This window comes from Aliivibrio sp. 1S175 (assembly GCF_001690985.1).
GTDB lineage: Bacteria > Pseudomonadota > Gammaproteobacteria > Enterobacterales > Vibrionaceae > Aliivibrio.
Window position 1 is genome coordinate 1 of sequence record NZ_MAJS01000090.1, and the last position, 57,671, is coordinate 57,671.

43 protein-coding genes (1 of these 43 running past the window's edge) are annotated in these 57,671 nt (G+C 38.6%); 16 read left to right on the forward strand and 27 right to left on the reverse strand.

Translation table 11 applies throughout. From position 1 onward, the window contains the following. Positions 1 to 70: 70 nt before the first annotated feature. Complete coding sequence (locus tag A6E06_RS18505; protein ID WP_065592833.1) at positions 71 to 3,337, reverse strand: T6SS effector BTH_I2691 family protein; 3,267 nt, start codon at positions 3,335 to 3,337, stop codon at positions 71 to 73. A gap of 388 nt (positions 3,338 to 3,725) precedes the next feature. Beyond that, complete coding sequence (locus A6E06_RS18510; RefSeq protein ID WP_065592832.1) at positions 3,726 to 4,919, reverse strand: acetate/propionate family kinase; 1,194 nt, start codon at positions 4,917 to 4,919, stop codon at positions 3,726 to 3,728. 297 nt (positions 4,920 to 5,216) lie between these two features. On the opposite strand from A6E06_RS18510, the gene A6E06_RS18515 reads away from it, so the two are divergent. Together A6E06_RS18515 and A6E06_RS18520 are read left to right on the forward strand one after the other, a co-directional pair. Then, the gene (locus A6E06_RS18515; protein WP_065592831.1) at positions 5,217 to 6,206 is read left to right on the forward strand and encodes a response regulator; all 990 of its coding nucleotides are present in this window, start codon (positions 5,217 to 5,219) and stop codon (positions 6,204 to 6,206) included. Next, a complete protein-coding gene (locus A6E06_RS18520; protein ID WP_065592830.1) occupies positions 6,206 to 7,165 on the forward strand; it encodes a sensor domain-containing diguanylate cyclase in 960 nt (319 codons plus the stop codon). The genes A6E06_RS18515 and A6E06_RS18520 overlap by 1 nt, the downstream gene beginning before the upstream one ends. 220 nt (positions 7,166 to 7,385) lie before the next feature. On the opposite strand, the gene malG is transcribed toward A6E06_RS18520, so the two are convergent. From malG to malE, 3 genes are all read right to left on the reverse strand, one after another. Continuing rightward, positions 7,386 to 8,276: a maltose ABC transporter permease MalG gene (gene malG, locus A6E06_RS18525; protein ID WP_065592829.1), complete on the reverse strand. Its 891-nt coding sequence runs from the start codon at positions 8,274 to 8,276 to the stop codon at positions 7,386 to 7,388. 87 nt (positions 8,277 to 8,363) lie between these two features. Next, the gene (gene malF, locus A6E06_RS18530) at positions 8,364 to 9,908 is read right to left on the reverse strand and encodes a maltose ABC transporter permease MalF (protein ID WP_065592828.1); all 1,545 of its coding nucleotides are present in this window, start codon (positions 9,906 to 9,908) and stop codon (positions 8,364 to 8,366) included. 147 nt (positions 9,909 to 10,055) lie between these two features. Next, positions 10,056 to 11,240, reverse strand: a complete 1,185-nt coding sequence (gene malE / locus A6E06_RS18535; RefSeq protein WP_065592827.1) for a maltose/maltodextrin ABC transporter substrate-binding protein MalE — start codon at positions 11,238 to 11,240, stop codon at positions 10,056 to 10,058. A 399-nt stretch (positions 11,241 to 11,639) separates the two neighbouring features. On the opposite strand from malE, the gene malK reads away from it, so the two are divergent. Continuing rightward, a complete protein-coding gene (malK, locus tag A6E06_RS18540) occupies positions 11,640 to 12,749 on the forward strand; it encodes a maltose/maltodextrin ABC transporter ATP-binding protein MalK (RefSeq protein WP_065592826.1) in 1,110 nt (369 codons plus the stop codon). A 72-nt stretch (positions 12,750 to 12,821) separates the two neighbouring features. Further along, entirely contained in the window at positions 12,822 to 14,777 is a 1,956-nt protein-coding gene (gene glgX, locus A6E06_RS18545) for a glycogen debranching protein GlgX (RefSeq protein ID WP_065592825.1), read from the forward strand. A gap of 349 nt (positions 14,778 to 15,126) precedes the next feature. On the opposite strand, the gene A6E06_RS18550 is transcribed toward glgX, so the two are convergent. After that, entirely contained in the window at positions 15,127 to 16,068 is a 942-nt protein-coding gene (locus A6E06_RS18550; RefSeq protein WP_065592843.1) for a chemotaxis protein CheV, read from the reverse strand. Positions 16,069 to 16,261: 193 nt separating this feature from the next. Here A6E06_RS18550 and sstT point away from each other — a divergent pair, with 193 nt between their 5' ends. Further along, complete coding sequence (gene sstT / locus A6E06_RS18555) at positions 16,262 to 17,515, forward strand: serine/threonine transporter SstT (protein ID WP_065592824.1); 1,254 nt, start codon at positions 16,262 to 16,264, stop codon at positions 17,513 to 17,515. A gap of 76 nt (positions 17,516 to 17,591) precedes the next feature. Here sstT and A6E06_RS18560 read toward each other — a convergent pair whose 3' ends face one another. The 3 genes from A6E06_RS18560 to glgC form a co-directional block, all read right to left on the reverse strand. Further along, positions 17,592 to 18,257: a YoaK family protein gene (locus tag A6E06_RS18560; RefSeq protein ID WP_065592823.1), complete on the reverse strand. Its 666-nt coding sequence runs from the start codon at positions 18,255 to 18,257 to the stop codon at positions 17,592 to 17,594. A gap of 172 nt (positions 18,258 to 18,429) precedes the next feature. Further along, entirely contained in the window at positions 18,430 to 19,878 is a 1,449-nt protein-coding gene (glgA, locus tag A6E06_RS18565) for a glycogen synthase GlgA (RefSeq protein ID WP_065592822.1), read from the reverse strand. After that, a complete protein-coding gene (gene glgC, locus A6E06_RS18570; RefSeq protein ID WP_065592821.1) occupies positions 19,868 to 21,085 on the reverse strand; it encodes a glucose-1-phosphate adenylyltransferase in 1,218 nt (405 codons plus the stop codon). The genes glgA and glgC overlap by 11 nt, the downstream gene beginning before the upstream one ends. A 304-nt stretch (positions 21,086 to 21,389) precedes the next feature. Between glgC and A6E06_RS18575 the strand changes: the two genes are divergently transcribed. Further along, positions 21,390 to 22,037, forward strand: a complete 648-nt coding sequence (locus A6E06_RS18575; protein ID WP_065592820.1) for a YdcF family protein — start codon at positions 21,390 to 21,392, stop codon at positions 22,035 to 22,037. Between the two features lie 66 nt (positions 22,038 to 22,103). Here A6E06_RS18575 and glgB read toward each other — a convergent pair whose 3' ends face one another. From glgB to A6E06_RS18590, 3 genes are read right to left on the reverse strand one after another with little or no spacing between them, the layout of a single operon-like run. Then, positions 22,104 to 24,251 (reverse strand): 1,4-alpha-glucan branching protein GlgB, encoded by a 2,148-nt coding sequence (gene glgB, locus A6E06_RS18580; protein WP_065592842.1) that lies wholly within the window; start codon positions 24,249 to 24,251, stop codon positions 22,104 to 22,106. Between the two features lie 53 nt (positions 24,252 to 24,304). Further along, entirely contained in the window at positions 24,305 to 26,482 is a 2,178-nt protein-coding gene (malQ, locus tag A6E06_RS18585) for a 4-alpha-glucanotransferase (protein WP_065592819.1), read from the reverse strand. Positions 26,483 to 26,537: 55 nt separating this feature from the next. After that, on the reverse strand, positions 26,538 to 28,991 hold the full coding sequence (locus tag A6E06_RS18590; RefSeq protein WP_065592818.1) for a glycogen/starch/alpha-glucan phosphorylase: 2,454 nt from the start codon (positions 28,989 to 28,991) through the stop codon (positions 26,538 to 26,540). Between the two features lie 396 nt (positions 28,992 to 29,387). On the opposite strand from A6E06_RS18590, the gene malT reads away from it, so the two are divergent. Then, positions 29,388 to 32,093, forward strand: a complete 2,706-nt coding sequence (malT, locus tag A6E06_RS18595) for an HTH-type transcriptional regulator MalT (RefSeq protein WP_065592817.1) — start codon at positions 29,388 to 29,390, stop codon at positions 32,091 to 32,093. A gap of 90 nt (positions 32,094 to 32,183) precedes the next feature. Next, positions 32,184 to 33,104 carry a DUF368 domain-containing protein gene (locus tag A6E06_RS18600; RefSeq protein WP_065592816.1) on the forward strand — a complete coding sequence of 307 codons (921 nt, stop codon included), beginning with the start codon at positions 32,184 to 32,186 and terminating at the stop codon, positions 33,102 to 33,104. Positions 33,105 to 33,205: 101 nt separating this feature from the next. On the opposite strand, the gene A6E06_RS18605 is transcribed toward A6E06_RS18600, so the two are convergent. Beyond that, positions 33,206 to 33,811 carry a TetR/AcrR family transcriptional regulator gene (locus A6E06_RS18605; RefSeq protein ID WP_083190373.1) on the reverse strand — a complete coding sequence of 202 codons (606 nt, stop codon included), beginning with the start codon at positions 33,809 to 33,811 and terminating at the stop codon, positions 33,206 to 33,208. Positions 33,812 to 33,980: 169 nt separating this feature from the next. On the opposite strand from A6E06_RS18605, the gene A6E06_RS18610 reads away from it, so the two are divergent. Further along, positions 33,981 to 35,093, forward strand: coding sequence for an efflux RND transporter periplasmic adaptor subunit (locus A6E06_RS18610; protein WP_065592815.1), 1,113 nt, complete (start codon positions 33,981 to 33,983; stop codon positions 35,091 to 35,093). Positions 35,094 to 35,095: 2 nt separating this feature from the next. Beyond that, entirely contained in the window at positions 35,096 to 38,143 is a 3,048-nt protein-coding gene (locus tag A6E06_RS18615) for an efflux RND transporter permease subunit (protein WP_065592814.1), read from the forward strand. Positions 38,144 to 38,221: 78 nt separating this feature from the next. Here A6E06_RS18615 and A6E06_RS18620 read toward each other — a convergent pair whose 3' ends face one another. After that, positions 38,222 to 38,410 carry a hypothetical protein gene (locus tag A6E06_RS18620; RefSeq protein WP_255310652.1) on the reverse strand — a complete coding sequence of 63 codons (189 nt, stop codon included), beginning with the start codon at positions 38,408 to 38,410 and terminating at the stop codon, positions 38,222 to 38,224. Between the two features lie 58 nt (positions 38,411 to 38,468). Continuing rightward, positions 38,469 to 39,038: a DNA-3-methyladenine glycosylase I gene (locus tag A6E06_RS18625; RefSeq protein WP_065592813.1), complete on the reverse strand. Its 570-nt coding sequence runs from the start codon at positions 39,036 to 39,038 to the stop codon at positions 38,469 to 38,471. Positions 39,039 to 39,155: 117 nt separating this feature from the next. On the opposite strand from A6E06_RS18625, the gene A6E06_RS18630 reads away from it, so the two are divergent. The 4 genes from A6E06_RS18630 to A6E06_RS18645 all read left to right on the forward strand — a co-directional run bounded on the left by A6E06_RS18630 (position 39,156) and on the right by A6E06_RS18645 (position 41,643). Beyond that, entirely contained in the window at positions 39,156 to 39,596 is a 441-nt protein-coding gene (locus A6E06_RS18630; RefSeq protein WP_065592812.1) for a hypothetical protein, read from the forward strand. Then, complete coding sequence (locus A6E06_RS18635; protein ID WP_065592811.1) at positions 39,593 to 40,150, forward strand: SCO family protein; 558 nt, start codon at positions 39,593 to 39,595, stop codon at positions 40,148 to 40,150. The genes A6E06_RS18630 and A6E06_RS18635 overlap by 4 nt, the downstream gene beginning before the upstream one ends. A gap of 48 nt (positions 40,151 to 40,198) precedes the next feature. Then, on the forward strand, positions 40,199 to 40,645 hold the full coding sequence (locus A6E06_RS18640) for a copper chaperone PCu(A)C (RefSeq protein WP_065592810.1): 447 nt from the start codon (positions 40,199 to 40,201) through the stop codon (positions 40,643 to 40,645). A 101-nt stretch (positions 40,646 to 40,746) separates the two neighbouring features. Beyond that, positions 40,747 to 41,643 carry a DMT family transporter gene (locus A6E06_RS18645; protein WP_065592809.1) on the forward strand — a complete coding sequence of 299 codons (897 nt, stop codon included), beginning with the start codon at positions 40,747 to 40,749 and terminating at the stop codon, positions 41,641 to 41,643. Between the two features lie 109 nt (positions 41,644 to 41,752). Here the strand turns inward: A6E06_RS18645 and A6E06_RS18650 are convergent, their stop codons facing one another. Beyond that, entirely contained in the window at positions 41,753 to 42,010 is a 258-nt protein-coding gene (locus tag A6E06_RS18650) for a YdcH family protein (protein ID WP_141677010.1), read from the reverse strand. 448 nt (positions 42,011 to 42,458) lie between these two features. On the opposite strand from A6E06_RS18650, the gene A6E06_RS18655 reads away from it, so the two are divergent. Beyond that, the gene (locus A6E06_RS18655) at positions 42,459 to 43,088 is read left to right on the forward strand and encodes a LysE family translocator (protein ID WP_023602993.1); all 630 of its coding nucleotides are present in this window, start codon (positions 42,459 to 42,461) and stop codon (positions 43,086 to 43,088) included. Positions 43,089 to 43,183: 95 nt separating this feature from the next. Here A6E06_RS18655 and A6E06_RS18660 read toward each other — a convergent pair whose 3' ends face one another. The 11 genes from A6E06_RS18660 to A6E06_RS18710 all read right to left on the reverse strand — a co-directional run bounded on the left by A6E06_RS18660 (position 43,184) and on the right by A6E06_RS18710 (position 55,572). Beyond that, positions 43,184 to 43,987 carry a siderophore-interacting protein gene (locus A6E06_RS18660; protein WP_065592807.1) on the reverse strand — a complete coding sequence of 268 codons (804 nt, stop codon included), beginning with the start codon at positions 43,985 to 43,987 and terminating at the stop codon, positions 43,184 to 43,186. A 35-nt stretch (positions 43,988 to 44,022) separates the two neighbouring features. Continuing rightward, complete coding sequence (vctC, locus tag A6E06_RS18665; protein WP_017021891.1) at positions 44,023 to 44,784, reverse strand: iron chelate ABC transporter ATP-binding protein VctC; 762 nt, start codon at positions 44,782 to 44,784, stop codon at positions 44,023 to 44,025. A gap of 11 nt (positions 44,785 to 44,795) precedes the next feature. Further along, the gene (locus A6E06_RS18670; protein ID WP_065592806.1) at positions 44,796 to 45,743 is read right to left on the reverse strand and encodes an iron chelate uptake ABC transporter family permease subunit; all 948 of its coding nucleotides are present in this window, start codon (positions 45,741 to 45,743) and stop codon (positions 44,796 to 44,798) included. Then, on the reverse strand, positions 45,736 to 46,671 hold the full coding sequence (gene vctD / locus A6E06_RS18675; RefSeq protein ID WP_065592805.1) for an iron chelate uptake ABC transporter permease subunit VctD: 936 nt from the start codon (positions 46,669 to 46,671) through the stop codon (positions 45,736 to 45,738). The genes A6E06_RS18670 and vctD overlap by 8 nt, the downstream gene beginning before the upstream one ends. 91 nt (positions 46,672 to 46,762) lie before the next feature. Further along, a complete protein-coding gene (locus A6E06_RS18680; protein ID WP_065592804.1) occupies positions 46,763 to 47,668 on the reverse strand; it encodes a siderophore ABC transporter substrate-binding protein in 906 nt (301 codons plus the stop codon). Positions 47,669 to 48,096: 428 nt separating this feature from the next. Beyond that, complete coding sequence (locus A6E06_RS18685) at positions 48,097 to 48,324, reverse strand: hypothetical protein (RefSeq protein WP_005423266.1); 228 nt, start codon at positions 48,322 to 48,324, stop codon at positions 48,097 to 48,099. Between the two features lie 272 nt (positions 48,325 to 48,596). After that, complete coding sequence (locus A6E06_RS18690; RefSeq protein WP_065592803.1) at positions 48,597 to 48,956, reverse strand: glutathione S-transferase N-terminal domain-containing protein; 360 nt, start codon at positions 48,954 to 48,956, stop codon at positions 48,597 to 48,599. Between the two features lie 198 nt (positions 48,957 to 49,154). Beyond that, positions 49,155 to 50,651 carry a sodium/proline symporter PutP gene (gene putP / locus A6E06_RS18695; RefSeq protein WP_065592802.1) on the reverse strand — a complete coding sequence of 499 codons (1,497 nt, stop codon included), beginning with the start codon at positions 50,649 to 50,651 and terminating at the stop codon, positions 49,155 to 49,157. 114 nt (positions 50,652 to 50,765) lie between these two features. Further along, positions 50,766 to 51,473: an aldehyde dehydrogenase family protein gene (locus tag A6E06_RS18700; RefSeq protein WP_065592801.1), complete on the reverse strand. Its 708-nt coding sequence runs from the start codon at positions 51,471 to 51,473 to the stop codon at positions 50,766 to 50,768. A 14-nt stretch (positions 51,474 to 51,487) separates the two neighbouring features. Next, positions 51,488 to 54,646 carry a bifunctional proline dehydrogenase/L-glutamate gamma-semialdehyde dehydrogenase PutA gene (putA, locus tag A6E06_RS18705; protein ID WP_065592800.1) on the reverse strand — a complete coding sequence of 1,053 codons (3,159 nt, stop codon included), beginning with the start codon at positions 54,644 to 54,646 and terminating at the stop codon, positions 51,488 to 51,490. 146 nt (positions 54,647 to 54,792) lie between these two features. Next, a complete protein-coding gene (locus A6E06_RS18710) occupies positions 54,793 to 55,572 on the reverse strand; it encodes an AraC family transcriptional regulator (RefSeq protein WP_065592799.1) in 780 nt (259 codons plus the stop codon). A 547-nt stretch (positions 55,573 to 56,119) separates the two neighbouring features. Here A6E06_RS18710 and A6E06_RS18715 point away from each other — a divergent pair. Then, positions 56,120 to 57,671 carry the 5' portion of an SUMF1/EgtB/PvdO family nonheme iron enzyme gene (locus A6E06_RS18715; RefSeq protein ID WP_065592839.1) on the forward strand. The gene runs 296 nt beyond the window's last position, so 1,552 of the gene's 1,848 nt are visible here — the first part of the coding sequence; the start codon lies at positions 56,120 to 56,122; the stop codon falls past the right edge of the window.

Sequence of the window (57,671 nt, forward strand, 5' to 3'; positions counted from 1 at the left end):
CCCAAGAATAAATTGTATTCGCTTTGTAAAGTTGATCTCTTAGCCGTTTTTTTTGTTCACCTGCATTCATTTAGTTCACATCCACATTAATTGTTCTAATAGAAGATTCTTTAAATGCAGGTGATATAACAAGCTCACCTTGGCTATTACCTGAAGCAATATAGCCTAACTTTTCATGCTCTGATGCTTGCCAGTTAAAAGGCAGGCTAATAAAGACCGTAATACTATCTTTGGTTGTACCAGCTAAATCTAAACGATAGACTGGATTTCCCGTTTCATCTTTACTCCAAACACCATTTTGTTCGTTTACGACTACCGTAGGTTTTGGTGAAGATGTCACATAGCTGTACTTATTTTGCATTGGTGTGCGCGTAACTTGTAAACCAATAGATTTACCTTTTGTGTACATGGGTAAATATATCTCTAATTGCCATTGTTGCCCCGCAACGGAACCGTATATTGCTTTAGAAGGAGAGCTAGAAAATACTTTGTTGAGCCTTACTTGAGGCTTATGAATAATCTGCTCCAATCGGGTCAACTCATCAACGACTTCCCATTGCTTTGAAGCTTTCCCCCATGTGGAATGTAATAGCCATTTTTCTAATTCGGAGCGCTTAAAGGCATTGATAATTATAATCGAGATAAAAAAGAGAATTGAACTAACCATAAATGTGGTCAGCATCCAAGGCGCGATAATAGCACCGATACTAGTAGAGAATACCCCAAATCGACTAAAGACGTTTGCTCCAAACTGGAAGAAATATACAACCGTTTGAGAAAAAGTCGATATCCCTTTCAGTCCATATCCAAACCGTTCCATCGGTGAATGACTCGTATCTTTAAATTTATCATGGCTCTCCCACGTCTCTAATCCTGTCGCGATTAAGCCAAATAAAGATACCGCAGCGGTTGTTTTGGCAAAGGTGGCTAAACTTTGTCTAAGTTCGTATGAATGAGTACTACTTCGCAATGCTATTTTCAGTGGCTCTGAAAGCAAAGATTGGTTAGTCGCCATCTTGCCCCAGGCTACATCTCTCCACATTGCTGTGACTGCTGATACCGCATAACTCGTCGCATAGGTTGCTTCTCTAACCGCTGGGTTGGTCCATACATTACTTTCAGGATATTGCTCTGCTTTATGGTGGATATTTTTAAGCACTGCAGCCGTATTCCAAAGGTTAAGGATGGCGACAACCCCTCCCATCTTACCCATTTTATTCCACGATGCTTGAGTAATATCTTTACCTTGCTGCCAACTGCGCTCTATTGCTTCATTGAGCATTTGCTTGGCGGCATTATTGACGGCTTCATATTTAAGCATCACCATCACTGGAATTTCGCTACTCAATAGCTTTTGCATTCTTTGCTGAGCGCTGCGCATGGTTTGTATTTGATGGTTTTTTGGTGTCGGTTGCCCTGATGGTGGCTGACTAATTTGACGAATGATCATCACTTCTGCATTCATCTTTCGCTGCCACGCGGCAAAGTGTGCAGGATAATCAGGGTTATGTATCACTATTGCCTCGGGGTTAACCAACGCTTCTAATATGACCAACCTTAAATTACTGATCATACCTTGAGGCGTTGTTGCTGTGTTCATTTGATGTGGAAACAGTAAATTCGCTATCCCTCTCCAACTCTCTTTAGCTTGGCCTGTCACTGCATTTTGCAGAGCAATAAAACTTAACTGCACAGGCTCAGCTAATGCTTCAAACCATTTATTATCTTGAATTCGAATATCATCAGTAAAGCCTCCCCAACTCGCTATCGCTCCCGATAATGCCCCCATATCACCTAAGCTATTGATTGAAATAAGGTGATTACTCAACTCTTCCACATGATCATTAAGTGCTTGTAAGTTGTCGTTTGAAAAACCCAATGACGCTAATGCAAACAGTGTTTTTGGCGAATCGAGGGAAAGTGCAATTTCTAGGGTTGCATACTCCTTCTCGGTATTCACCGCTTGTTTTATTACCTGTAAATATTGGCTGATTACACTTAATAAATAAGTGAGGTGGTCTTCATCTTGATTATCAATACCAATGACTAATGGATCCGTTCCGAGCAGCTCAAACGCCTCCATAAAATCTTGATAGAGCATGGCAATACGCTTATCTTGATCTTTAAGTTGGGTGTAGTGTTGAGTAAGAAATTCATCTAACTCACTCCAATTAACCTCATCACTGAAGAGAGTATTCTTTTCCCAAGCGGTTTTCTGCTCATCACTGGGCGTAAAATGGTATTTTTCTTTTAGTTCAGAATGTTTCTCTAACGCTTCTTCTTGAAGTGGAGTAAATGGGGTATTACCAATGCTTGGATTTGACTCTAAAGCCGCAGACTCTTTATCTGCCAGAGACTGAATGGCTAGATATTCGGTTAACTGGCGTTCAAATTCCAATACCTTCACTGGATCATCGCTAATTTGCTCAGGCAGATCCTCAGGCTTTAGCCTTACTCGACCCAGATTACGGGTAATCTCAGCCATTTGCAGTTTATGGATATTATCTTCATCTTTGTGTATTGCGCTGCGTAGTGTGATTTCTTCTGCAAGTGGTAAGAATAAATCGGATACATCCGCTAACGGATCATCTAGCGCAATAAACATCCCACAATCTTGGGCTGGTAAATCGACTCGATAATCGACATCCCAACACCCTGGCTTATCTGCTACATGTTTAAAGCTGTCAGTTTGAGCTTCAGTTGAAGTTAATGGTGTGCAAGTCGAGTTAAATATCCCTGTTGGAGCACCATTTACGCCAATATCTGCTGCATAGTGACCAAGCTTAGAAGAAAGTCCAGTGTGAGGGTGAGCCAAGGCCGAGTTAAATTGTTTTAAATTAACCTTACGCATCCATAATGAGCGATTAGATGTATGGGAGCGCATATGCTCACACAATCGCCATGTCCAACGTTGATGGGCAAATGCCATATAGATCGTATTCTTCGCTGGATACACTAAGCAACTCTTGGTTTCACCTTTGCGACCTCGTTCATTAGCGGGCTTATCGGCTTCATCGTTTGACCACTCAATTTTAGTAAAGTCATACCCTTCAATTTGATATTCATGAAATGTTTTATCCGTTTCATCATACACATACAACCAACCATCACGAAGTTGTCTTAACGTATACTGACGCTGCTTAGGCGTAAATCGGCCTTTCCATTGCGTGTCAGAGGCTGGGAATGGGTGCATCTGCAGCCCTTGCTCATTCATATCGTCCAAGGCATAACGAACGGGAATAATACCAATATCACTACGCTGAAAGGGGCATAAGCCAACAGGACTTCTTACGTCACGGGTTGATGCGCACATAGCGGCTTTGTTGGCAGTACTCATTCAATACTCTTCCTTATGTGTATTTAGCATTTACTTTGACTGGCTGATTGCTTACGAAAAACCAACAAGTAAGGTTTCTTGTAAAATCGAGATGAGAAAACTCTATATAGGTGAGAAATAAGACACAATAAAATCACACATTTTAAGACTTAAAAATCAAATCGACCCGAGAGAGTTCACACTTTAAATGAAAGAGATTGTTGGAAGATGAGTGATTTTTTATTTATAAGGTTCGGGAGAACTTATCAACAATAAAATCAATAGGATGTGAATTTTTGTATTAATTATCTGCAAGTGTTTCCTTTTGTATGTATATGCAATCACAAACCCCAGAAACAAAAAAGCGAGCCATCATAGCTCGCTTTTAAATCTATGTTTTTATTATAATTTACAGTAATTCAACAGACTGTTGAGCTATCACAAATTCTTCGTTGGTTGGGATAACCATTGCTACCGCACCTAGCATTTCTGATTTAGCGACAATACCATCAGCGCCAAAACGAGCAGCTTCGTTACCAGCAACATCTTCAACAAAACCAAGAATTTTAAGATTGTTTAAGATCTCACGACGAATTGGTAAAGAGTTTTCACCAATACCACCAGTAAAGATGATTCCATCTAGAGAATCTAACGCTGCTAGGTAAGAAGCAACATATTTAGCAACACGATAAGTAAACACTTGGAAAGCTAATGTCGCGCCTTCATGGCCTTCTTCCATTGCTTCTAAGATACCGCGAGCATCACTTGTTAAACCGGACACACCTAAGAAGCCAGACTCTTTGTTTAGAGAGTTAAATACTTGCTCTTGTGACCAACCTTTCTTTAATAAGTACTCAATGATACCTGGGTCTAAATCACCACAACGAGTACCCATCATTAGGCCTGATAGCGGAGTAAAGCCCATGCTTGTATCTACGCTGTTACCATCTTTAATTGCACACACTGATGCGCCATTACCTAGGTGAACAGAGATAAAACTCGCTTCTTCGATTGGCTTATTCACCATTTTTGCAGCTTCACGACTTACAAAGTAATGACTTGTACCGTGGAAACCGTAACGACGCACACCAAAATCAGTATAAAGCTCTTTAGCTATCGCACCTGTGTAAGCACGTTTTGGCATAGTTTGGTGGAAAGCGGTATCAAATACAGCAAATTGAGGAAGGCTCGGAAAAGCTTCAATAGCAGCACGAATACCAATAGCACCCGCTGGGTTATGAAGAGGCGCTAAATCAGATAGGCTTTCAATTTCTTTTGTTACTTCTTCTGTAATACGTACTGTTTCAGTGAATTTTTCACCGCCATGAACAATACGGTGGCCAATAGCAACGATGCCATCAGTAAAACCTAGTTCTTCAGTTAAACCCACTAATTTGCCGATAGCAATTTTATGGTGGTTTTCTTCGCCTTCAATGGCAATTTCAGTTTTCTGTCCCTGATACTTCCAGCTCATACGAGCATCTTCCAGGCCAAAGCATTCACCCAACCCGCTTAATACTGCATCACCAGAAGCAGAATCGATAACAGCAAACTTTAGTGAAGAGCTGCCTGAATTGATAACTAATACGTATTCGTTGTTCATCATTATTCTCTTTTTATAAACTGTAGGTTACACATATATTTGTGCCTTTTGTAACACTCCTATTATTCAACTTTTTTTTAATTATTCAACTTTTGTTTTTCTTTTTTCCGTTTTTTTCTAGCAATTCCTTATTCTAGATCAAAATCCATACTTTTAAGTAGATATTGAACAAACTGATAATTATGTAAAAAGTGTTAGCTAGGTCCGATTACCACCCTTTACTGGAAGCAATGTATTGATTTTGAACTTCATACACTAAAAAATGACACTTCGTCTATTTTTTGACTTTTAGTACCTATGAATATATTGATCTGCGATGATTCTAAAATCGCACGAAAAGCTCTCTCAAGTAATATAGAGTTATCTCAAGACCTTACTCTGTTTTATGCTGAAAATGGGAAAGAAGGATTAGACGTATTACGAGCGCATTCGATTGATATACTTTTCCTTGATTTAACTATGCCTGTTATGGATGGTTTTGATGTACTAAGTCAACTCCCAATAAATACCTACCCAACCCAAACGGTTGTTATCTCTGGTGACGTTCAAGAGAAAGCAAAACAACGTTGCTATCAATTAGGTGCAAATGAATTTATTAATAAACCATTTAAGCCAGAAGAAATTGCAGATGTCCTTCTTCGGTATGGTATTCCTGTTTCATCAAAACTCTTGGCTTTTCGCCCTAAGTTTTCTTTAAGCTCTGCAAATCTAATAGAGAATATTAAAGAGATCAGTAACGTAGCCTTAGGAGCTAGTGCCGCACTTATTTCTGAGCAATTTGACCGTTTTATTGATATGCCATTACCTAATGTCGCTTCTTTGCACCATTCAGAACTTCAAATGACATTGCAAGATATTGTTAATAATTCAGAGTATCGTGCTATCTCGCAACGATTTGTAGGCTATGGCATAAATGGGGAAGCATTAGTATGCTTACATGGCAGTGATTTAGCAGATTTACTGAGTGTCGACCAAGGTAACGAACAAATAACAACCAATGAAGCGATCTTAGATATTGCAAATCTTTTGGTCTCTTCATTTTTATCTTCTTTTAATAAACAATTAAATATCGAAATTTCTCTGCGCCAACCGATTGTATTAGAAACAGAACAATTAAAGGTTGCGTTAAAAGAAAGCCATTCTTTTCTTAACGATTATGAATCTGATATTTTTACGATTGAATTCGTTTATTCAGCAGAAAGCTTAGATTTAAAATGCGATGTCATTTTTTTAATGGATAACGATTCATTAACGGCGATTAAATCAATCTTAGAGAGCGTATTATAATGAACACCGATATGAATGATTTTCATTGGGCAATGCAAGTTATCGGTGATTTGGATGCTGGTTTAATTGTGTTAGACCAAGATTACCAAGTCTGTACTTGGAATGCGTTTATGCAATCTTATAGTGGGATTACCTCAGATAAAATCTTAGGTAAGGTCATTTTTGATGTTATTTCAGACTTACCTGAAACCTGGTTAAGGAAAAAAGTTAATACCGCGTTTAGGCTTAATACTCGAGGTTTCTCCTGCTGGGAAGATAGACCTTATCTTCTTAAATTCAAAAACTTTACGCCTATTTCTAATAGCTTGATTGAAATGCGTCAGAACATCACTTTCTCTCCTCTTACGTCATTAAATGGGCAAGTTTCTCATGTTAGTTTAGTGATCAGTGACGTCACCGACATTGTAAAGAATAAACTTCATTTACAAGAATCAAATCAACAACTCTCGGAATTAAGCCGAACCGACGGGTTAACACAATTATTTAATCGCGCTTATTGGGAAACGTGTTTACAACAAGAATTCGACCAAGCAAAAATATCCGGAAATGTTTCATCTGTTGTAATATTTGATATTGACCACTTTAAGAAAGTAAATGATACCTATGGCCACACGGTTGGAGATGATGTGATCCGTAATGTCGCTGACTTATTAAGAAAAACATCGCGTAACACAGACAGTTGTGGGCGCTATGGCGGAGAGGAGTTTACCGTTATCCTTCCTGGTGCAAATTCAGAGCAAGCGTTGTATTTCTCAGAACGATTACGTAAACGAGTAGAGAAGGCAATTGTGGAATGCGAAGGCTCTAATGTCAGCTATAAGGTCAGTTTAGGGATCTGTGAATTATCAGATGAACATGATGACTATTCAACTTGGTTAAAGATGGCTGACAAAGCACTTTATCACTCTAAAGAAAACGGCAGAAATCAGTCTACAATTTATACTTCTGCTCTAAAATAGCTTTATCTTCTTCAATTCTTAAATAATAAATAGAAAAAAACCTGAGTGAAAACACTCAGGCTTTGATTACAAGAAGTAAAGTCGCGTCCTGCAACACTTACCCAGCTATGCGTAATGCCAATACTGCGCTGAACACTTTACCGATCGGCGACCAAACCATCATAAAGCTCTTCACGCAAGTGGACCCTGCCCAAAATGTATCGGGTCCGTATAATTATCGTTATCCTTTTACACCACCGGCTGTCAAACCACCCACAAGGAACTTCTGAGCAAGTAAGAAAACCAATGTAATAGGTAATGCTGATAATACAGCAGCGGCCGCAAAATCGCCCCATAAGTAGTTCTGAGGGTATAAATATTGTTGCATACCCACTGCTAATGTGTATGAGTTTACATCAGAAAGTAGTAAAGATGCTACCGGAACCTCAGTAATAACACCAATAAATGACAAAATGAAGACAACCGCTAAAATCGGAACTGACAATGGCAATAGAACTAAACGGAATGCTTGCCATGGTGTCGCTCCATCTAAGGCCGCGGCTTCTTCTAATGAATTATCAATAGTTTCAAAATACCCTTTAATGGTCCAAACGTGTAACGCAATCCCCCCCAGATAAGCAAAGACAAGTCCACCATGCGTATTTAAGCCTAAGAATGGTACATACTGACCCAATTTATCAAACAAAGCGTACAAGGCAACTAGAGCAAGTACCGCTGGAAACATTTGAAAAATCATCATCCCTTTTAAAATCGTTTCTTTTCCTTTAAAGCGTAGTCGAGCAAATGCATACGCACTAGTTGTTGATAATGCCACAATCAATATGGAGCTAATCGCTGCCACTTTAATTGAGTTCCATAACCAAGTTAGCACAGGGAATGGTGGCTGAGTTGTAGAACCATCAGCATGCTCTACTGCAATACCTAACGCTAATTTCCAATGCTCTAGTGATGGGTTTTCAGGAATAATGCTCCCGGTTGCAAAGTTACCCTCACGAAAGGAAATGGTAATCACCATTAATAGCGGGAATATAATCATCGCTAAGAATATCCACATTGCTACATGAGTAGCCCAAACACGATACTTTAAGTTTTTTCCTTGAACCATTGCCATATCAATGAATCCTCATTTATTGAAGGTTAAGTAGCTAAATATCAATCTCTTAATAGATAGCTACTTAACTATTAATTATTTTAACGACTAGTTATTTGATAATTTAGTGAAACGTAGGTTCAGTAACGCTAAGCCACCAACCAACAAGAAAATAAGCGTTGCAATGGCACTTGCTAGACCAAAGTCTTGACCACCACTGCCCTCAAACGCGATTCGATACGTGTAGCTTACTAATAAATCGGTATAACCAGCAGGCTCTGTTGTTCCGATCATATTTGGGCCACCTTTAGTCAATAACGCAATCATTACGAAGTTATTGAAGTTAAAAGCAAAAGCGGCAATTAGCAATGGGGTCAATGGTTTAACCATCATTGGCACAGTAATATTGAAGAAGTTTTGAATTGGCCCTGCACCATCAATGGCAGAGGCTTCATAAAGATCTTCTGGAATTGACTTCAATAGCCCCATACATAGAATCATCATGTAAGGGAAACCAAGCCATGTATTCACAATTAATACCATTGTTTTTGCTGTGAATGGGTCTGAGAACCAATTAGGCTGAATACCAAACATACTATCAAGCAGCATATTGATCTCACCAAAGCTTTGGTTAAAGAGACCACGGAAAATCAAGATAGAAATAAACGCAGGTACCGCATAAGGAAGTATCAAGAGAAGACGGTAAACAGCGCGACCTTTAAGCTCTTCCCATTGCACAACAGCAGCAAGAACCAAACCTATTGCTAAAGTGAAAACAACAGTACAAGTTGCAAAAATAACCGTCCAAATAAAGATACTGATAAAAGGTTCTTTAATACCGTCATCTTTCCAGATACGTTCAAAGTTTGCAGCCCCAACATTTACCACAAAACCAGGCGAAATTGGATCACCAATGAAAACATCATTATCGTTCACTTCTTGATAGAAGCCTGTTTCATGGTTAGCTTTAAAATAAGTTTCCGTTTTGTTGTTATAAAGCGTCTCACCATCTTCTTGTAAAACAAAAAGGGGCGCTACCGCTGCAAATTTACGCAACCCACTCATTTGAATCTCACCACCAGACGGTAAAGACAGAGTGATTAAATTTAAATTTGGACGCTTTGCGATAATTTGTTTAATCGTCGCTTTTTTTCCTTTAATCGATTCAACTGGTGTTAAAGCAAGATTACGCTCAACAGCCTCAGCTAAATCAAAGGTTTCAGTTGCTAATAATTCACCTGAATCTTTAATCGTTAATGCATAACCATTGCCCTGATTCATTAATTCAAATTTATAGCTCTTTCCACTTTGAAAGGTTTTTGATAAATGAACAATTTGTGCTCGCTCTAATGTCACCTGATTGGTTGCACTATAGTTCGTGAATGCTAATCCAATGGTATAAACTAACGGAAAAATAATGAATAAAATCATGCCTGCAATACCAGGGAAGGTATAGCGATGAGCATACGTTTTTTTACTGCCAAACACATAAACGGCTAGCGATGTTAATACCAGTGTTAACATTGCAAATGCAGTTTCACCACGAGAATACATAAGTACGCATACGTAGCCATTTATCGCAGCAATAGCAGACAATAGTCCCCATTTTACTAATGATTTATAATTTGTATGCGAAGCGACTGCTGTTGTCATAAACTCCAAGACCTTTTAAAAATACCAACCTAGTAAGTCAATTAATGATAATTAAAAAACTTACTCAAGTGGGTATATGCCAATAATATTATTCAGTTAACATATTAAAGAGGGGAAGAACATTTCCCCTCTATTATTTTAGATTTACTACTTAGTCATGCGTTGTTCTGCTGCGGCCAATGCTTCATTAATCATTTGACGACCATCAACCACGTTGCCAAGAGCTTCTTCCATGCTGTACCAGAACGTTGTGAATTGTGGAATGTTAGGCATAATTTCGCCATTCATTGCATTATCCATTGTCGCGGCGATACGAGGATCATTTCCTAGTTGTTTCTGATATGAATTTAATGCAACAGCACCTAGTGGCTTATCATCATTCAAGCTTTTTAGACCTTCATCAGTAAGTAGGTAGTTTTCAAAAAATTCCACTGCAAGGTCTCTGTTTGGAGACACCGCACTGATCCCACCAACCCAAACGCCAACGAATGGTTTCGATGCTTGACCGTGGAATTTAGGTAACGTAGTTACACCATAATCAATACCCGCTTTCTCGATGTTCGCCCAGCCCCAAGGACCGTTAATCATCATTGCAACATTGCCTTTTACAAATTCAGATTCAGCAACTGAATAATCCATATCGGCAGAAATGGTTTTATCTTTTACCATCTTCTCAATAAAGCCCATCGCATCTTGAACGCCTTTTTGGTTTACACCTGCGTTTTTAATGTCATAGCCGTCTGCTGTTTTCTTAAAGGCATACCCACCATCAGCAGCCAGTAGAGGCCAAGTAAAATAAGCACCGCCACGTAAAGGCCACATAATGGCTTTTTGGTTTTTAGTCATTAGTTCTTTATCTAATGCTGGAATATCTTCCCAGTTTTTTGGTGGCGATTTAATTAATGCTTTATTGTAAATTAATGAAACCGATTCAATCGCAATTGGGTATGCGATTGTTTTGCCTTTATAAGATACGGCATCCCATGCAAAGTCAACGATCTCAGATTTCAATTCTTCTGAAGGCTTAATTTCAGCCAAAAGACCCGCTTCTGCAAAACCACCAAAGCGGTCATGTGCATAGAAAATCATATCTGGGCCATCACCAGCCGCCGCTACCTGTGCAAATTTTTCTTCTGCTTTATCAGGAAAAGCTACGGTTACTTTAATTCCGGTATCTTCTTCAAATCGTTTGCCTACTTCAGCCATACCTTCATAAGATTTATCGCCAGTCAACCAAATAGTAAGTTGACCTTCTTCGATTGCAGCAGAAGCGTTAATTGAACCAAGAGCTGCCATTGTGCATAGCGCGACAGTACTGAGGACTTTTTTCATTGTGAATCCTTCCTTTTATAATTAGCGAATCATCCGTAGGGTTGAAGTAAAAATAGATGATGACTCAATTTTCAAGTGTATTTTCATTAATAAACCGCCTAAATTCATCCTCCTAATCCCTACGCCCTTGTATTAGTCAGCAAAAAGCGTGAACTCAACCAGAATAATGATTGAGCCACATCACAAAACAAGCCCAAAGAGAGATCTTTATCACATTGAAATTTAAAAAAAATTTGAACTCCATCGCTATTTATCAAAAATGTGATCTAGGTACTCCTCCCCCCTACTCCCCCAGAAAAAAACAGGAGGAGGAGGATGACGTAAGAAGCATTTTCCTGAAGAATGGCACCATAAAGCTAACAGCTACTATTATTCAAAATTAAATAGAGGATGGACACAATGACGAGTGTCACTTTACGCAACGTTTGCAAATCCTATGGCGACGTTAAAATATCGAAAAATGTTGATTTAGAAATAAACTCGGGTGAGTTTGTTGTATTTGTAGGGCCATCTGGCTGTGGTAAATCAACTTTATTACGCTGTATTGCAGGTTTAGAAGACATTACATCAGGCGACTTATACATGGGTGACAAACGCATGAATGATGTTGAGCCTTCTAAGCGTGGTGTTGGCATGGTCTTCCAATCTTATGCTCTTTATCCACACTTAAACTTATTTGATAATATGTCATTTGGGCTTAAATTAGCTAAAGCAGATAAAAGTGAAATAAAAAAACGTGTAGACCATGCTGCCGATATTCTGCAATTAGGTCATTTACTCGAACGCCAACCAAAGGCACTTTCTGGCGGTCAACGTCAACGTGTTGCAATTGGCCGTACTTTGGTTTCTCAACCTGATGTTTTCCTACTTGATGAACCATTGTCCAATCTTGATGCGGCATTACGAGTACAAATGCGTATCGAAATAGCTAAATTACATAAGAAATTGAACTGTACCATGATCTACGTAACACACGATCAGGTAGAGGCAATGACAATGGCAGAAAAAATCGTTGTATTAGATGGCGGTTATGTATCTCAAGTTGGTGCACCATTAGAGTTGTATCACTATCCAAAAAACCGTTTTGTTGCTGGTTTTATTGGTTCTCCTAAAATGAACTTTATCAGTGTTTTCATTGAAGATGTTGAGAAAAATCAAGTCAAAGTACAATTCAAAAATGGAACCTCATTCTGGGTTCCTGTGGACGGTACACACGTAACTCGTGGTGAAAGAATGTCACTAGGGGTACGACCTGAACACTTAGTATCTGCCGAGAATGGCGATGCCGTAATTAAAGGCGAAGTACTTGTTGTTGAAAAATTGGGATATGAAACACAAATTTATTTAACAATTGAAGATGCCGATGCCGATATGATATACCGTGTACCTGATACTGCATTAATTGAGGCTGGTGACGCCTTCTCTGTGGGAATTCCCGCACACCGTTGCCATTTATTCCGTGGTGATGGGAAAGCATGCCAAAGGCTCTATAAAGAAGCCGGCGCTTAACCTACATTATTCAATTATAAAAAGCCCAACAGCGAATTGGGCTTTTGTTGTTTATTAAGTAAGAGGAATATTGTGAACACACATCATGCTTTCCCGTACCCCCTAGGGGCGACATTAACTTCTGATGGGTGTAATTTTTCTGTACACCATGCATCAAAGTTCCCGATATCATTAATCATTTTTAATGAGGATGATACTTATCATGAATATCAATTCACCGAAGAATATGGTTCTATCAAATATATCTTCCTCGAGAATATCACTGAAAACACAACTTATGCTTTTAAAATAATTCAAAACCAAGAAGAGCTACTTTTACTTGACCCATACGCAAAATCCTTAAAAAACACACCTCATTACCAAGTTCCCTATACTGCAGAACAAAGCTGGACATTGGCACAATGTGTTGTAATTAATGATTTTTTTGATTGGGAAAACACACCACAACCAAAAGTCCCTCGTTCTGAGACCATTTTATTAGAAACCCATGTGAAAGGGTTTACATTATTAAATTCAGACGTAGATAAAGAAGTTCGTGGCACTTATCTTGGTTTAGCCGATCCCGCAAATATCGCACATTTAAAGCAGCAAGGAATAACAAGCGTTCAATTACTACCCGTCGCTGCTTGTATGCATGAGCCTCATTTACTTGAAATGGGTATGGTCAATTACTGGGGCTATAATCCAATAGCATTTATGGCGCCAGATCCTAGATATGCTCGTAATGATGCGGTTACTGAATTAAAAACAGCAATTCGAGAGCTTCATAAAAACAACATTGAAGTGATTCTCGATGTCGTCTATAACCATACTGCGGAAGGTGGAGACGGTGGTACTACCTTTAATTTAAAAGGATTAGACCAAGATTATTATTTACATCACCATGGTAAATATACGAATTATACGGGATGTGGTAATACGATAGATATTACACATCAACCTAGCTTAAATCTTATAATGGATACATTACGCTACTGGGTTGAACAATATCATATTGATGGATTCCGTTTTGATTTAGCGGCAACATTAGGTCGTGAATACGATCAATTTAATCCGAATAACCCGTTCTTTAAAGCCGTAGCTCAAGATCCTACACTTCAAAAGATTAAATTAATTGCAGAACCTTGGGACATTGGTCCTAACGGTTACCAAGTTGGTCAGTTTCCTGATGGTTGGAATGAGTGTAGTGATAAATACCGTGATACAGCAAAGAGCTTTTGGCGTGGTGAACAAAACTACTTAAAATCCATCGCTACTCGTTTAATGGGATCTCGTGATCTTATTAGTGCTTCACGCTGGCCTCATAAATTACCAGTTAACTATGTAAGCTACCATGACGGATTTACACTTCAGGATCTTGTCAGTTACAAAGAACGACATAACCTTGCCAATGGTGAAGAAAACCGTGACGGTCATGGTGACAATCGTTCAGATAACTATGGTGTAGAAGGGCCGACTGATAACCCAAGAATTATTGCTGTTCGTGAAAAACAAAAACGTAATATGATGACAACCTTATTATTTAGTTTTGGGATCCCTCACCTTTTAGCTGCAGATGCTTGCTCACACAGTCAGCAAGGTAATAACAATGCCTACTGCCAAGACAGTGATATTAGCTGGGTTAATTGGGATTTAAATAAAACCGAACAAGAGTTTAAGATGTGGCTATCAGATATGATCCAAGCCCGACAAACTCACATGACCCCTATAATCAATGCCTTTAGTGGTACAAGCCGATCGAAACAAAAGGTCGCATGGTATACACCCAAAGGAAATAATATGACTCATGCTGATTGGCATGGTGCAGAATCATTATCTCTTCATCTTAATATATATGATGGCGATAAAGAGCTACTCATCATGATCAACCAATCAAATATTCCAACTCGTTTTGACCTACCAAAACCAAAGCAATACTCTCGTTGGTCATTAGTTTGTAATACTCAGCATACTCAAGTAACACCAAAACACGCTGTTTTTGATTACAGTCTATCACCATTATCTATTGCTATATTTAACGCCGAATAAAAGGTATTTTAGTAAAAATAGTAATAAAAAAGGAGGCGATTAAGCCTCCTTTTTGAACCATTGACTAAAACTGATCTTACTCAATTTCAGATTTTACACGTCCTTTGTGATATGTCCTATACGCTAAAACCATCAGCGTAATTATTAACTTGGATGTAATCCAGATCATATACGAACAAACTACCTTATAAATGGTGTGTAAAAGACAAAGCGTCTTGTTCTACGCTCCAATGTCACGGAACCGTTAAAACAATACCAAAAAACAACAAACTTGTCACATTTAGTATAACTATGCCCGTATTATGATGATTAAAATAAATTGAATACAACATCAAACTAATAAAAATAACTAAATAATCTGAGCTAATCGTTCTTGTACTACACCAACAATGAGATCTGGCTGAAACTTAGAAATAAAACGATCACAGCCCACTTTCTGTACCATTGCATTATTAAAGCTACCACTTAATGAGGTATTTAACGTAATAAACAGGTCATGCATCCTCGTGTCATTTCTGATTTCATGAGTCAGTCTATAGCCATCCATTTCTGGCATTTCAGCATCTGTTATCATTAATAATATTTCATCATTAATGACTTTACCTTCATCACACCACCCCTTTAACAGCTCAAGAGCTTGTCGCCCATCAGTTCTTTCAATAACTTCCAAACCAAGTTGCTCGAGTGTATTTCTAACTTGAGTTCGTGCCGTACTTGAATCATCAACAATAAGTACTTTGCGCCCATACATATGACGAACTAATTCTTGGTCTAAAACACCATCAGAAATTGAAATGTCATATTCAATTATCTCTGCAAGTACTTTTTCAACATCAATAATTTCAACAATACGGGTCGTATTGGGTTCAACTTCAACCTGAGTAATCGCAGTAAGGTAGTTATGGCGACCCACCGCTTTTGGTGGCGGCAGAATATCAGCCCATGTCGTATTAATAATATTTTGAATCTGACCAACTAAAAAGCCCTGAATGCTACGGTTATATTCCGTAATGATTAATGTACTTTCTTCATCCTTACCCATTGGTTTCATTCCAATGGCACCACGTAAATCAATCACAGGGACAGATTCTCCACGTAAACTCGCTACCCCAGAAATATGATAATGAGAACCGGGTAATTTAGTTAACTTTGGAACCTTTAATATCTCTTTTACTTTAAAAACATTAATAGCAAAAATTTGAGTCGTGTTAAGCTTAAAAAGCAACAATTCCAATCGGTTTTGACCCACAAGCTGGGTTCTTTGATCCACACTATTTAGCATTCCACTCATAAACATCACTCACCTAATGATTGCACTGATATTATCACCAACAATTATATCTGTAACACGTAAATTCTATAAGTTATCGGCATTTTAAAAGAAGTCTTTAACAAGTTAGTGCAAAAAAATAGACAATAATGTTACTATCTTTCGCATAAGCATCAGATAAGATGTACGTAGTACTAAATTAAAGGAATTTAATATGCCGCAACAAGCCCAGCCCCAACCATTACTCGTTCGAATGATGAATACAAACATCGTTATACAAATATTAATTGGTATTGTAGCAGGTGTTGCTCTTGCCACTCTTTCACCAGAAACCGCAGTTTCTGCCGGCCTTTTTGGTCAATTATTTGTTAGCGCATTAAAAGCGGTTGCTCCTATTCTTGTCTTTATTCTTGTTGCGTCTTCAATAGCAAACCAAAAACGAGGCCAAGACTCAAATATGAAGCCCGTTGTTGTTTTATATTTAGTCGGAACCTTTTGTGCATCACTAACTGCCGTCACTATGAGTTTCATTTTTCCGACAACCTTATCTTTAGTCACTGATGCTGCAACCAATAGTGCACCTGAAGGCATTATGGAAGTGTTGTATACTTTATTATTTAAAATTATTGATAATCCAATTAATGCATTAATGACAGGTAACTTTATCGGTATCTTAGGCTGGGCCGTTGCGCTTGGTTTAGGTTTACACTCTGCATCTGATGCAACAAAAAAAGTATTCATTGACCTTTCAAACTGTATTTCAAACATTGTAACTGTGGTTATCCGTTTTGCCCCTATTGGTATTTTTGGCCTTGTTGCAAGTACTTTCGCAGAAACTGGTTTTGATGCATTAGCAGGTTATTCTCACCTATTAGCCGTTTTACTTGGTTCAATGGCAATTATTGCCTTAATTGTTAACCCATTGATTGTATTTATTCGTACCAAACGTAACCCATATCCACTCGTTTTCTTATGCTTACGTGAAAGTGGTGTAACGGCATTCTTTACTCGAAGTTCTGCAGCAAATATTCCTGTAAACATGGCATTATGTGAGCGTTTGAACCTACATAAAGATACTTATTCTGTATCAATTCCATTGGGTGCGACAATCAACATGGCCGGAGCGGCAATTACCATTACAGTACTGACACTTGCCGCTGTACATACATCAGGTGTTGCCGTTGATTTACCAACAGCTCTATTACTTAGTTTAGTTGCTGCTGTTTCGGCGTGTGGTGCATCAGGTGTTGCCGGTGGCTCACTACTACTTATTCCATTAGCATGTAGCCTATTTGGTATTCCAAACGAAGTGGCAATGCAAGTGGTTGCTATCGGCTTTATTATCGGTGTGGTACAAGATTCAGCAGAAACAGCATTGAATAGTTCAACTGATGTTCTATTCACTACTGCGGCTTGTCGTAAGGCGGATAATCCATATAAGCCACTAGTTCAAACATCAAATTCTTAATCAATACTAAGAAATAAAACTAAAAATGGCAGCTAAATTAGCTGCCATTTTTTATTTAGACATTGATTCACTAAACTTATTGATGGTCTTTATGTTGGTACAAATAAATAGAATAAGAAAGTGCCAATAAAGCACATAATGTAGCAGGTATCGCTAGTGTATTGATCCCTAATGATGGATAAAAATAACCGCCAATTACACCACCAAATACAAAACCAAAAGCGATGAATAAATAAAGAGCTAATCGGCGATGATGGATCGGTTCACCCTTTAATTTCATACCAAACATGATACCAAGATCCGTTAATACACCAGTCACATGGGTTGTTCTAACTACGGCACCGCTGTATGTTGTTACTAAACCATTTTGTAAGCCACATGCAGCGGATGCAAAATAATGCCCCCATTGACTACCCTCTTTTAATACAAACATTGCAGCAAACAATAGTAAACTTTCAATCATAAGCGCGAAATTATAACGTCGCCCTAGTTTAAGTGCGGTACAACCAACAATCAGGCTACTTAACGATGAGCCTAAAATAAAACTGAATATAATAAAAAGTAAATGCCACGTTTGATCATTAAAACCAAGTAGTTGTGTACCTAGTAGAGTAGCGGTCCCTGAAAGATGCGAAATAGATTGATGTTGAAAACCCAGCAAGCCCACTGAGTTAGTAATTCCAGCTAACAACGCCAGAAAAAAAGTGCCGTATTCGACCCATTTAGGTAATTTTGAAATCACAATTCGATACCTAGCCAGTAAAGAGGGCTATTCTATACCCAACTTACACTAAGATACAATTTCAACTCAAATTTATTAAACTTCTATACGGATTAATGATCCATTATGTATGGATATAGAAATAAAAAAGGAAAGACCTAAGCCTTTCCTTTGGGTATACCTAAAACGAGAATTAAGATACGTACATTTCTACGTATTTTTCCGCCGCGTTATCCCAGCTGAAATCTTGCTTCATTGCATGTAATTGCACACGTTTTATTTCATTTAGGTTTTGGCTATAAAGTAATAGAGAACGCATTAATACTAATAACAATTCTACAGGCTCTGGATTTTTAAAACTAAACCCTGTGGCATTATCAATATCACTGTCGTAGTCAGTTACACTGTCTTTAAGACCACCAACTTCACGAACAATAGGTAATGTTCCATAAGCCATGCTATAAATTTGATTTAATCCACATGGTTCAAACTCTGATGGCATTAAGAAGAAATCAGATGCTGCTTCAACCCAATGAGCTAACTTATTATTGTACGCTTCAACAAAAGCAAATTTATCACTATGTAACGCTGCAATTTCAGCCAATTGATTAGCTAGAACAGGGTCACCAGTGCCAACAATAACCACTTGAACATCATTCTTTAAGAACTGTTCTAAAATAGGTAACAAGTAGTGAATGCCTTTCTGGTGAGTCAAACGACAAACCATGCCATACATTGCAACGTCTCTTTGAGGCAAATTAACGTCTTCTTGTAGTACTGATTTGCATGCCTTCTTACCACGAACCATACTAATGCGGTTTGCTTTAAACTGTTTAGGTATAAAGCTGTCTACTTCTGGGCTCCACTCACTATAATCACACCCGTTTAGGATCCCAAACAGGTCTGACTCTCTTGATTGAAAATCAACAGCCATGCCATGAGAACCGAGTTCTGTAAGTAACTCTTTTGCATAAGTAGGGCTTACTGCATTAATTTTATCCGCACACAGAACACCGGCTTTTAGCATACTTATATGGCTGTGGCTTACTGCTGCTTCAGGCACATAATGTGCTTTAAACTCAGAAAGACATGCAATGTCATCATAATTAAAAATGCCTTTAAACACTGCATTATGTACAGATAAAACGGAACGAGTATGTGAAAAGAAAGCATCATTTTCGTAACGTTTTTTCAGCAGATATGGGACTAATCCGGTATGCCAATCATTCGCATGAATAACGTCAGGTTGAACATTAAGCTTTGGCAGCATATCAAGACAAGCAGCGCTGAAAAAAGCAAATCGTTCACCATTATCAGAATACGCTTGGTTATTTTCACCATACATTTCTGCACGATCAAAATACTCAGCACACTCAATACCAAACACCGAAATGCCATCCACTTCTAACGATCTAACTTGATACTGCGTATGTGGCCAGTGCGTTAATGTTGTTTCCAGTATAATATCAGCGGCATCTCGGCCTGAAATCGACTTATAGGCAGGCATCGCGATGTTAACTTGATGCCCTAACTTTTTAAGAGACTTAGGCAGAGCCTTGGCAACGTCTGCCAAGCCTCCACTTTTAATCAACCCTTCAACCTCAGATGCTACAAATAAAATTGAAAGCGTCTTAGTAACCAATTCTCACTCCTTTAGGGATAACGACTATACCCTCATCTGAAACATGATATATCTTCTTATCTTCTTGAAGATTAACACCAATTTCAGTTCCTGGGGCTATATCTACGCCTTTATCTACGATAACTCGGCGTAAAACACAGCCTTTACCGATTTTTACATCACCCAGAAGAATACTTTCACTAATATCACACGCAGAAGCGATGTTACTACGGAAACCAAGTACCGATTTCTCAATACGAGAACCACGGACGTAACTGCCACCACACACTAAACTGTCAATGATTTGAACTCGGCCATTGTCAGAATCTGTGAATGTCGCAGGTGGAAGTGGCGGGTAATATGTATGAAGCGGCCATTTACGGTTGTAGAGAGAGAATGGAGCATCTTTCTTAAGAAGATCCATGTGCGCTTCCCAGTACGACTCAATCGTACCTACATCACGCCAGTAAACTTCTTCTTTTTCACCCGTAATATGATTGGTACTAAAATCATAAACATACACATTCCCTTCTGGGAACATTTTTGGAATGATGTCCTTACCAAAGTCATGTGAAGAATCTTCAAGCTCAGCATCTATCTTTAGCTCTTTACATAGGCTTTCTGATTCAAAGATGTAGTTACCCATTGAGACCAATGCAATACCTGGTTGGCCTGGAATACATTTTGGATTCGCTGGTTTTTCTTCAAAACCAATCATTTTCCCTTTTTCGTCTACTTCGATAACACCAAAGCCAGTCGCGTCTTTCGCTGGCATACGAAGTGCAGAAACAGTCAGAGCTGCTTGTTTCTTCTTATGGAAATCGAGCATTTGTCGAATATCCATCTTATAAATATGATCAGAACCAAAAATACATACGTGTTCAGGATCTGATGCTTCAATAAAGCTAATGTTTTGATAAATCGCATCCGCAGTACCTTCGTACCAACGTTTACCTGTACGCATTTGCGCAGGAACAGGGTCAATAAAGCGATCGGTAATTCCATTTACATTCCAACCTTTTTTCATATGTTGGAATAATGATTGTGACTTAAACTGAGTCAATACATAAATACGCATTAAATCTGCATTTACAAAATTGTTTAAGGCAAAATCGATTAAACGATAGCTACCACCAAACGGTACTGCAGGTTTTGTACGTGACTCTGTTAACGGACGAAGACGTGAGCCTTCACCTCCAGCCAAAATCATTCCTAATACACCAGCCATTTTCTCTCCAACTTTTATAATTAAAATAGTAATTATTAAAAATATTACTTATATCTGTTTATTATGGGATTAACTTAACACATTTGGATTACAAAACTGTGATACATGTAACTTCAATTTGTTTACAAAAAAGATTCAACCAATAATGTGCATCAGCTCAATCTTTACCACCTTCAAGTTAACTTTGCGTTAACATAAAAGACACAAAACCAAAATACAGTATTACAGACTAAATAATATAATTTGCCTCAATATTAAACGATGTGCAATTATTCAGTCACTTATATAATCACAGAGGTGTTATATGCAACGGTCACTTTTTCAACAATTGCAACTAGTGTGGGATTACCATTTACTGAGCCAACCAATAAGTAAAAGCGACGCTATTTTTGTCTTATGTAGCTATGATTTACGTGTTGCTGAACATGCTGCACAGCTATATCTTGATGGTTATGCTCCATTATTAATTTTCTCTGGTGCTCAAGGTCGAGCTACTGAAGGTTTATTTACGCTAAGTGAAGCAGAAACCTTTGCACATGTAGCTAAAGATATGGGCGTGCCCTCTTCCGCTATTCTTGTCGAAACAAAGGCAACAAATACCGGCGAAAACATATTTTTCACTCAAGCATTATTGAAAGAAAAAAATATTTCGATTAATTCTCTTCTTTTGGTTCAGAAACCATATATGGAGAGGAGGTTACTCGCCACTTTCTTAAAAAACTGGGCCGATATCGAATTCTGTATTTCATCGCCTAATATTACTTTTGTAAATTACCCTACAGAAGAGGTCACATTTGATCATGTCGCTAGTATTATTCTAGGTGAATTACATCGCTTAAAAGTATACCCAACATTAGGATATCAAGAAGCACAGGATATTCCCGATGATGTTTGGCAAGCCTTTGAAAAATTGACTAAAATTGGGTTTGATGAGTATTTATTGCCAGAATAAGCGAGCAATGAAAAATCCCTGAATAACATAATTATTCAGGGATTTTTATTACGAAAAACTTAATTATTACTTCAAACGATAAAACATTGTCGACAATGGAGGAAGAGTGAGTGAGATAGATAGTGGTAAACCTTGAGATTCTACTTCTTCAGTTTTCACTTCACTAATGATGTCATAGCCGCTGCCACCATAAACATTAGCATCACTATTAAGGATTAGTTCATACTCCCCAGAAATTGGCATTCCTAAACGGAAATTTTCTCTTGGTGCAGGAGTGAAGTTACTCACAACCAAAATACGCTCGCCATTATCACCCAAACGTTCATGAGCAAGTACACTCATTTCCGCTTCATCTTGTAAACGCCATTCAAAACCAACAGGATTGCAATCGTTCTGATATAACGCAGGTTCTGATGTGTACAGCTTATTCAAATCACGGACTAAAGATTGCATGCCTGAATGACGTTCAAACTGCGTTAAGAACCATTGTAATTGACTGTCATGATCCCATTCAGCACTTTGAGCAATTTCAGCGCCCATAAAGTTGAGTTTTTTACCTGGCTGACCATACATATAACCCATATAGGCTCTCATGTTCGCCGTTTTTTGCCACTCATCACCTGGCATTTTATCTAAAATAGATCCTTTGCCATACACGACTTCATCATGAGAAAGTGATAACACATAGTTTTCACTAAATGCGTATACCATTGGGAAAGTAATGGTGTCATGATGATAACGTCTGTGAATTGGATCTTCTTGAATATAACTCAGGCTATCGTGCATCCACCCCATATTCCATTTAAAGCCAAAACCTAAACCACCATCAAATGTTGGTGCAGACACGCCAGGGAATGCAGTTGATTCTTCGGCAATAGTCATTGCATTTGGATAATGAGAATACACTTCTTCATTCATCCATTTTAACAACGCGATTGCACCGTGGTTATGGTTTCCGCCATCCCAATTAGGGATCCACTCACCATCTTCACGTGAGTAATCAAGGTAAAGCATTGACGCAACCGCATCAACACGTAAGCCATCGATATGGAAGTGTTCAAACCAATACAGTGCATTTGAAACTAAGAATTCGCGCACGTGTTGTTGGTCATAGTTATAAATAAAACTCTGCCAATCATTATGCCAACCACGGCGAGGATCTGGATCATTAAACAATGACGTTCCATCAAAATTCGCTAAACCGTGTGAATCTGATGGGAAGTGGGCAGGAACCCAATCAAGAACAATACCGATACCCGCTTGGTGACACTGATCAACAAAGAATTTGAAATCATCAGGTGTACCAAAACGACTCGTCGGAGAGAATAAGCCAATTGGTTGATAACCCCATGATCCATAAAATGGATGCTCTGAAACAGGCATTAACTCAATGTGGGTATACCCCATATCTACAATATAAGGGATTAATTGTTCTGCTAATTCACGGTAGGTTAAAAAATCACCTTGTTCATTTCGCTTCCATGAACCTACATGTAATTCATAAAACGAAAGAGCTTCCTTTTGCTTTTGAGTTACAGGACGAGTTTGCCATGAGGAGTCTTGCCACTGATATTCTTTTTGATCATACACCACAGAAGCAAATGAAGGGTATTGCTCATTATAAGCACCAAATGGATCCATTTTATGAGGTAATGCTTCCCCACTTGGACCTTTTAGCTCAAATTTATATTTAGTCCCAGCGCTTTGTTCAGGAATAAATAGTACCCAAAGTCCATTATCAATGCGTTGCATTAAGTGACGACGTCCGTCCCATTGGTTGAAATCACCAATTACGCTAACAGAAGATGCATTAGGCGCAAACACGACATAGCGTACACCTTGTATATGCTTATTACCTCGCTCTACCGTCATTAAATGCGCACCTAAGTGGTTATACATTTCTTTTGGGGTATGAGCTTCAGCGTCTGTCGGTGATATATTATGATATTGATATGGGTCATCAATCACTTGCTCTGCACCATTCCAATCAACAACTAACTGGTAGTGAGTATTAGTAAGATCAAGTGAATCATTTAAGACGAATGCACCAGAAAGCAAAGGATCTGGCGTTAATAGATTGTCTGAATGTAGAGAGAGGCGAACACTTACCGAAGTGGCTCCTGGAAGCCAAACCCGCAATGCGATGTGATTTGATTGATATTGTGGACCTAGAAAAGAAAACGGATCTGAAAACGCAGCCCTTTCGAGCTGCATGTAAATGTCCTTTTCTTTACGTTCAACAAGTAAGTTCAACGTAAATACTCCTATTATTTTCGGCTAGCTTGAGCTCGAATTTCAGTTATGCGCTTAGTTAGTTCATTAACAGCTTGGCGATTAAATAATTCATCCAAGGTAATTGATAACTTACGACGCCAGTTTGGATATTCATCAACAGTTCCCGGTATGTTAACTGGTTTATCCATTTCTAGCCAATCTTCAAGCTGTAAACTGAGAAGCGTGCTCGATCCTGCTGCCAAATGATATTGGAGTGCATCACTCAGATGTCTATCCATAGGCACATAAGAGGCATCACGCCCAACTCTTTCAGGAAGGAAACCATGAAAATCAACACTATTTAAAATTTCTTGCTTTGACTCTGCACGAGTTTGAAATAATTCTTTCAATTGTTCAGGGTCAGGATAAAGGCCAATTTCTTCGCCCATTTTTAAATCATCACAATGCCAGAAACCACGTAATGTCGGCATATCATGAGTACATAATGCTGACATCGATTGTTCTTGGTAATGCGTTGGAGAATAGAATCCACCATCTTTTGCTGTTTCAAAGAAGAAAACTTTATAAGAATGAATACCTGCATCCGCTAATAAATCAACAATCTCATCAGGCACAGTACCAAGATCTTCACCAATAACTGAACATTGATGACGATGGCTCTCTAAAGCAAGGATGGATAACATATCTTCCACAGGGTAGTACATGTACGCACCCTTTGTCGCGTCTTCACCTTTTGGGATCCACCACAAACGTAATAAACCTAATACGTGGTCAATACGTAATGCACCACACGCTTTCATATTTGCGCGAAGTAATTCAATATATGCATCGTAAGCCGTTGCTTTTAATGCATGTGGATTTAATGGTGGTAACCCCCAGTTTTGGCCTAGAGGACCTAAAATATCAGGTGGAGCGCCAATGCTAACATCTAAACATAAGTTGCCATGGTCAGCCCATGTTTCCGAACCTGAATCCGCAACACCTACGGCCAAATCACGATAAAGACCTACGTCCATACCTTTACCTTCAGCAAATTGCTGAACATCATTAATTTGAGTAAAAGCAACCCACTGTAAGTACATGTACAAATCAACTTGATCACGGTTATCCGTAATAAATTGCTGTACTTGTTTATTATCAAAATGCTGAAACTCACTTGGGAAAACAGGCCACCCCCAAATACTTTGATCTTGTGTATAAAGTTTATTATGAAGTGCATCAAAAGCAGCCTGATGAAGTAAGCTTTCTGCGCCCTCTTCAACAAACGCTAAAAACGCATCAGCACGCGCACTATTTTTATCTATATGGCGTGCTTTAAATTCTTCAAAAAGGAAAGGAAGTACACTCATTTTAAGTGACGACACTTCAGTGTAATTCACCCAATGAGATTGACGCGCTTCATTCAATCGTTGTTGGAATTCAGCACTACCCACTAATTCTTGAGCTTGATTACATAATGCAAATTCAGGCACTGAACACACATCAATGTATAGAATATTCAACCAACGACGTGATGATGGGCTGTATGGACTTGCGCCTTCAGGATTTGCAGGAAACAATGAGTGAATTGGATTTAGACCAACAAAATCACCACCACGGTTTGCAATATCACCCACTAACTGTTTTAGGTCACCAAAATCACCAATACCCCAGTTATGAGAGGTTCTTAATGTGTATAACTGGACACTTGGCCCCCACATTTTTTTACCTTCATTAATCGCTTCTTGCTTAAAACACGCTTTTGGAGTGACAATCAATGTCATTACATACGGCGTTTTACGGCGTTTACGAATAATTTCTAATGTGTGGTAACCCCAAGGTAATACAGGCAGAGAAAATAATAATACACCGCCGTTATCACGCTCATCAGCAACAACTTGAGACTGTAAATACCCCTCAAGGATTTCACCCTCTTCAGTCGTTACTTTCCAACTGAATTCGCTAATACGTGCACTTTTACCTAACTGCATTTCAACGTGTAAAGGGTCACTGTCTCTAATGACTTTGACTGGTGCTAACACGTCTTTTTTCTGCATTTTTTCAGAAGAACTAAGCAGAGTTTTATCATTTTTAGTGTCATAACCTAAAGAAGCCAGTAAACAAGTTAAGGTCTCGTCACTGACTTTTGCTTCATCGCCCCAAGCGCTTATGTAACTATTTGCTAGCCCAGCCTGCTCTGCGATTTTATGTAGTACATTATTCTCTTTCATCGCTTTCTCCAAGGGCAGCATAACACTGCCCTCATTTATCTATTTCTGAATCAAATTAACGTTTTACCGCTTCTAGTTTCCAGATGTTATTTACATAATCACGGATACTACGGTCTGAACTGAATTTACCAACAAGAGCAGTGTTTAAAATAGCCATTTTCGCCCACTGTTTTTGATCACGATATGCTGCATCAATCTCATTTTGAGCACGAACATAATCTGCAAAATCCGCCAATACAAGGTAAGGATCACCGCCGTAAAGTAAGTTGTCACGAATTGCAGATAGTAGGCCCACTTTACCTGGAGTAAACTCATCACCCGCAAGAAGATCTAACGATGCTTGCAGTAATGAATCTGCTTCATAATATTTATACGGGTTGTAACCTGATGCTTTTAGTGATTCGACTCCATCAACATCAAGACCGAAGATAAAGATATTTTCATCACCCACTTCTTCACGGATCTCAACGTTTGCACCATCCATCGTACCGACAGTCAATGCACCGTTTAAGGCCATCTTCATGTTACCCGTACCCGATGCTTCTTTACCTGCGGTAGAGATTTGCTCAGACACGTCAGCGGCTGGAATGATGATTTCAGCCATGCTCACACGGTAATCAGGAATGAAGACAACTTTTAAGAAATCAGACACGCGAGGATCGTTATTTACTTTCTCTGCCACTTTATTAATAGCAAAGATGATCTCTTTTGCTAAGTGATAACCCGGTGCGGCTTTTGCTGCAAAGAAGAACACTCGTGGGTGCATATCAAAACCAGGTTCATTCAAAATACGGTGGTATAGAGAAAGAATGTTTAGCAAATCTAAATGCTGACGTTTGTATTCGTGCAGACGTTTGATTTGAACATCAAAAATAGCATCAGTATTTAATTCAATACCCATGTTCTCTTGAACCCAATCAGCTAAACGTTGTTTGTTTTGCTTCTTAACCGCCATAAACTCTTTTTGGAATTTAGCGTCATCGGCAAATTTTGCGATATCACGCAATTGATCTAAATCTGCTGGCCAGTTATTACCAATCTTAGTTGAAATCAAGTTAGAAAGGCCTGGATTACAGAACTTCAACCAACGACGAGGCGTTACGCCGTTCGTTACATTCGTTAATTTACCAGGGAAATATTCATTAAATTCTGGGAATAAATCACGCTTAACTAATTCAGAGTGAAGTGCCGCTACGCCATTTACCGCGTAAGAAGAAACAACACATAAATTCGCCATACGCACCATGCGGTGAGTGCCTTCTTCAATAATTGAAAGCTTACGTAGTTTGTTTACATCGCCCGGCCACTTAAGTTTAACGCCTTCTAAGAATAAGTAGTTAATCTGATAAATGATTTCCATATGACGAGGAAGCAATCGCGAAATTAACGATTCGCTCCATGTTTCTAGAGCTTCAGGAAGTAAGGTATGGTTTGTATAAGCAAACGTCTTAGAACAAATAGCCCAAGCCGCATCCCATGTTAAATTACGCTCATCCATTAAAATACGCATCAACTCAGGAATACCGATCGTTGGGTGTGTATCGTTTAATTGGATCGTTTCATATTTTGGAAGGTCTTCAATCTTATGACCTGCTGCGTCATGGCGACGCAGAATATCCGCAATAGAACAGGCACAATGGAAGTACTGCTGCATTAAACGCAGTGTTTTGCCTTTTTCATGGTTATCATTCGGATACAAGACTTTCGTTACGTTACCCGCATCAATCAGAGCATGTTGCGCTTCAAAGTAATCACCATTGTTAAAGCTAGCTAAGCTAAACGGTGCTTTTGCACGACATTCCCATAAACGTAGTGGGTACACCGTATCACTTTCATAGCCTACAATTGGTAAATCCCAAGGCATGCCTTCTACTGACATTCCAGGAATCCAACGGCGTTTCTCTTCACCATTAACAATATGTGTTTCTACATGACCGTAAAAACCTGCGTTTTGAGCGAAGTCTGGACGAGCCACTTCCCACGGGTAGCCTTCTACACCACACCATGCATCTGGTGCTTCTTGTTGACGCCCATCATCAAAAGACTGACGGAACAGACCGTATTCGTAATGAAGACCGTAACCAATAGCTGGGAACTCTTGTGCAGCCAAAGAATCCATAAAACAAGCAGCTAAACGACCAAGACCACCATTACCTAATGCAGGATCGCGTTCTTCTTCTAATAAATCAGTCAGGTTATGCCCTAACTCACCCATTGCATCCGTAATGTCTTCGTAAAGACCCATGCTAATTAGGTTATTACCTGTTAAACGGCCAATTAAGAACTCTAAAGATAAGTAGTTAACACTACGTGCGTTCTTAATTTTCTCATCATTTTCAGTACCAACAAGATCAAATGTTGTTAGTTCAGCTAGGGCTTTACCCATCGCTAAATACCACACTTTAGAAGTTGCTGTTTTTTCATCAGCACCAAATGTCGTTACTAAATGTTGTTTTACAGAAGCTTGAAATGCCGCTTTATCAAATTTTTTGATGTTGTTCTTTTTCATCTTTTGTCTCTCACGAAAGTTCATAAATCAACTGTGATTAATCCTGCCTGTTTCATCTAGGGGTCGCATCCTCCCTTTTAGGGGGAGGAGAATAAAAATAGATAAGGCGTAGCTAAAAGGAGAAAACATAACGTGATAAAACTCCAACTTTGTAGGCCTACAAGAGAGTCTTACGTGACAAAAAGCACATTTTTACAATACAAAACACCAAGTGATAACAAGATCACATTTTTGAACATTAATAAAATTACATTTACTACCGTTGTAGATTCGTTTTATTTACAAATCAAACAATAATAAAAACATAACTTAGCTCACAGTTATGGGGCGTAGATGGTACATCTTTTCTCATAATTGAGGATAATATCTTCAGTATTTTTAAGAAGAACAATAATTATGTTAATACCATCGAAATTACATTTCCCAAGACGCTTGCATAACGCAATCACGCGACAACGAGTGTTAAATACTCTGTCTGATGCTGCACATTACAAGCTAGTTTTATTTCGATCTCCCGCAGGCTACGGTAAAACAACAATGGCCGCACAATGGCTAGCAAATAAAGAGGCTACAGGTTGGTATAGTCTTGATGAAGGCGATAATGATGAATACAAGTTTGCAAAGTACTTCATTCAAACCATCAGCAATGCCACTAAGTTAGAGCTCCAACACTCCAAAGCCTTAACGGAAAAAAGACAGTTTGCTTCATTATCAAGTTTATTTTCTCAGGTTTTTACTGAGCTCATTCCATTCCAAGATGAAGCTTACTTTGTACTGGATGATTATCATTTAATTACCAATGACGCGATTCATTTAGGCTTAAAATTCTTCCTTAAACATTTGCCTGATAATCTTACTCTTGTTATTACCAGTCGCTCTCAACCCCCTCTTAACACCGCCAATTTACGTGTTAGAGATCTATTAATTGAAATCGACAATCAAAGTTTGGCATTTGATCAATCAGAGACCTCTCTATTTTTTAATCAACGCCTTAATAGTGATATTGACCAAGAATCAATTACCAATGTTCGTAAGCATGTTGAAGGGTGGCCATCCGCCCTACAGCTCATTGCGCTGCACAGTATTCAACACAATCAACCATTAAGTAATTCGACTCAGGCGATGGCTCAGCTTAATCACACTCATTTATGGGATTATCTTGCTGAAGAAGTCTTTGACCATTTAGATAAAGAGACACAGCACTTTTTAATGCGTTGCGCTGTATTTGATCATTTTAGTACTCAGTTACTGATTACGCTCACTGACCGAAATGATGCTCAGTTATTAATTGAAAACTTAAATCGTTTTGGTTTGTTTATTAATACCGATGGAGATAAAGGAGATTGGTACAAATTCCATAACTTATTTGCTGAATTTTTAACACATCAACGCCAAAACCATCTTTCACATGAAGAAACTCAGTTACAGAAAAAAGCAGCACAAGCTTGGTTATCAAGCGGTAATATTTACCAAGCACTTCGTCACGCAAAAAATGCAAACGATGATGCCTTAATTGCTGAAATTTTAACGCAACACGGTTGGCATTTATTTAACAATGGTGAACTAACCTTACTTGAATCAACCATCAATAGTCTTGAACCTGAGGTATTATTTACTTCACCAAGGCTTGTCATTATTCGAGCGTGGTTGGCGCAAAGTCAACACAACTATTTACAAGTCGATGATCTTATTTCAGAAGGTCAGCGAGAAATGTCTGCTCGAAATACGACGCTAGATAGATATATGCAAGGTGAACTTGATGCGCTTAGAGCCCAAGTGGCGATCAACAAAAATGAGCCTGAAGTAGCTCTGGCATTTGCAGAAAAAGCCCTTGAAGAACTAGACACCAACAAATATCGCAGCCGTATTGTTGCTACTTCAGTTATTGGTGAATATCACCACGTGTCAGGGAATCTTGCTCAAGCCTTAGCGCTAATGCAACAAACTGAAAAAATGGCCATGACTTATGGCATTTATCATCAAGCGTTATGGGCTATCTTACAACAAAGTGAAATATTAATGGCGCAAGGCTTTATGCAAGCGGCCTTTGATCTCCAAGATAATGGGTTTAAATTAATTAAAGATCAAGATTTGGGTCAATTGCCATTACATGAGTTTTTATTACGTGCCCGTGCACAGATTTACTGGTTCTGGTTTCGATTTGATGAAGCAGAACAATATACATGGAAAGGGCTAGATGTTTTATCTCCTTTTGATGAAACGAAACATCTACGTGGCTATTCAATGTTGGCTCGTTTAGCGGTGGCTCGTGGCGAATTAGACAAAGCAGAACGATACCTTGAAAAATGTCAGCAGCTATTAAGCCAAGCAGATTATCATATCGATTGGAAAGCAAATGCCTCTTCAGCACAGCTCTTCTATTGGCAAGCCAAAGGGAATACTAACGCTATGAGTTATTGGCTTAATCAAACAGAAAAACCAGAAACTCGCTGTAATCACTTTACTCAACTCCAATGGCGTAATATTGCCAGGGCACAATTTCATCTAGGCGATATTGAACTCGCAATCAATACCCTACAAACGTCACAGGCCATTGCTCAACAGCATAAACTGATCACAGATATCAACCGTAACGCAATCATGGAATCCGTTTTATTATACGAAAATAACCAAATTAATGAATCTGTCGAAGTAATGCATCTTGCTATAAAGCAATCGAATCAAACTGGTATTATTGGCAGCTTTTTAATGGCCGGTAAAGGAACACTAAAACCATTAGCAAAACTATTACAAAAAGGGCAAATTTCTGAACTTGAAAAGCATCGTATTGAACAATTACAAAAAGCATTATCTAACAATGAACGATCTCGTTCTGCTCACTTTGATGAAGCCTTTATTGAAAAAGTAATCAATACGCCAGAAGTTCCTGAATTAATTAGAGCGAGCCCATTAACTCATCGAGAGTGGCAAGTACTTGGCTTAATATATTCAGGCTTTAGTAATGAACAAATTGCAGCAGAGTTTGACGTGGCACCAACAACCATTAAAACCCATATTCGTAATTTATATCAAAAACTTAACTTACCAAACAGAAAAGCAGCCATCGCGATGGCTGATGAACTAGTAGGCATGATGAAATAATCATTATTACGACATTTTTTACACAAAACTTATGTATAATTACGCACCTTGGTGCATCATGCATAAGTTTTTTATCTACGTAGAGCTAAAATGAACTATTTAACGACATTTTTTAAAGGGATGGCAATGGGCGCAGCTGACGTTGTTCCTGGTGTATCTGGTGGTACAATTGCCTTTATTACGGGGATTTACGATACGCTTTTAGAAAGCATTCGACGTATTAATCCTTCTATTTTCGGATTATGGAAGCGCGAAGGTTTTAAAGCCGCATTTACTCATATTAATGGTTTTTTCCTAATTTCTCTTTTTGGTGGCATTTTAACGAGTATTCTAACTCTCGCAAAATTCATCACATGGATGCTACACACACACCCTATTCCACTGTGGTCATTCTTTTTTGGTTTAATCATTATTTCAATTATTCATATTGCGAAACAAATTGAAAAATGGTCATTAGATCGCTTTATTATGTTATTAGCTGGTGCCGCATTTGCTTATAGCATTACGGTACTAAACCCAATGACAATGACTCCGTCTACTTTCACATATATTCTTGCTGGATCGATTGCTATTTGCGCCATGATTTTACCTGGCATTTCAGGCAGCTTCATTCTGCTATTAATTGGTATGTATAGCCCTGTGCTTGATGCGGTAAAATCACTTGATTTAATGACCATGGGATTATTCGCTTCTGGCTGTTTAATTGGTCTACTAAGCTTTTCACATGTGTTATCGTTTTTACTAAGAAAATTCCGCGACATTACGTTAATCTTTTTAACCGGCTTAATGGTCGGAACATTAGGTAAAATCTGGCCTTGGAAAGAAGTCATTGAATGGCGCATTAACTCAAAGGGTGAGCAAGTTCCGCTAATTGAGCACAACTTATCTCCATTCAACTATGAGCAAGTTACCCAACAGCCCGCTTTAATTGGTTTCGCGGTTATTGGTGTTGTACTTGGTATCGGCTTAGTGGTTGCTTTAGAAATGTACGCGAATAAAAACGAAAAATAATTTTTATACTCAATAAAAAATGGCGATAGCATAAGGATCTTATCCTTATTCTCATCGCCATTTTTATGATCTGTAATACGTTATATCTACTTATCTAAATGCTATTTAAGTCCATAAGATTGAATGAAAATAGAGGTTACCGTGTTTACCTTATTCTCCATTGCCTCACCTATAGGTTCAATATCTAAATTCATGACTTGCGGCCAGAAGAACAAACCTTGAAATAAACTCACATACACATCCGTCATTAATTTAGGATCGGCTTGTTTTAATCTTCCTGCGTCAATCGCTTCGGTAAACCACTGCGTTATTGCTCGAATACTATAAATATTTTTAATTAAGTTTTTAGCCATCTCAGGTTGGCGCAAAAACTCCATTACGATAGTTCGAGCCAATGCAATACCATAAGTATGATAAAGCACTTCAATTTCGTTATAAGCGATCTCATCTAACTGCTGCTTTGTGCTTTTACTGTCATCAAATTGATAAGAAACACTTTCATTAACCGAATCGTTAATAATAGTTAATACCGACTCAAATAAAACCTCTTTACTTTCAAAGTGACGATAAAGGGTGCGTTTAGACACTTCAGCTGATGAAGTAATACGATCCATATTTGCAGAAAGAAAACCATGTTCAATAAACTCTTCTTTTGCTGCATTGATGATATCAAGATGTTTTTGCTCTGATCGTGTCAATTTTTTCATCGTCTCCCCCTCAATAAATTATCACCAGTCTACGCGTTAGTGATAAATAAGTATACGCGAGAGTTTACTTAGTGTTTTTTTACTCGTAAAATAAACTCCTGAGTTTACTTTTATAATAACTCGCCACTTTTTATTTCAATCTATGACTCTTTTCATGAGGAATGAGTAAATGAGCTCAAGCATCTCTACATTAACGTTAATGAAAAAAACCACATTAGCCGTCAGTCTTGCCATTAGTACAATGATGCTCTCTAGTTGTGGTTCAGATGAATCCAAAGAAGTAATCAAGGCAGCAATAATTCGCCCTGCTCTTATTGAAGTTATCACTCCAAGTATAAATGCTCAGTTACGTTTCAATGGCGTAGTACGTTCAGCCCAACGCGCTGATTTGGCATTTAGAATGAATGGCCGTGTTATTCGTGTACTTGTTGAAGAAGGCCAGCAAGTTAAAGAAGGGCAACTCTTAGCACAACTGGATCCCCGAGATGCGAAAACAGCATTAGAATCCGCTCTTACTGAATATAAAAATACTCAAGCGGAATACCATCGTGGTAAGGCCATTTATGAAAAAAGCCAAGCCATTGCAAAAAGTGATTTAGACACATTAAGAACTCGTAATCGTTTAGCAAAAAATCGTTTGGAGGAATCAACTCGTCAATTGGAGTATACCCAATTAACGGCCCCTTTTGATGGTATTGTGGGGCGTAAAATGGTCGATAATCACATTCAAATACAAGCAAATAATCCGGTCTTAACGATTCATAACATCGACAAATTAGAAGTACTAATCAATATACCTGACAGTGTCATGCTTGGTGACTTAAAAGGGTCAAAAGCCGTTGCCCAAATTAGCTCAATGCCTAATGAACAATTTCCTCTGATATTAAGTACTTATGGAACGCAAGCTGATCCTATTACTCAAACTTACCCTGTTGTACTGACCTTTGAAGACTTAGGCGGTTTTAATGTATTACCAGGTATGACGGTAAAAGTCGTTCCTATTTATCCAAACTCTTCACTCGACGATAATTCGTTAATTACGGTCCCGCTTACCGCCATTGTGCCTGACAATAAAGGGGGACAATTTGTCTGGATTCTTGATACTAAAAATCAAATCAAGCAGCGCCAAATTAACACTGGAGAATTACTCACAAACCGAGTAATTATCACTGATGGTTTGCAGCTAGGTGAACGCATTATCATTGCAGGAGTCTCCAGTTTAAAAGCAGATATGACCGTAAAACCCTATTCAGATAAATCAGCAATGAATCACGGGGAATAAGCATGGACATTGCACGCTATACCATCGCTAAACGCACTTCTGTATGGGTATTTATTGCACTGATCTTATTTGGTGGTTACTTAAGTTATTTAAAACTTGGGCGTTTTGAAGACCCTGAATTTGTAATTCGCCAAGCGGTAATCAATACCCCTTATTCTGGTGCAACCGCTCAGGAAGTATCAGACGAAGTAACCGACATTATTGAAGGTGCCGTTCAATCACTTCAAGAAGTGAAAGAGGTTAAATCGGTCTCTAAACAAGGCATGTCTGAAGTAACGGTTGAAATCAAACTTGAATTTGCTCAAAGCCAAGCCGCTTTGCAACAAGTGTGGGATAAATTACGCCGAAAAATAGGAGATGCACAACGTCAATTGCCACCAGGTGCAAGCCCATCTATTGTTAATGATGACTTTTCAGATGTGTACTCTCTCTTTTTTGCCGTTACTGGTGAAGGCTTTAGTGATAAACAACTTCAAGATTATGTTGATGACTTACGCCGTGAGTTAGTCCTCGTCCCTGGTGTTGCAAAAACAGCAACATTAGGAGAGCGTCAAGAAACAATTTTCGTTGAAATGTCGAGTGAGCGTATGGCGCAATTTGGTGTTTCTACAGAAAGGGTATATCAAGTTCTGCAAAAGCAAAACATCATTACCGTGGCTGGCAGTATTGAAACGAATGCAATGCGTATTCCTGTTATCCCAAACTCTGGGATTAATTCAATTAATGACTTAAACAACCTACAAGTGAGCCTTGGAGATAATAATACCGTTCTTCGCTTAGGTGACATTGCAACCGTCATTCGTGGCTATCAAGAACCAAGCTCGATGTTAGTTCGTTATAATGGCGAACGTGCCGTAGGCTTTGGTATTTCAAACGTATCAGGTGGCAACGTCGTTGATATGGGCGACGCTGTAAAAGTACGTATTGCAGAGCTTGAAGGACAACGGCCATTGGGAATAGAGCTGAACGTTATTTCCATGCAATCAGATTCAGTTCGAGCTTCGGTCACTAACTTTATTGATAACTTAATCGCCGCCGTTGTCATTGTATTTATCGTATTGCTATTATTTATGGGGCTACGCTCCGGCGTCATTATCGGGTTCGTTTTACTGCTTACCGTTGCTGGTACTCTATGTATTATGCTTATCCAAGATATTGCGATGCAAAGGATCTCTTTGGGGGCATTGATCATTGCACTAGGTATGTTAGTTGATAATGCGATTGTGGTTACTGACGGTATATTGGTTCGTTTACAAACCACACCTAATGACAGCCGCAAAGCGATCGTATCCGATGTTGTTAATGCAACACAGTGGCCACTACTCGGTGGAACAGTTGTCGGGATCTGTGCTTTCAGTGCTATCGGTTTATCTCCCTCTGACATGGGTGAATACGCTGGTTCTCTATTTTGGGTTATCTTATATTCCATGCTGTTAAGCTGGGTATTTGCCATTACAATTACGCCGATGCTATGCCATGATTTTTTAACCGTAAAAGCCATTAATAATGACACTCCACCGAGTCGTATCAGTCAACAATACCGCCAGTTATTAACCTGGGTATTAGCGCATCGTGGTATCAGTGTAGGTCTTTTACTGGTTGTTTTATTTACTTCTATTTATGGTGTTCGTTATATTCCACCGGGGTTTATGCCAGAATCTCAACGTGCGCAGTTTGTCGTTGATGTTTATTTACCCCAAGGATCAGACATCAAACGTACTGAACAAACTATTGCTGCCATAGAGCAAGACGTGAAACAAAAAGAAGGCATTACCAATATCACCAGTTTTGTTGGCGGTGGTGGTTTACGCTTCATGCTGACTTATTCACCAGAAGCGCGTAACCCAAGTTATGGACAGCTATTAATTGATATTGATGATTATCAAAACATCGCTCCACTATTGGTAGAACTGCAAACCGAATTGGATGAAAAATACACGGACGCGTCAATCAAAGTATGGAAATTTATGCTAGGCCGTGGGGGTGGTAAAAAAATTGAAGCGGGCTTTAAAGGACCAGACAGCCAAGTATTGCGTCAACTAGCAGAGCAAGCGAAAGCCGTCATGTTAAATGACTCACAACTGATCGCAGTTCAAGATGATTGGCGTCAACAAGTACCTGTATTGCGACCTCAATTTTCGGAAGAAAAAGCACAACAATTTGGATTAACAACACAAGAGATAAACACTGCCATTGCACAAACCTTATCTGGTCGTAATGTCGGTGTGTATCGTGAAGGTAATGATCTTATTCCAATCGTTGCTCGCTCACCTGAAACTGAACGTAATCATGAACGAGCTATTGAAAATACAGAAGTATTTAGCCCTATTACTGGCGGCTTTATCTCTGTTAGTCAATTGATTAAATCATCAAACTTAGTATGGGAAGACGCTATTTTACGTCGTATTGATAGAATGCCAACCATCTTAGTACAAGCAGACCCTGCTCCGGGTGTGTTAACCGCCGATGCATTCAAACAAGTTCGCGAAAAAATCGAAGCGATTGAGTTACCATCAGGTTATCAATTGATTTGGTACGGGGAATACAAAGCCTCTAAAGATGCGAATGAAGGATTAGCTATCTCTGCGCCTTATGGTTTTGCCGCGATGATCTTATCAGTGATCTTTATGTTTAATGCACTTCGTCAACCCTTAGTTATTTGGTTAACTGCCCCACTTGCAATCATTGGTGTATCAATAGGATTAGTCATATTCCAAACGCCGTTTGAGTTTATGGCAATACTTGGGTTCTTAAGTCTTATCGGTATGATGGTGAAAAATGCAATCGTACTTGTAGACCAAGCGGATGTCGAAGTAGGTAATGGTAAGCCCCCTTATAATGCGATTATTGATGCGTCATTAAGTCGTGCAAGACCGGTATTACTCGGCGCATTAACCACTATTCTGGGGGTTGCCCCTTTACTTATCGATCCGTTCTTTAAAAGTATGGCTGTAACGATTATGTTTGGTTTGTTGTTCGCAACAATTTTAACTCTGGTTGTTATCCCTCTCTTTTATGCGATGTTCTTTAAAATAAAAATAAGTCATTAAGTCGTATATCACTGAATGACAAAGACTAAAAAAGGAGCGTTCAATGCGCTCCTTTTTTATCTATTCATCACATCGATATCAGATTTTAATATCTACTTTATCTTTATATCGACGATCTTCTTTAAATCGTCTCTCATACAAAATAGGTTTTGATGGATAATTTCGTCGTTCTTCTTTTTTACGTAACTCTGCTTGGTACGTACCATCAACATCAACTGTTTCAATAATATCGTCTTTTGACTCTAGTAAGGATTTATTATCCATCATTCACCCCTCTTCAACCGACTACCCAATCCTGAGCAGGTACCAAACCAACAAATGTTGCTTATATGTTATGTTTAACATAACAAGGACAGTTAACCAAGTGATCATTTATAACACCAGTCGCTTGTAAAAATGCATAGCAAATCGTTGGGCCTACAAATTTAAATCCACGTTTCTTTAAATCTTTACTTAAGGCATTCGACAATTCGGTCGTTGCAGGTACTTCTGTCATATTCTCCCAATGATTGATGATCGGTTTATTATCAACGTAGTTCCATAAATATTCTGAAAAACTACCACACTCCTGTTGGATCTTGATAAACGCATGGGCATTCGTAATCACTGAATTAATTTTTAAACGATGGCGTACAATACGAGTATCTAATATTAATGCGTCTATTTTCTCTTGATCATATTGACTGATTTTTTCAATATCAAAATGATCAAACAATAATCGATAACCTTCTCTTTTTTTTAAAATAGTACTCCAGCTTAACCCCGCTTGTGCTCCTTCTAATGTTAAACATTCAAACAATTTACGCTCATCGTAAATAGGAATAGCCCATTCATTATCATGATACTCTCGATCTAAGTCAGACACTTCAGCCCAAGCACATCGCTTTCTGTTCATTTATTATTCGCCTTTACTTCGGGTTATTAACTAAGCTCACATTACAGTAACAAGTATCATGCCATCGATTTACCTTATGCTACCATTTACCTATCTTTTCTTTAAGTTGTGATCTGTATGAAAATTGTCGTCTCTGCGATTAAAGTTGCATCTGTGATCGCCCTATTTCTTATTGGTTTCTTTTTTTCAGATCTTACCGATTTTGTTAAAAGTCATATCGCACCCTCCATCCCTTTTGAAGATACCTGCCAATTATCTAGCCATGTTTGCAGTAAAGATAACGTCAACATCACGTTAGAAAAAGATACATTAACGCCTTTAGAGCCTAGTTCTATTACCGTTAATTGGCCAAATTCTGATGCGGATAAGATTCTACTTTCTCTTCAAGGGCTTGATATGGAAATGGGAACCCCCATATTCCAGCTGCATAAAACAGGTAACCAAACCTATAAGGGTGAGATTTTACTGCCTATATGCACACAAAATACCATGACATGGGTTGGAACAATCAGTGATGGTTCAAATTCTGTTGCCATTTCTTTAAAGGCCATCCAATGAAAAAAATCATACTTATTATTGCTATAATCTTATTAGGGTTCGGCGTAAAACAAGCGTATTTATCCCAATCAAAAATAGACACCAATCTCTACGGATTAGAAAATAAGAACATTGATCTTTTTGATCTTAATGATCCCCGCATTCGAATTGTCTATTTTGGCTTTACTCGCTGTCCTGATGTATGCCCAACCTCATTGGCCATGCTTTCTGGTGCTTTCAACCACATTGATAAGGAAACGTTAGCACAATTTCGCCCCGTATTTATTACGCTTGATCCAGAAAGAGATTCTCCGGAACACGTAGCGGAATACGCTCACTATTTTCATAACACCATTGAAGGCAGCTCTGGTTCTGTCGATGCAATAACAATATTAGCTAAACGTTACAATGTCATTTTTCATAAAACAGAACTCGCCGATTCAGCTCTAGAATATACAATTGACCACTCTTCCTATTTTTATTTTTTAAAACCTGACGGTACATTAATCACTAAAGTCGCTCATACCATTACGCCCGATCCGATAGTAGAAGCCATGCATTCTCTATCACAATAAAAACAACTAGTGTCCATAAAGGACCATTACTTCTTAAAGGAATAGACAATGAAAAAAACAATTTTGGCCCTAGGCGCCCTTTTACTTAGCTCAACCGCTTTTGCTCAAAGTGACCTTATTATTGAAAACCCATACGCACGAGCAACACCACCTAATGCTACAAACAGCGCTATTTTCATGGCAATTAAAAACACAGGTAATGAAGATCGAACATTAGTATCTGCAAGTACTTCTATTGCGAATAAAGTTGAATTACACACCGTAATAAAAACCGATGGCATGATGAAAATGCGTGAAGTTAACGCAATTGAAGTCCCAAAAAACAAAGAAGTAATGCTACAACCAGGTGGCCTACACATTATGTTATTTGATCTCACTCAACCGCTAACAGAAGATGAGTTCATTGATGTCACATTAAACTTCAAAAATGGTGATAAAGAGCAATTTAAAGCACCCGTAAAAAAAGTAATGGCGGGAATGAAACACAAAATGTAATCCTGTCTTTCTAATAAGTCAGAGTGTCTTATTAGAGATATATACATTTCAATAGACCTGTCAAACTGCATCTCATTACCTATTAACGAGATGCAGTTCACATGTATTACTTATTACCCCTCTTCACCGTATTAATTTGGGGTGGCAACTCCATTATCAACAAAATGGCTGCATCTGCTATTGAACCAAGTGCAATGAGTTTTTATCGTTGGGCATTTGCTATGCTTCTTCTAACCCCATTTTGCTTACCTTCTGTCATTAGATCACGTCACGTTATTCGCCCTTATTTATCTAAATTGGCATTTTTAGCGCTGCTTGGCATGGTTTTAAACCAATCTTTAGGATATTACGCAGGGTTAACGACTACAGCCTCTAATATGTCACTCATTACCTCTTTAGTGCCACTGATCAGTATTTTCCTTAGTTTGCCATTATTGGGTAAACGTATCTCTAAATTAAGTATTGTCGGTGCGATAATTTCACTTTTTGGTCTTACCTTCATGTTGGGCCATGGCGATATTACTTTCTTTTTGCATCAGCCTATTACTGAAGGTGATGGCTTAATGGTTATTGCCGCTAGCTGTTACGCAGCTTATTGCGTATTACTGAAACGCTGGAAAATGCCAATTACGAGTTGGCAGTTAATTTACATGCAGGGGCTATTTGCAGTTGCTATGCTGACGCCATTATGGTTAACCAGTGATAACTTATTGCCAACAGAAAGCGCTATCCCATTAATCATGTATGCATCTATTGCTGCGTCTATTCTAGCGCCTTGGATGTGGGTTAAAGCCATTGACGTTATTGGTGCAGAATCCAGTGCGATGTTTATGAATTTACTGCCCGTCGTTGCAGTATCACTTGCTGCGGTTCTATTAGGTGAGAAGATTGAGAGCTATCATTTGATGGGTGGCTTAATGGTGATCTCTGGTGTTATTTTGGCTCAGATCAAAGTCAAAAAAGCCAAAAAAGAAGCTAAAGTGCTCCTTAAAATCTAGCAAGTTCAGCGTTGTATATGCGATAAAAAAGCCGACTATGATAAGTCGGCTTTTTTGTAATTATTTAATCGATGGTTTTGTCATTGCTTAATATAAATGACTGAGTAACTTAATGACTCGCTTCTTCATGATGCTTAGTTAATTGTTGGTATAACATATCTTTTAGCTCCATACGTTGAAGCTTTAGTGCATGCATATTGTCATCATCAATCGGACTACCCGATATTTCCAACTGACGGATTTTATAATCCAACTCATGATACTGCTGAAGATCCGCTTTGAATGTCGCATCGGCATGGTTGAGCTGAACAATGTCTAATTTAAGCTCTGGAAAATCTAAAATAAAAGCATGGTTTTCATTTAGCATCGGCATTCCCTTTTCAATCAGATAAGTCATCAGTATAAAGAATTTCACTAAAAGAAATGTGGCATAAAGCGCAAAGTGGCGAAGAGAATTGATAAAGTCGGTAATTCGAATTCATGGAATTATTAATCATATCAAAGTCTGTAGTTTAACGATCGTTTAAACATCATCATGAATAACATGTCGAATAACGTTGCTTAACCGGAGTCAATCCATCCCTTTATTAACAGTTTAATCTTACTAATAGCAACTTGAAATTGAATAACCTGCCTTACTACTATATAGTTTTTTAACTTTTTTTGGTGCGAGCAACAATGTTGAATCAAAGAGTAAAATAGAGTTACTTACTTGGTATGATAGTACTTACTTCTCGCTACGCCCACGGGATATAAACGTGTTTAAATTCCTTAAAGCATGACTGTGTTTCATTATATTTATTGGAGTTTTAAAAATGGCGGTTGATACTTTGATGACCTTCGCTGGCATCGTTTTTTTATTGGCTATTATTCCGGGTCCTAATGCCCTTCTCATTCTCTATACTTCACTAGCCCAAGGAAAGAAACTCGCTTTCGTCAATATACTAGGTGTCGGTTTTGGCTTTCTTATTCATGCTTTTGTCTCAGCTCAGGGATTAAGTCTTTTACTCTCGCAATCAGCCATGGCTTTTAATCTCTTAAAATGGTTAGGGGTTGGGTACTTACTTTGGCTAGGAATAAGTAACATAAAAAAAGGATTAGCACTGTCTCAACTTACATTAGATCTTAATCAAGCAACGGGCATCCCGTCTTTAAAAAGTAGCTTTATTAAAGGACTACTAACCAATTTACTCAACCCAAAGATTGTGTTGTTTTATTTGTCTATTTTCCCTCAATTTGTGTCACCACAGCATATTTTAGAACAAAGCATGATATTAGGTTTAACTCAGGCGTTGGTTGTTGCTAGCTGGTTTCTTGTCGTTATCTTATTCGCCACAAAACTTAAGGTATTACTGACTGCACCTAAAACTGCCAAATGGTTAAACTATATTAGCGGTGGGCTTTTTATGAGTTTCAGTGCGACGCTAGCCAGTACTCGATTATAATACCGATAAAAAAGCAGCCCACTCATCAATACTTTCTATAATCGGTATTGAGAAACGAAGCTGCTTAATCAATTTCAATATGTAGGAATAACGGATTAATTACCCGCTAATTGGTCTTCATGTTTTGCTACTTTGTGACCATCTTCGGTACAGCCTTCTTTCCAGTAACTGCTAATATAAATATCGTCTTTATCGACGGCTTTTTCATTACGAAAATACGTACGTAGCTGTCTCATACTGTTGAATTCACATGCACTCCATACCGCCACTCGACCTTGTTTCCAATCTTGAGCACGAACCGCTTCAATCAATCCGCCGTTCTCTGAATTCACTTCTGATTGAATAATCCAAACAATATTCATTCCTTCCGGTTTAGCTAAAGCTTGCTTGTCGGATTCATGGTTAATTTCAATCACCGCGTATCCCACCGCACTTGATGGCAGGGTTTCTAATTTTGCAGACAACGCAGGTAATGCCGTCATGTCAGCCACTAAGAAAAACCAATCGGCCTCTTTCGATAAACCTTTAATAGAACCCGGACCAATAATGGATATTTGACTGCCAACTTTAGCTTGTTGCGACCAATTAGACGCAAAACCGCCACTATCAGTACTCACACAATCAACAGAATGATGATGACGTACAAAGTCAACATCCAATTCATTCTGCTCTTGGCGCAAATGACGAATGGTATAGGTACGCATTTTTGGACGAGTGCCTTCTTCAATACCAGAAAGATCCGTTCCACCATTCTCATTAAACAACAGCTTAATGTAACCGCCTTCACTCTCGGTTTCAAAATCAGATAAATCATCGGCTTTAAACGTAATACGCTGCATATTTGATGTCAGCAGTACGCTACTAATCACCGTTAGTATTCGTGGTGATGGCTTACTCATAAACGCGTTCCTTATCTTATTTTGTACATTGTCTATTACTGACCATAGTACATACAAATACGTTGTCCATTAACTTCATGGATATCAAATTCAGTTTCATAAATCTCTGAAAGAACTTCTTTTCTGATCACTTCAGCTACCGTACCATTAGCAACCACTTTGCCTTTTTTAAGCGCGACAATATTGTCTGAATAGCATGAGGCAAAGTTGATGTCATGAATCACAATCACGACGGCTTTTCCTAACTCATGCGCTAAGGTTTTGATATTTTTCATGATCTGCAATGAGTGTTTAATATCAAGATTATTCAATGGCTCATCTAAGAACACGTAATCCGTATCTTGAGCAACAACCATTGCAATAAAGGCTAATTGACGTTGGCCCCCACTCAATTCATCTAAATATTTATCTTGGATGTCCGTTAAATCAAGGTAATTAATCGCGTTATCAATCACCTCATTATCATGCTTCGTTAGCTTGCCTTGGCTGTAAGGAAACCGTCCAAATGCCACCAATTCACGTACAGTAAAGCGCATATTTAGATTGTTTGATTGACGAAGTACCGACAGTTTTTTTGCTAGCGCTTTTGTGTCCCAATCGACCACTTCTTTGTTTTCAATTAATACGCTACCACTGTCTTTTGCTAACAAACGGCTCGCCATTGATAACACGGTACTTTTACCTGCGCCGTTAGGTCCAATGATTGACGTCACTTCACCTTTAATGAACGAGGCAGAGGCTTGATCAACCACTTTTTGCTGACCAAATGATTTTGATAGTTGAGATAATGAAATCATACGTTTCTCTATTAAATTTTTTGTCTAACAAGCAGTGATAAGAAATACAAACCACCGATAAAATTAATCACTACGCTTAAGGTCGTTTCAAACTTAAAGACATTCTCAATTACCCATTGGCCCGATAACAACATCGACATCGCCATTAAGCTGCTTCCCATTAATAGAGTTCGGTGACGGTAGGTATGAAAGAATTCTTTAGCTAAGTTTGCCACTAATAAACCAAAGAACATCACAGGGCCAACTAAGGCAGTAGATACCGAAATTAGAATCGCCACTAAAATCAGCACCTGTTTGGTTACCTTACCAGCATCAACCCCTAGACTCGTGGCGTTGTCATTATCCAACCAAAAGATATCTAACACGTTAGACAGTCTAAAAAGCAATGCACTGATAAGTAGTAGAGGAATAACACAAAAATAAACGAGATCTTTATTGATGTTATTAAAACTCGCAAACATGCTGCCTTGAATGGTAGAGAACTCATTTGGGTCGATAACCATCATGAAAAATGACGATATATTGGAAAACAGTTGTCCAAAAATCACACCCAATAACAACAAGGTAATGACATTGCTGTTGTTCTTTTTAAAATAAAAACCAAACAGTAATAACGAGAACCCGATCATAATAAAAACAGACAAGGCAAAGTTAAAAAATGGGTTCAATATGAACACACTAAATGAACCAAAAATCACAACAACCAAGACCTGTGTTAACAAATACAAGGCATCAAACCCCATGATACTTGGCGTTAAAATACGGTTATGAGTAATGGTTTGAAACACCAATGACGATTGAGCAATCGCAATACTAGCCAATACCATCGCCAATACTTTAGGTACTCGACGAGATAAGAAGTACTCGTAATTTGATGCATCTAACCCAATACCAATAAATAAAACCATAAACAGAACCGTAATGAATGCCAGCCCCGTTAATTTAATTGAATCAGACATTTTGTTTTCCTTTAACGATGAAAGCAATAAACACGACACCGCCAAGAATGCTAATGATCATAGAGATAGGAATTTCATAAGGGAAGATAACGATGCGCCCAACCACATCACACACAAGAATAAGAATCGCCCCTACAATCGCCGTTAATGGAATATTTTTACGTAAGTTATCACCATAAAATTGAGTGACTAAATTCGGCACAATCAGGCCAAGAAACGGCAGTTGACCCACAATCATGACGACCGTTGCTGACATCACCGATACCAACATAATACCGATAAACAAAATTTGTTTGTAATTCAGGCCAATATTCGTCGCAAAGTCTTTGCCCATACCCACGGCAGACAAACGAGTGGCATACCAGTAGCTGATAATTGAAATCGGAACGGCGATATAAAGCAGCTCGTAATTGCCTTGAAGAATGTTCGCAAAATTAGCGACTGTCCATGCTGACAGGTTTTGAACCGCATCGTATTTGTAAGCTAAAAATGTCGCGACAGATGACACGACATTACCAAAAATGATGCCCACTAATGGCACAAAAATGGCATTTTTAAATTGAACACGATGGATAAATTGAATGAATATTAACGTTCCGATAATAGACATACCAAAGATAAGCAGTAAATTATCGCCATGACCAAAAATCACTAAACTGAGTACGTAACCCAGCATCGCACATTCGATCGTACCTGATGTCGATGGTGCAGCGAATCGGTTTTGGCTGATCTGTTGCATGATCAAGCCCGCAATAGATAACCCGGCACCAGATAATAAAATTGCGAATAATCGAGGTAATCGGCTGATCAGTAACAATTCTAAAGCATCAGTATCGCCACTAAAAATAGCCGACAGTGATAAGTCAGCCACACCAATAAATACAGACGCAATACTCAGTAAAACAAGAACAAGCAATAACTTTTTCAAAGCTAACCTCAGCCTGCACAAAGCGTGCTATCTCAGAGAAATAACACGCTTTAAAGGAAAATTAAATGTGAGAATATTAGGAATTATTATCCTAAAGGTGAATAGATTGCTTTACGTCTTCAATCATCTGATCTGTTGCTGTAACCCCTGCGATGGCTATATACCAAGCATTAATATCAAGGTACGTTAAGCTGTTGTTTTTGTAGGCGTCCGTCGCTTTTACCAATGGATTGGCAAACTCTTCACGAGTGCGGCTTTTTTCTTTATTGATTAGCTTATCTTTATCAACAATCAATAAATTTGTTGGGTTCACATCACGGATGAACTCATAAGATACCAAGTCACCATGGTTAGATTCTTTAATGCCTTTCGCCGCTTCTTTAAAACCAAAATCTTTATAAATAGCAGAGAAACGAGATTGAGCACCAAAAGTGGTGATGTTGCCACCGGCACTCATAACAGTTAGTGCCGCTACATTATTGCTTTGGTTATGTGTCTTTATCTTCGTTATTTCAGCATCGACAGTGGCAATTTTCGCTTCAACTGTCGGTTGTATTTCAAATACATCCCCTAGCATGCGCCATTGTCGTTGTGTGCTTTCCCAATACCCTTTTGAATCGACAGCAAATACGATGGTTGGGGCGATTTCAGACAATTCTTTGTACGCTTTAATGGCACGAGATCCCATGATAATTACATCAGGTTTTTGCATGTAAATCGTTTCAAAATCAGGCTCACTAAGGCTGCCTGATGAAGCAAATTCGTTGGTTGTGTACTTAAGAAGATAAGACGGCATGGTTGTCGCTTGAGTTACCGCTACCGGTTTAATGCCAAAATAATCAAGTGCATCAAGGGTGCCTGTTCCAATAACAACAACACGCTGAGGTTTCGTCTCAAGTGTAGTTTTACCTAATTGATGAGAAACCGTGATCATTTCTGCATAAGAAGACGCAGAAACCAGTAAACCCAATAACATTGTAGCGATACTTCTTTTCATATTATTTACACTCAAGTGATAACCATTCGTATTCCTATTGAATATAATGAAAATAACTCTCATTCGCTACAAGAAAAAAGTAAAGATTGTAAACGCGCACAATAAGTAAGGTTTATAAATGTTCGTGCCTGCACATTTAACAGCCTGTGCGGCAATGAACAAATGAAAGAGGCAAGAACCCTCACACTGACATTTCTAAGCTACCTGTACGGAAGTGAATGGGCAACAGCTTGTTGCCCAAATTCAAAATCTTTTCTAAACGGCCTGTACGGCAGTGAACAATAGAGCGTTTTTAATAACAAGTAGAACTTAGATGAATTAATATAAAAGAGAATAATATGCAGATAATGAATTGGATTAGTACAGACATTAAAAAAGGCCATTATTGGGGAATAATAATGGCCTTAAAAATACATAGCTTGTTTACTTTAGTGTAAGTGTCTCTTCGTTACTTCACATGAAAGAGTCTCATGATCAAATAGGAAGCGAAATGCGTGAGAATTGAAATATTTCCCATCACTCCATAGAACTTCACCGAAGATCTTACAGAGATCCATGTCTGATGCTGAACCTTTCTTATCGATTAATCCAATAACAGATAAAACTTGGCTCTCTATATCCTTGGGACAATTTTTAATTGACCATTTATGAGTCATACTCATTTTTTCCATAATAACTAGCCTAATGTGTTTTTATTTTATTGTGAATCAAGTCACGAGGAACAGTTTAACTGAACATTAACTTAAAACCAAGCTTTTTGTGACTTGAGTCTCATAAAGTAATAAAAACATTTAACAATAGAACTATTAATAGCCAATTCTCACAAGTGAAACTCTTACTATTTTACATAATAAATACATATAAAAAAGCGACCCTAAAAATGATCGCTCTTAGTTACCACTAAAGTATTAGTTTAACGCTGTGAAAACTAAGGATATTTTTCTTCTAAAAAAGCCATAATATCTGACGATTCATACATCCATGTTGTTTCGCCATCTTTATCAATACGTAAGCACGGTACTTTTACGCGCCCACCACCCGCTAATAATTCAGATCTATATTGTTCATTATTTTTTGCATCACGCAGCTCGATCTTTAATGATTGGCGTTTAATTGTTCGACGAACTTTCACACAGAATGGACACGCTTCAAATTGGTATAGCGAATAGTTTGCGGTTTCTGCATCAATTTCTGTTTGTTTAGCAGGATCACGCTTGACCCCTGAAGGCGTAAACACACAATCTAATCCCAAAATAACTTTGCCAAGCACCAAGCGGATTAACTTCATTTTTACACTCCTAGTGAATAATAATTATTATCTGTTGCATTTAACTAACGCGATTGTAACAGAGCCTTATATCAATGCCATTAATTAGATGATTTAACTTATAATAATAAGCAAATAACCTGTCAACTTCCTAATATTCAACACACAAAAAAGTCCCAAAAGAGAGCTCTCTATTGGGACTTTATTAGTTAACTAAAGTTAGTCAAATTCAATAAGATTACGTTCAAACTGTTCGTGTTGTTTACGTACTTTTTCTTCTGGTTCACCGGTTAACTTACTTACTGCTATAATAGCCACCGTTGCGAAGATGATCCCTGGAACAATTTCATAGATATCAAACATACCGCCAGTTAACTGTTTCCAGATAACAATCGTAAAGCCACCGATAACAATACCAGCAAGCGCACCATTACGGTTCATGCCTTTCCAGTACAAGCTTAGAATGATAGCAGGACCAAATGCAGCACCAAAACCAGCCCATGCATAAGACACCAAACCAAGTACTGAGCTATCAGGATTCATCGCTAATGCAAGTGCAATTAATGATAAACCAATAACCGCAAAACGACCTACGTTAACGATTTCTTTACTCGTTGCGTCTTTCTTAACTAATTGCTTGTACAAATCTTCAGACAATGCAGAAGAAGACACAAGGAGTTGCGAATCTGCAGTACTCATGATTGCTGCAAGAATAGCGGCAAGTAGAACACCCGCAATCGCAGGATGGAAAATCGCATTCACTAATAGCATGAAGACTTTTTCACCATCGCTCACTTCACCACTCATAGAGCCATTTACATACAGCAAACCAACCAAGCCGACTAATACCGCACCTGCCATTGAAAGCGCTGTCCAAACAACCGCAATACGACGAGCTGTTGTTAAATCTTTATTTGAACGAGAAGCAAGGAAACGAGCTAAAATATGAGGCTGACCAAAATACCCAAGTCCCCATGCTGCTAATGAAATAATGGCAATCGCACTTAGTGGCGTTCCATCCATGCCTGTCCATAACGTCATTAACTCTGGATTAATCGCGGTTAAATCGCTACTAAGTTGCCCTAAACCACCTTGCATTGCTGCAATTGGTACGATCATCAATGCCGCTGACATTAATAAACCTTGAACTAAATCCGTCCAAGCAACCGCAAGGAAACCACCAAATAAAGTATACGACACAACACAAACCGTTCCGATCACGACCGCAACTTTGTAATCAAGACCAAATACAGTTTCAAATAACTTACCACCAGCAACTAAACCTGAACTGGTATAGAAAAGGAAAAACAAAAGAATAAACAATGCAGAAATTGTCTGGATAAGTTTTGAATTATCGTTAAAACGACGTGATAAGAACTCAGGTAAAGTTAGCGCGTCATCAGTAGTGATACTGTACGTTCTTAAACGTTTAGCACAAATCAACCAATTCAACCAAGTACCTAGTAATAAACCACCAGCAAGCCATAATGACTCAAGTCCTGCTGCATAAGCGTATCCAGGTAAACCCAATAGCAACCAACCACTCATGTCTGAAGCACCAGCAGATAACGCCGCTGGCCAAGGACCTAATGTACGACCACCTAAAAAGTAATCTGATGAGCTGTTTGTTCGTTTATAAGCGTATACTCCAATAGCGAGCATCATTATCAGGTAGGCGATAAACGTACCTGTAATGGCGAAATTATTTTCTATCATTTTATTTCCTTTATTTGATTGACAGTAAATTTAACGTCGTTATCACTGTATATGAGCATCAAGACCCTATTATTATGGTGTAATAACGACGGTGGAGTTTTCAACCACTGAATATCAGTGATTGCCACCTCCAAGCTCTAGCAGAGTTGCGTTTCCGCCAACTGCTGTCACATTTATTGTTCGAGTACGCTCGGTAATAAAGCGTAGAACAAAATGAGGGTCTGTGATGTTTGTATGACGTTCTTGATCCGTTTCTGCGATCAGTTGCGCTAATAATCCATCTCGTTTTGCTAATTGTTGATTCAGTTGTATTTCTTTTTGTTTGCTTCCAACAAAACAAACACCGGCTAAGCGAACATCATCAATGTCTGTTTCTTTAGCATCTATCTGTTGGACCGTTAATTTTGGCACATTCGCTTGATGCAAACCTTCGACAATAACAGACGCTATCATTTCTTCCTTATTTTGAAGGCCGACAATAATAGCGTTTCCTGCGATTAATGCTGCTGTTATTTGTCCCACCAATGCAACAACTGATGAATTTTCATCCGAAGTGATGTAAAAAACACCTCTAGGTGCGGTATAGAGTTCGTTACTTTCCCCTGTTGGCCCCGGCATTAATTGTATTTCTGAAATTAACTGCTGCGCTCTTTGGCATTGAAAACGTACCATCTTTGCAGCAAGCACACCAAATTTTGGGTGTTCAGCTAATGCGTGTGACCATTCAATTAACTTCTCTGAACGTGTCGATACTGACAATTGCGCCCATGATTTCTCTGGTTGAGAAAGAGCAGAGTCAATAAGTTGTGTAATAGATGTCATGAGTCTCTCCTTTCTCACTTGGTTGCTACAGAATTAGAAGCGATTGCTCGGGTATAACGGAATAAATAACGAGGTCCACCCGCTTTTGGTCCGGTCCCTGACAGCCCTTGGCCACCAAAGGCTTGAACTCCCACCACCGCACCAACTTGATCACGATTGATGTAGCAGTTACCTACTTTGATGTTTTTCTCTATGCGGCTATAAGTGACTTCATTACGACTGTGTATTCCCATCGTTAATCCAAATCCAGTCGCATTGATATCATCGACAATCTTATCTAATTCGCTGGCTTTGAAACGGACAATATGAAGAATTGGACCAAACTGTTCATTTTCTAGCTGACTAATCGAATCAATTTCAAACGCACTTGGTGGAACAAAATCCCCCTTCTCAGCCCATTCAGGTAATGTCGCTTGAGCAAGTAATTTGCCTTCTTTTGTCATTCTCTCAATGTGGGCAAGCAGCTTTTCTTTTGCTTTTGGATCAATCACCGGACCGACATCCGTGCTGTGCAATTCAGGTAAACCAACACTCAATTCGGCCATTGTGCCTTTAATCAAATTCAGAATACGTTCTGCTATGTCTTCTTGAACAAACAATACTCGAAGTGCTGAACAACGTTGACCAGCAGAAGCAAAAGCGGAACGAACAACATCTCGAACTACCTGTTCTGGCAATGCAGTACTGTCTACTATCATTGCGTTTTGACCACCCGTTTCAGCAATAAATGGCACCGGAGCAACACCTTTTCCTTCAAACGTACGATTTGATAATGTGCGATTAATTAATTGTGCGGTTTCTGTTGAGCCAGTAAACGCAACGCCTGCCACTCGGTAATCTGACGTTAATGGCGCGCCGACTGTTTTACCATCACCCGGTAATAAGTGAATCGCTTGTGGTGCAATCCCCGTTTCTAATAAAAGCTCAATCGCACGAACGGCAATCAGTGACGTTTGCTCTGCCGGTTTTGCAACAACGGTATTACCCGCCACCAATGCGGCGGTCACTTGACCTAAGAAAATAGCGAGTGGGAAATTCCATGGGCTTATACACACAAACACACCACGGCCTTGGCGAGCTATCTGGTGAGAAATATCATCAAAGCCAACAATCGTTTCTGGATTGCTGAAATTTAATTTGGCTTGAACTGCATAGTAACGACAAAAATCAACCGCCTCACGTACTTCATCAATGCTGTCATGAATCGTTTTTCCTGCTTCTTTATGGCACAGTGCCACAAGCTCTGGCATATTTTCTTCAAGTTTATCAGCTAAGCGATCCAAATAGTCCGCACGTTCAGTCACTGACGTCGCTTGCCATGTTGGGAAATAGTCATGAGCCATTTCTAGTGCGTTTGAAACCGACTCTTGAGAACTCCATACTAATGAACCCACTTCATTACTGCGATCATAAGGAGACGTGATAACATGCAAATCAGACTCACTTTCCTTGATCATGCTTTCGTAATTGCGCGAATTATTAACAATCGGCCCGCCTTTCCAATAGCAATCCATTTTCTCTTTGACTGACGCTTCAAACGGTTCTGCTTCGCTCTCAACATCAAAGTTAATGCTGTATGAATTTTTACGATCTGAAAAAATATGCGGCGGTAGTGGGATCAGCTGATTTTCAAACGATGGGCAAGCCAATAGGGTATCAACTGGGTGCTCTGTTAAACTTTCGATAGGGCAACTTGCATCAACCAAACGGTGAACAAACGAGCTGTTTGCGCCATTTTCTAATAAACGGCGAACCAAATACGGCAATAAATCTTTGTGGCTGCCAACAGGTGCATAAATACGAACACTGCGTTGGAACATTGCCATTGCATGTTCATATAACGCATCACCCATGCCATGCAAACGTTGATATTCAAACTCATCATGCGTTGCCATAGAAGAAATCGCAGCGACTGTATGAGCATTATGGCTAGCAAACTGAGGAAAAATATTGCCTTTAACGTGATCACTTAATAAGTAACGAGCACAAGCAAGATAAGACACATCGGTTGACTCTTTACGTGTGAATACAGGGTAACGAGCAAAACCAAATTGCTGAGATATTTTCAGCTCTGTATCCCAATACGCTCCTTTTACTAAGCGAAGTGGAATGGTATCTCCCTGCTCTTTTGCTAATGCCGTTAGCCACACTAAAACAGGTAGGGCACGCTTTGAGTACGCTTGTACTACAATGCCAAATTTACCCCATCCTTTTACAATATCGTTGCGGTATAGTTTTTCAAATAATTCCAGAGACAGTTCTAACCGATCAGCTTCTTCTGCATCAATCGTGATACCTACATCAAGTTCACGAGCACGCTCAAGAAGCTGTAAGACAGAATCACACATTTCTCCGATTACACGGGCTCTATTCGCCATTTCATAACGGGGATGCAAGGCTGATAATTTTATAGATACCGTAGGATCAGAAGAACCCGCAATATTGGCAGCACGCCCTACACTCTCAATAGCCACAATATAATCTTTAAAGTATTTATGAGCGTCTGATTGAGTTAATGCCGCCTCTCCTAGCATATCAAAGGAATAGGTATAGCCCTTTTCACGCAAAGGTTTACCTTTCTTTTGGGCTTCTTCAATGGTTCTACCTAAGACAAATTGGTGTCCCATTATTTTCATCGCTTGGTTCATTGCCTGACGAATAACAGGCTCTGAAAATTTATTCACCAAACGACTGATAGCATTAGATGGTGAGCCATCAGACTTTACATCCATACTCACTACTTTGCCGGTAAGTAATAACCCCCAAGTAGAGGCATTCACAAACATAGAATCTGAATTTTTCAGGTGTGATTTCCAATCCGCAACACTGAGTTTATCACGGATTAAAGCGTCAGCCGTTGCAGCATCAGGAATACGCATCAACGATTCAGCGAGGCACATTAATAAGATGCCTTCTTTTGTATCTAAGCTATATTCCAACAATAAGGCATCTATCATCTGTACAGCTTGTTTATCATCACGTACACGTTGAATAAGATCAGCCGCCTGTTCTCGCATGACTTTAGCTTCATGCTCACTTGGTTGGGCTAATGGAATGAGCTCTTGAATCCAGCTGGCTTCATCTACCATATAAAGAGGGGAAATTGCTGACCATAGTACCGATAAAGGCTGGTCAATAATGGATGACAACAATACATCTTTCGCTTGAAACATACCTGTTCCTCTTACTTAATCGGTTCGTTATTAAAGCTAATTGCGAAAGAGTCTATTTTCTATTTACAAAAATTACTTGTCAAAAACTCCGATTAAATTGTTAAATTACCCATACTGTTACAAAATGAGAACAAACGCGGTATTTTTCAGTTACGAATAAAGTGTGCGTAACGATATTTACTGGGTGAACGTCCTTTATGTTTCACAAATGCATGACTAAATGCACTTTGATTCGCAAAACCCGTTTGTTGCGCAATATCCCCTATATTTAAGTTACTTTTTATAAGTAATAACTTGGCGTAATCAATACGCTTCTCAATAATGTATTGATGAGGACTCTTACCAAACTCTTGTTTAAAAATGGCATAAAATTGACTCTCACCAAGAAAAACTGTGCTTGCTAACTGAGCAACCGTGATCTTACTTCCGATATGCTGCGTTATAAAATTGTCGATCACATCTGAATTTAGACGATTCTGCTTTCGTTCCACATTTTCATCAATTAAATGACGGTGCAGTAAGGCAATAATCGTATCACTACACACCCGACTAAGTAGATGATCATCTAAATTAGCCTGTATTTCACACACTAATAACTGAATTAAATTCTGAATTTGAGCATCTAATTGATAATAACCAGGATGAATAAAAAGTGCATTAACACGTAAAGCCAATTCTTCATCTTGAAAATGTTGAGGAAAATTAAGTACTAATATTTCAGATTGATACAAACTTGAAAAAGAATGTTGTTGATGTGAAGGGATAACTCCTACTTTTCCTGAAGAAATAACACTACTTTCACCATTAATTTCAAACTCAGATTGTCCTTTAAGACCAATAACTAATTGATGATGCTCGTGAGCATGTAGTTCTCGTTCTTCTGGCAGCATAATTATTTGAGCTGGTGAAATCCAATCTAAAACCATGATAAATCCATTTATATAACGTTCATTTTAGACTTTAGAGTGTAACGAAGATCATAATAACAATCTATTATGAATATCTTACCGAAAGCATGATCATGTTTATCTATAATACTGACAATGTGATTTCAATCATACTTTAGTATGAAAATCTCTATTTTTGATTCTAAAAACTAAAAATTACAACGAATTAGAGTAATCAATCATATTTAAGAAAGTGCAATCTCAGTTGCAGCCTTGATCATGCTTCTATAAGCTCGAAACGATGATCAAGAAATAGGAATCACCTTATTTATAAAAAATACAACCTTGGTATGAAAATTGCTTTAATTTTTACTTTCAAAACTATAAATAACAGATACTCATCTTCTTAGGTTTTTATCTACTCAATGACCTAGGCAGATCAGTATCGATGTACGACTAACCGTCATGGATATGGTTGAAATCAGTAATTCTTACTGTTCAATCAATTAACTATGCAGATACAGTTAATTCACTCATTTTCCGAATGAACAATTTATTTATGTCTAATATTAAAAGCAGAAAAATTATGAACCGTAAAGGACTACCCGCTCTAGCACTACTGTTATCGCCGGCACTTTTTACCTCTGTCGCGCTTGCTAATACTGACACTCAATCAACTGCTCTGGCGGTCGATTCTGTTGCGTCAATTGATGCGAAGCTAACCAATAAGCGTAGTGAAGTAAAACAATTAGAAGGCACTGTTACGAATAATCAAAACCAACTTCGTGATTTACGTAATCAAAATGATGCTTTAGACAAAAAAGCCGATCAGCTAGATGATAAACGTAAGCTTGCTCAACGTAATTTAGATGAACAGTATAATCGTATGATCAGTGACCCTGATCTTGATATCACTCCTTTTCAAAAGCAATACCAAGACTCTTGGAAAGAAGTAAAAGAAAACCAAGCTGCTACACTTGTCATCCAACAAGACATTCAAGAACAAACTCGTGTATTAAAAGAAAGCAGCACTAAAAAACAACGCTCTTTAGATGAGTTAGAAATTCTTGGAGAATCTCGTCAAGAAGCGCGAGTTTTACGCCTACAAGAAGAATTAGCCGCTCAAGACACTCTCGATGTCGTTCATACGATTACTTGTAAAATGTCTATGACATTAGAAGCTTGTGCAAGCCAAGGTAAAACATTGAGCATGCAAAAAGCAGTAAATAATTTCCAGCAACAGCTGATTAATGGCTTCACTGAAATGGATACCGTAAAGCAACATGTTGATAATGTGTCTTTAAATATTCACGTGCTAGACAATGCAATTATCGACAGTGGCTTCAATGGCAATAATCGTTATACCACTAAATTACAAGCATCATTACGTGCTCGTCCAAACTCAACGGCAGCATGCCAATTACTTGGTTTAGAAAACCGTTACTGTATCGAACAAAGTACAAACCAAGCGTCTAATGACAAAATCAAAAAAGAGAAGAAATGGGTTGGTATTACTATTCGCTCAAACCGTCATGGTGACAATGTAACGGTAAATGGTGTTAATTATGGCAATACGCCTGTTGATGTAATGCTGCCTGCTGGTCAGCACCAAGTTACCGTAGAGAAATCAGGTTTTGAACCATATAGCCGTCAAATGACACTAGCAAAAGATATGACGGTTTGGGCTGAACTAAAGGTTCAAGAAAATAGCCCAAAGCCAGGTAAGAAATTTGCAGACCTTCTAACAAACAATCAACAAGCGCCACAAATGGTTGTGATAGGGTCTGGTAATTACCATATAGGTAAAAATGCAAAGCACGATGTTAATATTTCAAAAGCATACTCTATTGCAGCAACCCCTGTTACTGTAAATCAATTTAATGCATTTGTTGCGAGCACAGGCTACATCACTGAAGCTGAAAAAGGAGCCGGCTGTAACGCAATTAATGGCGGTGAAACAAAACGTCATCAAAACCAAAACTGGCGTAAACCGGGCTTTGAACAATCAAAAAATGCACCTGCGGTCTGCATCTCTAAAACTGATGCTGAAACTTATGCTCATTGGTTAACAAAACAAACTGGGTTTACGTACGCATTACCATCTGAATCACAATGGGAAGTTGCCGCTCGTGCTGGAA

Excerpts from the sequence above, each read along its gene's own strand:
- A6E06_RS18505 (WP_065592833.1), bottom strand. The coding sequence starts at position 3,337 with ATGAGTACTGCCAACAAAGCCGCTATGTGCGCATCAACCCGTGACGTA.
- A6E06_RS18510 (WP_065592832.1), bottom strand. The coding sequence starts at position 4,919 with ATGAACAACGAATACGTATTAGTTATCAATTCAGGCAGCTCTTCACTA.
- A6E06_RS18515 (WP_065592831.1), top strand. The coding sequence starts at position 5,217 with ATGAATATATTGATCTGCGATGATTCTAAAATCGCACGAAAAGCTCTC.
- A6E06_RS18520 (WP_065592830.1), top strand. The coding sequence starts at position 6,206 with ATGAACACCGATATGAATGATTTTCATTGGGCAATGCAAGTTATCGGT.
- malG (WP_065592829.1), bottom strand. The coding sequence starts at position 8,276 with ATGGCAATGGTTCAAGGAAAAAACTTAAAGTATCGTGTTTGGGCTACT.
- malF (WP_065592828.1), bottom strand. The coding sequence starts at position 9,908 with ATGACAACAGCAGTCGCTTCGCATACAAATTATAAATCATTAGTAAAA.
- malE (WP_065592827.1), bottom strand. The coding sequence starts at position 11,240 with ATGAAAAAAGTCCTCAGTACTGTCGCGCTATGCACAATGGCAGCTCTT.
- malK (WP_065592826.1), top strand. The coding sequence starts at position 11,640 with ATGACGAGTGTCACTTTACGCAACGTTTGCAAATCCTATGGCGACGTT.
- A6E06_RS18550 (WP_065592843.1), bottom strand. The coding sequence starts at position 16,068 with ATGAGTGGAATGCTAAATAGTGTGGATCAAAGAACCCAGCTTGTGGGT.
- sstT (WP_065592824.1), top strand. The coding sequence starts at position 16,262 with ATGCCGCAACAAGCCCAGCCCCAACCATTACTCGTTCGAATGATGAAT.
- glgC (WP_065592821.1), bottom strand. The coding sequence starts at position 21,085 with ATGGCTGGTGTATTAGGAATGATTTTGGCTGGAGGTGAAGGCTCACGT.
- A6E06_RS18575 (WP_065592820.1), top strand. The coding sequence starts at position 21,390 with ATGCAACGGTCACTTTTTCAACAATTGCAACTAGTGTGGGATTACCAT.
- glgB (WP_065592842.1), bottom strand. The coding sequence starts at position 24,251 with ATGCAGCTCGAAAGGGCTGCGTTTTCAGATCCGTTTTCTTTTCTAGGT.
- malQ (WP_065592819.1), bottom strand. The coding sequence starts at position 26,482 with ATGAAAGAGAATAATGTACTACATAAAATCGCAGAGCAGGCTGGGCTA.
- A6E06_RS18590 (WP_065592818.1), bottom strand. The coding sequence starts at position 28,991 with ATGAAAAAGAACAACATCAAAAAATTTGATAAAGCGGCATTTCAAGCT.
- malT (WP_065592817.1), top strand. The coding sequence starts at position 29,388 with ATGTTAATACCATCGAAATTACATTTCCCAAGACGCTTGCATAACGCA.
- A6E06_RS18600 (WP_065592816.1), top strand. The coding sequence starts at position 32,184 with ATGAACTATTTAACGACATTTTTTAAAGGGATGGCAATGGGCGCAGCT.
- A6E06_RS18605 (WP_083190373.1), bottom strand. The coding sequence starts at position 33,811 with ATGAAAAAATTGACACGATCAGAGCAAAAACATCTTGATATCATCAAT.
- A6E06_RS18610 (WP_065592815.1), top strand. The coding sequence starts at position 33,981 with ATGAGCTCAAGCATCTCTACATTAACGTTAATGAAAAAAACCACATTA.
- A6E06_RS18615 (WP_065592814.1), top strand. The coding sequence starts at position 35,096 with ATGGACATTGCACGCTATACCATCGCTAAACGCACTTCTGTATGGGTA.
- A6E06_RS18620 (WP_255310652.1), bottom strand. The coding sequence starts at position 38,410 with ATGATGGATAATAAATCCTTACTAGAGTCAAAAGACGATATTATTGAA.
- A6E06_RS18625 (WP_065592813.1), bottom strand. The coding sequence starts at position 39,038 with ATGAACAGAAAGCGATGTGCTTGGGCTGAAGTGTCTGACTTAGATCGA.
- A6E06_RS18630 (WP_065592812.1), top strand. The coding sequence starts at position 39,156 with ATGAAAATTGTCGTCTCTGCGATTAAAGTTGCATCTGTGATCGCCCTA.
- A6E06_RS18635 (WP_065592811.1), top strand. The coding sequence starts at position 39,593 with ATGAAAAAAATCATACTTATTATTGCTATAATCTTATTAGGGTTCGGC.
- A6E06_RS18640 (WP_065592810.1), top strand. The coding sequence starts at position 40,199 with ATGAAAAAAACAATTTTGGCCCTAGGCGCCCTTTTACTTAGCTCAACC.
- A6E06_RS18645 (WP_065592809.1), top strand. The coding sequence starts at position 40,747 with ATGTATTACTTATTACCCCTCTTCACCGTATTAATTTGGGGTGGCAAC.
- A6E06_RS18650 (WP_141677010.1), bottom strand. The coding sequence starts at position 42,010 with ATGCTAAATGAAAACCATGCTTTTATTTTAGATTTTCCAGAGCTTAAA.
- A6E06_RS18655 (WP_023602993.1), top strand. The coding sequence starts at position 42,459 with ATGGCGGTTGATACTTTGATGACCTTCGCTGGCATCGTTTTTTTATTG.
- A6E06_RS18660 (WP_065592807.1), bottom strand. The coding sequence starts at position 43,987 with ATGAGTAAGCCATCACCACGAATACTAACGGTGATTAGTAGCGTACTG.
- vctC (WP_017021891.1), bottom strand. The coding sequence starts at position 44,784 with ATGATTTCATTATCTCAACTATCAAAATCATTTGGTCAGCAAAAAGTG.
- A6E06_RS18670 (WP_065592806.1), bottom strand. The coding sequence starts at position 45,743 with ATGTCTGATTCAATTAAATTAACGGGGCTGGCATTCATTACGGTTCTG.
- A6E06_RS18680 (WP_065592804.1), bottom strand. The coding sequence starts at position 47,668 with ATGAAAAGAAGTATCGCTACAATGTTATTGGGTTTACTGGTTTCTGCG.
- A6E06_RS18685 (WP_005423266.1), bottom strand. The coding sequence starts at position 48,324 with ATGACTCATAAATGGTCAATTAAAAATTGTCCCAAGGATATAGAGAGC.
- A6E06_RS18690 (WP_065592803.1), bottom strand. The coding sequence starts at position 48,956 with ATGAAGTTAATCCGCTTGGTGCTTGGCAAAGTTATTTTGGGATTAGAT.
- putP (WP_065592802.1), bottom strand. The coding sequence starts at position 50,651 with ATGATAGAAAATAATTTCGCCATTACAGGTACGTTTATCGCCTACCTG.
- A6E06_RS18700 (WP_065592801.1), bottom strand. The coding sequence starts at position 51,473 with ATGACATCTATTACACAACTTATTGACTCTGCTCTTTCTCAACCAGAG.
- putA (WP_065592800.1), bottom strand. The coding sequence starts at position 54,646 with ATGTTTCAAGCGAAAGATGTATTGTTGTCATCCATTATTGACCAGCCT.
- A6E06_RS18710 (WP_065592799.1), bottom strand. The coding sequence starts at position 55,572 with ATGGTTTTAGATTGGATTTCACCAGCTCAAATAATTATGCTGCCAGAA.